This is a genomic window from Geobacter sulfurreducens PCA (assembly GCF_000007985.2).
GTDB classification, from domain to species: Bacteria; Desulfobacterota; Desulfuromonadia; order Geobacterales; family Geobacteraceae; genus Geobacter; species Geobacter sulfurreducens.
Genome location: NC_002939.5, coordinates 3707557 through 3765227, shown reverse-complemented (window position 1 = coordinate 3765227; position 57671 = coordinate 3707557). Strand labels below are relative to the sequence as shown.

At 62.0% G+C, this 57671-nt stretch carries 47 protein-coding genes and 1 tRNA gene (2 of these 48 only partly in view); 29 read left to right on the top strand and 19 right to left on the bottom strand.

All coding sequences use genetic code 11. The features are described 5' to 3' along the window. A protein-coding gene (locus GS_RS17130) for a lysophospholipid acyltransferase family protein (RefSeq protein ID WP_010944030.1) crosses the window boundary here: on the bottom strand, window positions 1-15 show its start. Its footprint begins 909 nt before the window's first position; the window shows 15 of its 924 coding nt (coding positions 1-15); it begins with the start codon at window positions 13-15; its stop codon lies beyond the left edge, outside the window. Between the two features lie 440 nt (window positions 16-455). Between GS_RS17130 and GS_RS17125 the strand changes: the two genes are divergently transcribed. Both GS_RS17125 and GS_RS17120 read left to right on the top strand, forming a co-directional pair. Beyond that, window positions 456-2705, top strand: coding sequence for an ATP-binding protein (locus GS_RS17125; protein WP_235044932.1), 2250 nt, complete (start codon window positions 456-458; stop codon window positions 2703-2705). Beyond that, on the top strand, window positions 2702-4174 hold the full coding sequence (locus GS_RS17120; RefSeq protein ID WP_010944028.1) for a sigma-54-dependent transcriptional regulator: 1473 nt from the start codon (window positions 2702-2704) through the stop codon (window positions 4172-4174). The genes GS_RS17125 and GS_RS17120 overlap by 4 nt, the downstream gene beginning before the upstream one ends. Window positions 4175-4188: 14 nt before the next feature. Here GS_RS17120 and GS_RS17115 read toward each other — a convergent pair whose 3' ends face one another. The 3 genes from GS_RS17115 to GS_RS17105 are packed head-to-tail and all read right to left on the bottom strand — an operon-like array spanning window position 4189 to window position 7767. Then, complete coding sequence (locus GS_RS17115) at window positions 4189-5718, bottom strand: carotenoid oxygenase family protein (RefSeq protein ID WP_010944027.1); 1530 nt, start codon at window positions 5716-5718, stop codon at window positions 4189-4191. 7 nt (window positions 5719-5725) lie between these two features. Next, window positions 5726-6316 (bottom strand): acyloxyacyl hydrolase, encoded by a 591-nt coding sequence (locus GS_RS17110; RefSeq protein WP_010944026.1) that lies wholly within the window; start codon window positions 6314-6316, stop codon window positions 5726-5728. 32 nt (window positions 6317-6348) lie between these two features. Further along, window positions 6349-7767 (bottom strand): B12-binding domain-containing radical SAM protein, encoded by a 1419-nt coding sequence (locus tag GS_RS17105; RefSeq protein ID WP_010944025.1) that lies wholly within the window; start codon window positions 7765-7767, stop codon window positions 6349-6351. Between the two features lie 582 nt (window positions 7768-8349). Here GS_RS17105 and GS_RS17100 point away from each other — a divergent pair. The 3 genes from GS_RS17100 to GS_RS17090 all read left to right on the top strand — a co-directional run bounded on the left by GS_RS17100 (window position 8350) and on the right by GS_RS17090 (window position 13123). After that, entirely contained in the window at window positions 8350-9993 is a 1644-nt protein-coding gene (locus GS_RS17100; RefSeq protein WP_010944024.1) for a hypothetical protein, read from the top strand. Window positions 9994-10057: 64 nt separating this feature from the next. Further along, a complete protein-coding gene (locus tag GS_RS17095) occupies window positions 10058-10654 on the top strand; it encodes a lipoprotein (protein WP_010944023.1) in 597 nt (198 codons plus the stop codon). Window positions 10655-10903: 249 nt separating this feature from the next. Then, window positions 10904-13123 (top strand): ATP-dependent helicase, encoded by a 2220-nt coding sequence (locus tag GS_RS17090; protein WP_010944022.1) that lies wholly within the window; start codon window positions 10904-10906, stop codon window positions 13121-13123. Window positions 13124-13371: 248 nt separating this feature from the next. Here GS_RS17090 and GS_RS17085 read toward each other — a convergent pair whose 3' ends face one another. The 4 genes from GS_RS17085 to GS_RS17070 all read right to left on the bottom strand — a co-directional run bounded on the left by GS_RS17085 (window position 13372) and on the right by GS_RS17070 (window position 16309). Beyond that, on the bottom strand, window positions 13372-13602 hold the full coding sequence (locus tag GS_RS17085) for a hypothetical protein (protein WP_010944021.1): 231 nt from the start codon (window positions 13600-13602) through the stop codon (window positions 13372-13374). 65 nt (window positions 13603-13667) lie between these two features. After that, window positions 13668-13892 (bottom strand): hypothetical protein, encoded by a 225-nt coding sequence (locus GS_RS17080; protein WP_010944020.1) that lies wholly within the window; start codon window positions 13890-13892, stop codon window positions 13668-13670. Window positions 13893-14331: 439 nt separating this feature from the next. Further along, window positions 14332-15387, bottom strand: coding sequence for a threonine aldolase family protein (locus GS_RS17075; protein ID WP_010944019.1), 1056 nt, complete (start codon window positions 15385-15387; stop codon window positions 14332-14334). 43 nt (window positions 15388-15430) lie between these two features. Continuing rightward, a complete protein-coding gene (locus tag GS_RS17070; RefSeq protein WP_010944018.1) occupies window positions 15431-16309 on the bottom strand; it encodes a DMT family transporter in 879 nt (292 codons plus the stop codon). 193 nt (window positions 16310-16502) lie between these two features. Here GS_RS17070 and GS_RS17065 point away from each other — a divergent pair, with 193 nt between their 5' ends. The 6 genes from GS_RS17065 to GS_RS17040 all read left to right on the top strand — a co-directional run bounded on the left by GS_RS17065 (window position 16503) and on the right by GS_RS17040 (window position 21897). Continuing rightward, window positions 16503-17258, top strand: a complete 756-nt coding sequence (locus GS_RS17065) for a basic amino acid ABC transporter substrate-binding protein (protein ID WP_010944017.1) — start codon at window positions 16503-16505, stop codon at window positions 17256-17258. Next, entirely contained in the window at window positions 17259-18050 is a 792-nt protein-coding gene (locus GS_RS17060; RefSeq protein WP_010944016.1) for an amino acid ABC transporter permease, read from the top strand. 10 nt (window positions 18051-18060) lie between these two features. Next, window positions 18061-18783, top strand: coding sequence for an amino acid ABC transporter ATP-binding protein (locus tag GS_RS17055; protein ID WP_165443456.1), 723 nt, complete (start codon window positions 18061-18063; stop codon window positions 18781-18783). Between the two features lie 134 nt (window positions 18784-18917). After that, complete coding sequence (locus tag GS_RS17050) at window positions 18918-20300, top strand: membrane protein (RefSeq protein ID WP_010944014.1); 1383 nt, start codon at window positions 18918-18920, stop codon at window positions 20298-20300. Between the two features lie 78 nt (window positions 20301-20378). Beyond that, on the top strand, window positions 20379-20666 hold the full coding sequence (locus tag GS_RS17045; RefSeq protein ID WP_010944013.1) for a hypothetical protein: 288 nt from the start codon (window positions 20379-20381) through the stop codon (window positions 20664-20666). Window positions 20667-20706: 40 nt separating this feature from the next. Next, the gene (locus GS_RS17040) at window positions 20707-21897 is read left to right on the top strand and encodes an ABC transporter substrate-binding protein (protein ID WP_010944012.1); all 1191 of its coding nucleotides are present in this window, start codon (window positions 20707-20709) and stop codon (window positions 21895-21897) included. A gap of 138 nt (window positions 21898-22035) precedes the next feature. Here the strand turns inward: GS_RS17040 and GS_RS17035 are convergent, their stop codons facing one another. Genes GS_RS17035 through GS_RS17025 form a run of 3 tightly spaced genes read right to left on the bottom strand, consistent with a single transcriptional unit; the run spans window position 22036 to window position 28175 of the window. Then, the gene (locus GS_RS17035) at window positions 22036-25107 is read right to left on the bottom strand and encodes an efflux RND transporter permease subunit (RefSeq protein WP_010944011.1); all 3072 of its coding nucleotides are present in this window, start codon (window positions 25105-25107) and stop codon (window positions 22036-22038) included. Window positions 25108-25119: 12 nt separating this feature from the next. Continuing rightward, window positions 25120-26868 (bottom strand): efflux RND transporter periplasmic adaptor subunit, encoded by a 1749-nt coding sequence (locus tag GS_RS17030; RefSeq protein ID WP_235044931.1) that lies wholly within the window; start codon window positions 26866-26868, stop codon window positions 25120-25122. 2 nt (window positions 26869-26870) lie between these two features. After that, complete coding sequence (locus GS_RS17025) at window positions 26871-28175, bottom strand: TolC family protein (protein WP_010944009.1); 1305 nt, start codon at window positions 28173-28175, stop codon at window positions 26871-26873. Window positions 28176-28364: 189 nt separating this feature from the next. Between GS_RS17025 and GS_RS17490 the strand changes: the two genes are divergently transcribed. Further along, window positions 28365-28694 (top strand): hypothetical protein, encoded by a 330-nt coding sequence (locus GS_RS17490; protein WP_200858942.1) that lies wholly within the window; start codon window positions 28365-28367, stop codon window positions 28692-28694. 64 nt (window positions 28695-28758) lie between these two features. Here the strand turns inward: GS_RS17490 and GS_RS17015 are convergent, their stop codons facing one another. Next, window positions 28759-29475 (bottom strand): FadR/GntR family transcriptional regulator, encoded by a 717-nt coding sequence (locus GS_RS17015; protein WP_010944007.1) that lies wholly within the window; start codon window positions 29473-29475, stop codon window positions 28759-28761. Between the two features lie 288 nt (window positions 29476-29763). Between GS_RS17015 and pruA the strand changes: the two genes are divergently transcribed. From pruA to GS_RS16980, 7 genes are all read left to right on the top strand, one after another. Further along, window positions 29764-32778, top strand: coding sequence for an L-glutamate gamma-semialdehyde dehydrogenase (pruA, locus tag GS_RS17010; RefSeq protein ID WP_010944006.1), 3015 nt, complete (start codon window positions 29764-29766; stop codon window positions 32776-32778). 244 nt (window positions 32779-33022) lie between these two features. After that, a complete protein-coding gene (locus GS_RS17005) occupies window positions 33023-33898 on the top strand; it encodes a branched-chain amino acid ABC transporter permease (RefSeq protein WP_010944005.1) in 876 nt (291 codons plus the stop codon). Between the two features lie 7 nt (window positions 33899-33905). Continuing rightward, window positions 33906-34829, top strand: a complete 924-nt coding sequence (locus GS_RS17000) for a branched-chain amino acid ABC transporter permease (RefSeq protein ID WP_010944004.1) — start codon at window positions 33906-33908, stop codon at window positions 34827-34829. Window positions 34830-34847: 18 nt separating this feature from the next. Further along, a complete protein-coding gene (locus GS_RS16995; protein ID WP_010944003.1) occupies window positions 34848-35618 on the top strand; it encodes an ABC transporter ATP-binding protein in 771 nt (256 codons plus the stop codon). A 44-nt stretch (window positions 35619-35662) separates the two neighbouring features. Further along, on the top strand, window positions 35663-36367 hold the full coding sequence (locus tag GS_RS16990; RefSeq protein WP_010944002.1) for an ABC transporter ATP-binding protein: 705 nt from the start codon (window positions 35663-35665) through the stop codon (window positions 36365-36367). An 8-nt stretch (window positions 36368-36375) separates the two neighbouring features. Beyond that, window positions 36376-37284: a DMT family transporter gene (locus tag GS_RS16985; protein WP_010944001.1), complete on the top strand. Its 909-nt coding sequence runs from the start codon at window positions 36376-36378 to the stop codon at window positions 37282-37284. 30 nt (window positions 37285-37314) lie between these two features. Then, complete coding sequence (locus tag GS_RS16980; protein WP_010944000.1) at window positions 37315-37944, top strand: FecR family protein; 630 nt, start codon at window positions 37315-37317, stop codon at window positions 37942-37944. Between the two features lie 71 nt (window positions 37945-38015). Here GS_RS16980 and GS_RS16975 read toward each other — a convergent pair whose 3' ends face one another. After that, window positions 38016-38981 (bottom strand): DMT family transporter, encoded by a 966-nt coding sequence (locus tag GS_RS16975; RefSeq protein ID WP_010943999.1) that lies wholly within the window; start codon window positions 38979-38981, stop codon window positions 38016-38018. Between the two features lie 139 nt (window positions 38982-39120). Between GS_RS16975 and GS_RS16970 the strand changes: the two genes are divergently transcribed. Continuing rightward, the gene (locus GS_RS16970; RefSeq protein ID WP_010943998.1) at window positions 39121-39954 is read left to right on the top strand and encodes an AraC family transcriptional regulator; all 834 of its coding nucleotides are present in this window, start codon (window positions 39121-39123) and stop codon (window positions 39952-39954) included. A 114-nt stretch (window positions 39955-40068) separates the two neighbouring features. Here GS_RS16970 and GS_RS16965 read toward each other — a convergent pair. Continuing rightward, window positions 40069-40144 (bottom strand) — tRNA-Asn (locus GS_RS16965). 326 nt (window positions 40145-40470) lie between these two features. Here GS_RS16965 and GS_RS16960 point away from each other — a divergent pair. Then, complete coding sequence (locus tag GS_RS16960) at window positions 40471-41568, top strand: lipoprotein (protein ID WP_010943997.1); 1098 nt, start codon at window positions 40471-40473, stop codon at window positions 41566-41568. Window positions 41569-41694: 126 nt separating this feature from the next. Here GS_RS16960 and GS_RS16955 read toward each other — a convergent pair whose 3' ends face one another. Then, the gene (locus GS_RS16955; protein ID WP_010943996.1) at window positions 41695-43551 is read right to left on the bottom strand and encodes a phosphoenolpyruvate carboxykinase (GTP); all 1857 of its coding nucleotides are present in this window, start codon (window positions 43549-43551) and stop codon (window positions 41695-41697) included. Between the two features lie 724 nt (window positions 43552-44275). Between GS_RS16955 and GS_RS16950 the strand changes: the two genes are divergently transcribed. The 8 genes from GS_RS16950 (at window position 44276) to GS_RS16915 (ending at window position 54293) form a co-directional block, all read left to right on the top strand. Next, on the top strand, window positions 44276-45853 hold the full coding sequence (locus tag GS_RS16950) for a phospholipase D-like domain-containing protein (protein WP_235044930.1): 1578 nt from the start codon (window positions 44276-44278) through the stop codon (window positions 45851-45853). 115 nt (window positions 45854-45968) lie between these two features. Beyond that, window positions 45969-46256, top strand: a complete 288-nt coding sequence (gene gatC / locus GS_RS16945) for an Asp-tRNA(Asn)/Glu-tRNA(Gln) amidotransferase subunit GatC (RefSeq protein ID WP_010943994.1) — start codon at window positions 45969-45971, stop codon at window positions 46254-46256. Next, entirely contained in the window at window positions 46234-46578 is a 345-nt protein-coding gene (locus GS_RS16940) for a hypothetical protein (RefSeq protein WP_010943993.1), read from the top strand. Before gatC ends, GS_RS16940 begins: the two co-directional genes overlap by 23 nt. 45 nt (window positions 46579-46623) lie before the next feature. Further along, window positions 46624-48081, top strand: coding sequence for an Asp-tRNA(Asn)/Glu-tRNA(Gln) amidotransferase subunit GatA (gatA, locus tag GS_RS16935; protein ID WP_010943992.1), 1458 nt, complete (start codon window positions 46624-46626; stop codon window positions 48079-48081). A 16-nt stretch (window positions 48082-48097) separates the two neighbouring features. Beyond that, window positions 48098-49537: an Asp-tRNA(Asn)/Glu-tRNA(Gln) amidotransferase subunit GatB gene (gatB, locus tag GS_RS16930; RefSeq protein ID WP_010943991.1), complete on the top strand. Its 1440-nt coding sequence runs from the start codon at window positions 48098-48100 to the stop codon at window positions 49535-49537. Window positions 49538-49553: 16 nt separating this feature from the next. Continuing rightward, on the top strand, window positions 49554-50594 hold the full coding sequence (gene mtnA, locus GS_RS16925) for an S-methyl-5-thioribose-1-phosphate isomerase (protein WP_010943990.1): 1041 nt from the start codon (window positions 49554-49556) through the stop codon (window positions 50592-50594). Further along, a complete protein-coding gene (glnE, locus tag GS_RS16920) occupies window positions 50591-53644 on the top strand; it encodes a bifunctional [glutamate--ammonia ligase]-adenylyl-L-tyrosine phosphorylase/[glutamate--ammonia-ligase] adenylyltransferase (RefSeq protein ID WP_010943989.1) in 3054 nt (1017 codons plus the stop codon). Before mtnA ends, glnE begins: the two co-directional genes overlap by 4 nt. Before the next feature lie 19 nt (window positions 53645-53663). Next, the gene (locus GS_RS16915) at window positions 53664-54293 is read left to right on the top strand and encodes an endonuclease III domain-containing protein (RefSeq protein WP_193360272.1); all 630 of its coding nucleotides are present in this window, start codon (window positions 53664-53666) and stop codon (window positions 54291-54293) included. Here GS_RS16915 and GS_RS16910 read toward each other — a convergent pair. The 4 genes in view from GS_RS16910 to rsmB are tightly spaced (at most 53 nt apart) and all read right to left on the bottom strand, a layout consistent with a single transcriptional unit that may run on beyond the window. Further along, the gene (locus GS_RS16910) at window positions 54279-55205 is read right to left on the bottom strand and encodes a diguanylate cyclase (protein ID WP_010943987.1); all 927 of its coding nucleotides are present in this window, start codon (window positions 55203-55205) and stop codon (window positions 54279-54281) included. The genes GS_RS16915 and GS_RS16910 overlap by 15 nt on opposite strands. A gap of 53 nt (window positions 55206-55258) precedes the next feature. After that, window positions 55259-55840 carry an NUDIX hydrolase gene (locus tag GS_RS16905; RefSeq protein ID WP_010943986.1) on the bottom strand — a complete coding sequence of 194 codons (582 nt, stop codon included), beginning with the start codon at window positions 55838-55840 and terminating at the stop codon, window positions 55259-55261. 45 nt (window positions 55841-55885) lie between these two features. Then, complete coding sequence (rpe, locus tag GS_RS16900; protein WP_010943985.1) at window positions 55886-56551, bottom strand: ribulose-phosphate 3-epimerase; 666 nt, start codon at window positions 56549-56551, stop codon at window positions 55886-55888. A 35-nt stretch (window positions 56552-56586) separates the two neighbouring features. Beyond that, window positions 56587-57671: the 3' portion of a 16S rRNA (cytosine(967)-C(5))-methyltransferase RsmB gene (gene rsmB / locus GS_RS16895; RefSeq protein WP_010943984.1), read on the bottom strand. The gene runs 262 nt beyond the window's last position; only the last 1085 of its 1347 coding nucleotides appear in the window; its start codon lies beyond the right edge, outside the window — the gene reads right to left on this strand; the stop codon is at window positions 56587-56589.

Sequence of the window (57671 nt, the reverse complement as noted above, 5' to 3'; positions counted from 1 at the left end):
AAGAGACGTGTCCACGGCCTATCTCATACCATACCCCTCTCCCGGGACCAACCAAAATCATGCGGCCCCAGGGCTGTCCTTTGTTGTGAAATAGCATTAGTGTGCGTTAAAAAACGTAAAATAGCTAACATTATGAAATTAAAAAGATTTGGAGCCAGTAGCGGTATTTCGTGCCGTTATTTGGCGTTTTTCCGTTCTGCGGGGGGAATCCCGCCGGGTAACGGTGGAGAGGGGAAAACGCTTATATTGATTGATAGGTGTGTTTATGGGAGGAATAAACGAAGAGGCCGAACGCTCTGTGGAATAAAAAGTGCTAATAAAGTCTTCTGATTAGATTGTATACATTGATTTAGCGATATTGTTGCTACTGAGAGAGCTCTATGTTTCGATTGGTGGGATTGCGCTGTTTCGTTTGTGTATTGTCGCGCCTGTGGCCGGTCATTATGCTCGTTGGGGTGTATTCCGTTCCGGCAAGCGCCGACTACGAGGCGCGGGCGGCCAACCACATCCTGGTGCTCCATTCCTATCACCCCGGGTATCCGTGGACCGACCAGGTCATGGCGGGAATCCAGGATGTGCTGTCGAATTCCTTCGAACGGATTCACATGGACGTGGAATATCTCGATGTGAAGCGCCACCGGCAGTCCGCCCAGGTTTCCCGCATGTTCGACGCGGTGTTGCACCACAAGCTGCGGCAACGGTCATTCAATCTGGTGATCGCATCCGGTAACGAGGCGCTCGACTACGCTCTCGCCAATCGTCGTGACCTGTTCCGCGGTGCACCTATCGTATCCTGCGCAACCGTCGGCCCCGATCCGCTCCCCACCGCCTCGGCCTGGCATACGGGCGTCAGGGCCGATCCCGATTTTACGGGAGTCATCAGGCAGGCTCTGGCGCTTCATCCCGGCACGACCAGAATGATCGTCATCGGCGGCACCCGTGAGCTGACGGATCGCCTTAATACCCAGCGACTCATGGCGGCAAGCCAGGCATTCGCGGGGCGGGTAACGTTCGATTACTGGAATGACCTGTCGGCCGAGGAGATCATCGCACGACTCCAGTCCCCTGTCCGCGGGGCCGTAATCCTCATCAACGGGTCGATTCGCGACCGTTCGGGGAATCTTCTCTCGTTCCACGAGCAGACAGGCCTGCTGCGGCAGGGGGGGCTTCCCCTCTACAGCTTCTGGAACGTTTTTCTCGGCGAGGGGATCGTGGGGGGGCCGTTCGTGGATGTGCACGAGCAGGGGCGAATTGCCGCGCGGACGGCACTGCGAGTGCTTCATGGGGAGCCGGTGGCCGATATTCCGGTGGAGCAATCGGTCATCACCGTACCGACCTTTGACTACGAGGAACTGCAGCGACTCGGGATATCTCCCCGGCACCTGCCGCCAAAGCACATTCTGGTCAACGGACCCAAGCCGTTCTACAACCTGAGCAAGTCCCAGTTTCTCTGGTCTGTCGCGATTCTGCTCGGCTCCCTGAGCATCACCCTGCTGCTCACCTGGAGCATCCTGCTCCGCCGCCGGGCCGAGCTCAGACTGCGCCAGAGCGAGCAGAACTACCGGCAGCTTTCCCGGCAGTTCGGGATCATTCTGGACGGCATCCCCGACAGTCTCACCCTCATTTCCCACGACATGAAGGTGGTCTGGTCCAACAAGGTGGCCGGTGATCCCTTTGGGGCGCCGTTGCGGACCGTGCCCGGCGAATACTGTTGCGAGATGCTCTACAACCGCACCACTCTCTGTGATAACTGTCCGGCGGTGAGGGCTTTCGAGTCGGGCGAGAACGAGGAATCCACCATTACCACGCCCGACGGCAGGACCCTTGAGGTGAAGGCATTCCCGGTCAGGGAGGGGTCGGAGACGGTGAGCCACGTCATCATGCTGGCCAGCGACATCTCCGACAAAGTCCGTCTTCTGGAGGAAACGGTCAGGACGAGCCGGCTCGCATCGCTGGGTGAGCTGGCAGCCGGCGTGGCTCACGAGATCAACAACCCCAATGCGGTGATCCTGCTTAACGTGGACCTGGTCAAAAAGGTGTGCCGGGAAGCAATCCCCCTGCTGCTGGATCGCGTTGACCGGCAGAGCGAGTTGGCGATCGGGGGGATCCCCTGGTCGGAAATGAGCGAGGAGCTGCCACTCCTGCTGACGGAGATGGAAGAGGGCGCCGGCCGCATCAAGCGGATCGTGGATGACCTCAAGGACTTCGCCCGCGGCGACGGCGCCGACCAGTGCGAGCCTGTGGACCTGAACGAGGCGGTCCGGGCCTCGGTCCGCTTGGTGGGCAATGCCATTAAAAATGCCACCGACCATTTCGCGCTGGAGCTGGCCCCTGGCCTCCCTTCCTTCGAGGGAAGCATCCAACGGATCGAGCAGGTAGTGGTCAACCTGATCATGAACGCCTGCCAGTCCCTCCAGGACAAAACGAAAGGGATCACCGTCAGCACCGGCTACGACCTTATCCATGGGGTCTACACGATTCAGGTGCGCGACGAGGGGCAGGGGATTCCCCCGGAGGTCCTTCCCCGCATCACCGATCCGTTCTTCACCACAAAGCGCGAAACCGGCGGCACGGGTCTCGGTCTGTCGATCTGCATGCGCATCGTCAGAAGTTATGGCGGCACACTCGAATTCCAGTCCGTCCCGGGAGCCGGGACAACGGCTACCCTGTCCCTGCCGGCCGAAAAGGAGGTTATTGCCGCATGAGCCCGGAAAAGTACCCCCCCAAGCCCATCCTGCTGGTTGACGATGAGGCTGCGTGGTTGCGCAGCCTGTCGCTCACGCTACGGGAAGCCACCGGCATTGATAATATCATCAAATGCTCCGATAGCAGGCAGGTGATGGATATTCTGCGCGAGACCGAGGTGAGCCTGATTCTGCTCGACCTGACCATGCCCTACTTCTCCGGCACAGACCTGCTGCAGATGATCGGCCAAGAATATCCGGACATTCCGGTGATCGTCCTGAGCGGACTGAACCAGGTGGAAACGGCTGTGCGCTGCATGCAGTTGGGAGCCTTCGATTACTACGTGAAGACCGTGGAGAAGGAGCGCCTCATCACCGGCATCCAGCGGGCGTTCTCCATGCAGGAGATGCGCAACGAAAATCGCAGCCTCAAGGCGCGGTTCCTGGAAGACCACCTGGCTCATCCGGAGGCTTTTGCGGAAATCATGACCGCCAGCAAGAAGATGCGGGCGGTCTTCCAGTACTGCGAGGCCGTGGCCCAGAGCAGCGAACCGATCCTGATCACCGGTGAAAGCGGAGTCGGCAAGGAGCTCATCGCCCGCGCCGTCCACCGCATCCGCTGCCCCGGCGGTCCCTGGGTGGCGGTAAACGCGGCGGGGCTCGACGATACCATCTTTGCAGACACTCTGTTCGGGCACGCCCGCGGCGCGTTTACCGGCGCCGAGCGCGAGCGGCGCGGCATGATCGAAGAGGCCGCCGGCGGTACCCTCTTTCTGGACGAAATAGGGGACCTGAGCCATGCCTCCCAGGTGAAGCTGCTCCGGCTCCTCCAGGAGGGGGAATTTTTCCCCATCGGTTCGGACACTCCCCGCAAGCTCCGGGCCAGGCTCGTGTTCGCCACCAACCACGACCTGAGCGGCAAGAACGGTTCCAACGGGTTCCGCAAGGACCTCTACTTCCGTCTCAACGCTCACCAGGTCCAGATTCCTCCCCTGCGGGAGCGGTTCGAGGACCTGCCGCTGCTCATCGACCATTTCCTCTCGGAAGCCGCTGATACCCTGGGTAAACGTCGCCCCACCCCACCCCGGGAGCTGGCAACGCTCCTGTCCATCTACTCTTTTCCGGGGAACATCCGCGAATTGCGGGCCATGATCTACGATGCGGTGAGCCGCCATCGCTCCCATGTCCTGTCCTTGGACAGCTTCAAGGAGAAGATCGGTTACAGCACGGACCTGCCGTCCCCGGCGCCCGATGCGGAGATCATTTTCCCCGAGCGGCTGCCGACCCTTGAAGAGGGAGGGCACAGGCTGGTCATGGAGGCGGTCCGGCGCGCCCGGGGCAATCAGACCCTGGCGGCGGCCATGCTCGGCATAACCCGGCAGGCGCTTGCCAAGCGGCTGAAGCAGTTCCCCGATGCCACTCCCGCTCCCCCCGCACGTGCCGTAGGGAGTGGGCTGGAGCGGGTGCTGCAGTTCTTTCCTGCCCATTGAACCGTCAGCAGGTGCTAAGAAGCAGGCTGCCACCAGCCGTGGTAACTGAAGGGGACGTGGTGGGTGAGTCGAACGAGGGCCAGGGGGCCATCGGCGATCCTGTCGGCGTCGAGGATGGCCAGTGAACTGGTGCGGGTGCGGCTGTCATAGAGTTCGACCAGGAGCCAGCCGGGGCCGCCGGCGAGGGTGTCGGGCCGCGGCGCGAAGACCGGCTCGGTGCAGTAGACGCCCCGGCCGAAGCTGTACTCGTCGGTGCGGCCGGTAACCGGGTCGAGCCCCATGACGATTGACCAAAAGAATTCGCCGGGAAGGCAGCGGAGCATGTACCCCGTGCGGTGTGGGCGGCAACGGAGCCGCTCGTCGATGCGGGGCCACTCGCAGCTCCCCTGATGGAGCACCTCGCGGGCGGCCGTTCCCCTGGCCGGATCGATCCGGTAGCGCATGACCTCGCCGGGATAGGAATAGGTTCCCCGCCGTCCCAGCATGACCGCGGTTATGACCGGATCGTCGCTGATGAAATGGTCCGGGTTGCGGTACCCCACGAAGTCGGCAGTGATTTTCCCTCGTTCTTCCCACGCGTTGAAGGTGTGCCAGAGATAGCATGCCTCGGTTTCCACCAGGCGTGGCGGCGCCTCGCCGTCCCGCTCCGCCACCATGAGGATCGTTCCCCGTTCGGGGCGCCAGCGGAGGGATTCGGCCATGCTCCGGATGCCGAGCAGGAAGGGCCAGTAGGCGATTTCCACCGGGTGGAGGTGGAACACCACGTGGCGCTCGGTTACGAACCAGTCGTGCATGTAGATCGCGCGGGGAAGCTCCAGGGCCCGGTGGCGGCGGAGGGTGCCGTCCGCATTGAAGGTGGTCAGGTGGACAAAGGTTCGGGGGCCGTAGCGGATGCCGAAGTGGAGCCATTCTCCCGTGACCGGGTCGAACTTGCCATGGGCCGAGTAAGTGGTGAGGTCGCGCGGCAGGCCAAAGGTGGTTTCGCCCACGGTTGCCAGGGTATCCGGGTCCAGTTCGTAGGGGAAAGATGATTCGTCGAAGGCGTAAAGCCGTCCCCGCCACGGGAAGACCGTAATCCCCGCCTGGCTCAGGAGCCGCTCCGTGGGCCAGACGTTGGTCCAGATTCCGCCGGGGGCCTGGGTGCTCCAGGTGGGATGGAGGAAGCGGCCGGCAGCCTCTTCTTCCACGAATTTCCGGGTCCGCACGAAGCGGTTCGCATATCTGATCCCACGGTCGCCGAAACGGAACGCCTGCACCATGCCGTCCCCGTCCAGGAGGGTCCGCTTGCGCATCCCACCCCGATCGAAGAGGGCCGGGCCGTTGCGGTAGAGGGTGCCGCGCAGCCCCGCGGGGATGGTTCCTTCCACCCGGGCCTCGTAGTCGTGCTCCTCCCGCAGCGACGTGGCAAGCCCCAGGTAGGGGCGGGCATCGTCACCGAAGTCGGGAAAGACGTCCCGGCCGAAGGGGAGGCTCCGGGCGCAGCCGGGGAGCCCCAGGGCGATGCCGGTCAGTCCGGCGGTTTTAAGGAAGTCCCTTCTGTTCATGGCGTACCTACCGGTAGACCGATACCCCCAGCAGAAACTTGCTCGAATTCAGAGGCTCGTTGGGTTCGGCGGTGCCGGCGTTGGAGACGTGGTGATAGCGGTACTCGATTCCCAGGGCCGTGTCCGGCCGCACGAACCACTGGAGCCCCGTCCCCCCCTGGTAGGAAAAATTGAGCCGCGTCCCCTGGGTGTCGAGTCCCAGGTCGTTGTAGAGGATGCCGCCGCCGGCGAAGACATAGGGGGCCAGCCCCTCAAGGGAGGTGAATTTCCAGCTGCCCAGGAGGTAGCCGCCGGTCATGGTCCGCACGCGCGGGTCCAGGGTCAGGTGGAGCGGCACTTCCACCAGCAGTTCGTGGCGCCCCTGGAACCAGCGGCCGGTGCCCAGCTCTCCCGAGAGGAAGTGCCCGTAGCGCAGGATGGCATCCACCGTTTCCACCTGGGTGCGGGTGGCGCCGAACCCCCGGTGGGTGATGCCATAGCCCCCCAGGATGGCGAACTCGCCGGATGCGGTCCGCACGGCCGGCTCTTCTCCATGTCCGGCGCCTGCCGAGAGCAACTGGCCTGCCACCAGGAGCAGGATCATAGCGTAACGTTTCATGGACACCTCGCTGATGCCTTGCCGCATCACCTTTACCACTTCTGCTTCATCTCGAAGGCCAGAATCTCCGGCAGGTGGCGCAGGAATCTGAGGATGCTGTCGGGCGACTTCCAGAGCATCTGCGTGTATCCCCAGTGGATGCGGGTCCGGCGGTAGAAGCGCCGGATGAACTCGTTGTAGAGCTCCTCCAGTTGGTCCCGGCTCATCCCCGTGGGCACGAAGACGAAATTCATACAGTTCATGAGAGGCCAGTTCTCGTCGAACTCCCCCTGTTCCCTGATGCCCCCGTAGATGGGCGCGCCGGGGAAGGGGGTAAACTTGGTCACGTTGATCTCGTCCAGGGGCAGCATCAGGGCATAATCGATGGTCCGGCGGATGGATTCCGCCGACTCTCCCGGCAGCCCCAGCATGAACAGCCCCTTCACCCGCATCCCAGCCCGGCGGACCATGGCCAGCTTGGTCTGCACCTCGTCGAGTCCGTAGTACTTCCGGTGCTTTTTGATCACCTCCGGATCGCCGGACTCAATGCCGAAATTCACCTGCCAGCAGCCCGAACGCTTCAGCAGCGCCAACAACTCGGCATCCACATGTTCGAGGCGGGCGATGCAGTTGTAGGTCACCGGCAGTCGTCGTGCCTCCTTCAACTGGCAGAAGCGGGCCACGCGGCCCCGGTCGGCGGTGAAAAGATCGTCGTAGAAAAAGACGTGGCGGATGCCGAAGTCCCGGTTGAGGTAGGCCAGGTGCTCCACAATGTACTCGGACGAGTTGAAGCGGAAGCCCCGGCTGAAGACCGACCGGTCACAGTAGGAGCACTGGTAGGGACATCCGCGGCTCGAAATGACACTGGTGTTGGGAGCCTTGGGGTAGCTGAACAGGGGCAGGGTGTAGCGCCGGGGGAAGTCGGGAAGCCGGTGGTAGGCCGGAAAGGGAAGGGTGTCCAGGTCGGCGATGAGCTCCCGGGCCGCAGAGAGGGTGCCGACGCCGTCACGGCGGTAGCCGACGCCGGGAATTTTCTCCACATTGCGAAAGCTCGCGGCAGCAAGTTCGTACAGGGTCTGTTCCCCTTCGCCCAGAACCAGGTAGTCGATGGCCGGGAACCGGTCCAGAAGGCTCACCCCCACCGAACAGGCGTGGGCGCCGCCGAAGATCACCGGGATGTCCGGGAGCAACTCCTTGAGTCCCTCGGCCAGGGCGTACCCTTCGAGAAACGACGAGGTGGTGCAGGAAAACCCGACTGCGTCGGGTCGCCGGCGGACGATCTCATCCACCAGGTCCCGTCCCCGTCGGCCGGTACCGTAGCAGTCGATGATTTCCACCTCCATGCCCCGCGCCTCCAGAAACGCGGCGATGCTCAACATCCCCAGGGGGGGCATGAGGTTGAAGATGGCGGTGATGTCGTTGCCGGCACCCATCCAGTTGCTGCCGTGGGGGTGAACGAAGAGGATGCGCACGTGGTCCTCGGGGCGCCGGTCGGCGCCGGTCAGGTTACTGCCATATCCCTTCAAGAGTAGAGAGCGGTCATGCCTCTGTCAACTGTTCTCCTTAGCAGGATGGGGAGAGAATTCGCCGTCAATGCCCGTCTTAAAAAGACGGAAGGGATGGTCATAGGGCGGTAGCTGTTCAAGTATTTGTAATTAATTATTAAAATAATCTTTGCTACTCGTGTGCGGTCAATGGATGTAGCTATATGGCGTAGTTATTCATAGTTCGACATCACAAGATAATGCAATTATTGTTTATAAATAAATTAATATTTTTAAACAATTAAATTAAATTTATGTAAATATGATAATTTTTGCTCGACTTGGAACGCAAGGTGCTTAATGTAGCGATGTGCATGTGCGCGTGTCTTGGTCGTAGCGTAATCCGTTGTGTTGTGAAAGAGGGAGGCGAACAGCCCACATGAGGCGTCGGCTACCCGGTGGGAAGGAGAGGGATGCCCGTTCCGCATTACCGCGGGCATGTTGTCGTTCCGGTGTGTTCCGGAAGCGTTTGAACAGAAACTAAGCAAACTTAACTGGAGGAGAAAGGGAATGAAACACAAGAACATCGCACAGATATCCGCCATGACCCTCGGCATGCTGCTCACCGCCGGTGTTGCTCACGCCGTGTCCGTCAACTACACCACCACCCATGTATTCAAAAAGGAAGACATCCAGTGCGGCCGAGGCATTATCGGTTCCACCTGCCTCGGCAATCCCGTGGTTGAAGGCAGTCTCACCTACTATGGCATCGACTCGGTCTACGGCTGGTATGTGAAGAACTTCGACTCGTCGGCGCTCCAGCCCAAGCCCCGTGACGGCGTGTACGACGATGGTCGCGTAGCCGATATTCTTGACGGCTCCGGCAACGTCATCGGCGTGAAGGTTCAGAACAATGAAACCGGCAACTGGAAGACGGGCCCCATCGGTGGCGAGTGGGCCAAGGGGCTCGGCGCCCTCAAGGCCAAGGCTGCTACCGAGAAGTACGTGGTCATGGACCATCTCATGCGCGACCCTGCCGATCCGAATCCCCTCCAGGAAGGGATCGACTACAATAAGCGAATGAAAGACGATGGCAAATACTTGTACTTCTGGGGCAACTACAACCAGGAGCCGACCCCTGTCTACATCTACACCGCATTGCCGCTGCCGGACAAGTGGAAGGTTGCCGGGGCCAGCTACAAGGTTACGTCGGCCAAGCTCGTCGTTGATCACGACATCAGCAACAGTCCCAACGACCAGATCCGCCCCGAGGACTTCGAGAACGAGAATGCCACCGGTATCCTGCCCCAGTACACTGTCTGCCCCACCGCGCCGGCTCTGGCGCCGGCGGCCTGCTCCGGGCTCCCGGCCGGGACATGGGTGTCCGCGGTTGACTCCCAGGAGGGGGGCGACCTTGAACTGCTGCCTGCCGGCACTGTGCTGAAAGCGCTCAATCCGGCCACCGGGCTCTTCGAGTACACCAATGCCTGGTACACGACCCTGGACCGGGACCCCTTCGGCGGGCTCAATCCCCGTTTTCGGCTCAAGTCGAGCAAATATGGCCAGGACCTGCCGGGTGTAGAGATTCCCCAGTACGTGGTGGGTACCCCCACAACGACCACTATCGACCTGCTGACGATCAAGGACCCCGTCACCGGTCTGCCGGTCCTGGCAGACTCGAAAAACTGGAATAATTTCCTGGACGAGCACACCGACATTTTCGGTAACTACGATCCGTTTGACGGGTACTCCATGGAAGACTGTCCCCTCACCCGTGATCTGGACCTGATGCTCTACGTCAAGGGCGAAGTGGGCAAGCCAACGGTTGTCCGCAGCGCCCAACTGCTGGTAACCTACGAAGATCCCGACGGCGTAGCGGTGCCGACGATCGATCTTGCCGTCACCTCCGTTGCCATTCCGACCAGTGCGAGCAAAAGCTCGGTCCAAACCCTCAAGGTTACGGTGGACAATCTGCAGGCGGGAGTTGCATCCGGCAGCCTGACCCTGGTGGGCAAGAACAGCTCGGGCGTGGTTGTCGGCAACTTCTCCCAGACCGTTGCGACTCCTGCTGACAACAGCGCCGTTACCTACAGCTTCGTCTGGACCGCCCCCTCCTACGGGACAACGGTCAAGTGGGAAGCAAAGGTGACCAACGAGAAGGATATCAACGGCGCCAACAACCTGAAGACCGCCTCGACCGTGGTCAAGAAGTAGTCAATCCTGCACGAAGGGGCACCCGCGGGACATTTGAGCGGGTGCTCCTTCCCGGAGAGAGATCATGAGGTGCCAGGTTGGTGCCATTGCAGTGCTCATAGTCCTCGCACTGGGGGGATGTGCATCATCCTCGTCGTGGACGGGTGTGTACCATGCCACGGTCGAAGGGGTAACGGGGACCGCCCGGGTTTCAGCGTCCGGTGACCGGGTGCGGATGGAATTCAGCAGCCAGCGCAAGACATCGGTGTCGATCCTTCGCTACGACAGGGGTGTGGCATGGCTGCTGGCCCCCACTATGGCCGTGTACCGGGAGATTTCCCTTGCCGATCTGCGCCGGGACGTTCCCCTGTTCTTCGACCCCGCCCTGCGGGTCAACCGGACCGAGTTGGGGAAGGAGCTGCTGGACGGCCGTGATACCATGAAATACGCTGCGGAAATAACCCAGAACGGCACCACCTTCCGGGGGTACCTCTGGGAGGCGGTCCCGCCGTTGCCGGTCCCGCTCCGGTGGGAGGATAAACGTGGCGCGGTCGTTTCCTGGGAACAGGTTGTCCCGGCGCCGATTCCGTCGGGACAATTCGAAATTCCGGGCGGCTACGCGGAAGCCGCGGCGGCATTGGGGCCGAACGTTATGCCGCGGGCCGGACGGCATTCCGAGTGAGGTGAGCCGGGGCCTTGTGCTGAGCCTGGACGGCCGAATTACGTGGATGAGAAGTGGGCGGCCCGTATGCCGTGGTGACGGATACGGGCCGTATTGTAACCCCGCAACCGAGATCGGGTGCGGGGAGAGGCGGCGCACGCGTTCTTTGCGGTTGAAGGGGGTGAGCCGTTTTCGGTATAGTCGACTGTCACCCCGGTCAGCCATCCTTTCCCTTCCGGCGGTGGCGAATTCGACCTCCCGAAGGCGCCCATGAAATTGCTCGATAATCTTAACCCTCCCCAGCGGGCCGCGGTTCTTCACGGCGAAGGACCGCTCCTGGTCCTGGCCGGTGCCGGTTCCGGCAAGACCAGGGTCATCGTCCACCGGATCGCTCACCTGATCCGCGAGCGGGGTGTCCCCGCCCGGCAGATTCTTGCCGTGACCTTCACCAACAAGGCCGCCGGCGAGATGCGCGAACGGGTGGAAAAGCTCGTGGGGGGTGAGGTTCCCCTGATCGCCACCTTTCACTCCACCTGCGCGCGGATCCTTCGCCGGGAGATTCACCACCTGGGCTACGATTCCTCTTTTGCCATCTATGATGACAAGGACTCCGGCAAGCTCCTCAAGGAAGTGATGGCCGGTCTCGGTCTCGACGAGAAGCGTTTCCCTGCGACCTCGCTTGCCTCGGCCATCGACGACTGCAAGAACCGGGGGCTTGCGCCGGAGGACCTGCCAGCCGACACCTTCACCGGCGAGGTGGTGGGCCGCGTCTACGCCGCCTACCAGGAGCGGTTGAAGAAGTGCAACGCCCTCGACTTCGGCGACCTCATCATGCTGACCGTCCGCCTCTTCGAGGAGCACCCCGTGGTGCTTGAGCGCTACCGGGACCAGTGGCGCTGGATCCTGGTGGACGAATACCAGGATACCAACCCGATCCAGTACCGGCTCGTGCGCCTATTGGCCGGTGAGCACCGCAACCTCTGCGTGGTGGGTGACGATGACCAATCCATCTATCGCTGGCGCGGGGCCGACATCCGTAACATCCTCGACTTCGAGAAGGACTTCCCCGGCGTCACCACCATCAAGCTCGAGCAGAACTACCGCTCCACCCGGAACATCCTTGCGGCGGCGGGAGCCGTGGTGGCACGCAACCGGGGTCGCAAGGCCAAGACCCTCTGGAGCGAGAACCCGCCGGGCGACCCTATCGTTTACCGCCGTCTGGCCGACGAGCGGGATGAGGCCCGCTTCGTCTGCCGTGAGATCGAGCGCTACGTACGCCGTGGCGGCGACCTCCGGGACGTGGCGGTCTTCTACCGCACCAATGCCCAGTCCCGGGTGGTGGAAGACGCTCTGGTGGCCGACGGCATCCCCTACCACATGGTGGGCGGCATGCGGTTCTATGAGCGTATGGAGGTAAAAGACGTCCTTGCCTATCTGCGGGTCCTGGCGAACCCGGCTGACGAGGTTTCGCTCAAGCGGATCATCAACGTTCCCGCTCGGGGGATCGGTCCCGGCACCGTGGACAAGATTTCCGAGCTGGCCGTCCGCCGGGGGATCACCGTCCTCGACGCCCTGGGTGAGGCGGCCACGGGCGGACTCCTCTCCTCGGCACCCCGGGGTAAGGTGGCTGCCTTTGCAGCAGTCATGGAGAGGTTTTTCGCCCTGCGCGATCAACTCCCCCTGGCAGAACTCACCACCCGCATCATCGAAGAGTCAGGCTACGCGGACCGGCTTCGGCAGGAGCGGACCGACGAGGCCGCGGACCGGCTCGCCAACCTTCAGGAACTCGTGGCTGCCATGGAAGAGTTCGAGCGGACCAGCGATGAGCGGGGACTTGCTCCGTTCCTGGAACAGGTGGCCCTCGTCTCGGATCTGGAGCGTAGCGGCACGGGCCGCGAGTCGGCAACGCTTATGACCCTGCACGCGGCAAAGGGGCTCGAGTTTCCCATGGTTTTCATGATCGGCATGGAGGAGAAGCTCTTTCCCCATGTCCGCTCCCTGGACGACCCCGAGGCCATGGAGGAGGAGCGCCGGCTCTGCTACGTGGGGATGACCCGGGCACGGGAGCGGCTCTGCCTCACCAATGCCCGGCGCCGGCGGATCTTCGGCCAGGACCAGGTGAACATGCCCTCCCGCTTCATCGCCGACATCCCCCGGAACCTCCTGGACCTGGAGGATGAATGGCAGCAACCCGCCCTCGGCTCCGTCGCGCCCGACACCGCCGGGCGGGGGCGGGAGCCCGCGCGTCACAACCTGGCCTCCATCCTCGAAACCGAGATCGAGCCGGATTTCGCCGACGTGGAGATCGTCCCCGTCGAACCCGAAGAAAGCGGCGTCTGGCTCGGCATGAAGGTACGGCACGGAAAGTTCGGTGTCGGCACCATCCGGAAGATTGAAGGGCAGGGGGATGAGCAGAAGGTGATCGTCTGGTTCAACTCGGTGGGGCCGAAGAAGCTTCTGGTCCGCTTTGCCGGTCTGGAGAGGGTCTAGCATCCGGATTAGTTGATTTTTACTCGTAAATTTGGTTCTTCTGGCTGCCGCAGGTGTTGCCCCGTCTGGTTAGGACCCGCTCTGCCGGTCTTGCCCGAGCCCTGGCCGCGACCACACCACCCCGGACGTCCCTCCCGGGATCCCGGGCAAGCAAAAAGGCCGTCTCTCCTGCCGGAGGGGCGGCCTTTTCATTCAGTACTGTTCATGGTCATGTTTTCTCGTGAGTCCTCCTTTCTGCGGGGCTGTCCCTAGTTCTTCGCCTCCGCCTTGCGGCCTACGCTGTCGGCAACGCCTTTGGCCATTCCGATCATGGTAAGAACCGCGGGGGCCAGTTGTGCCACGATGATCAGTGCGCAGAAGCCGAGGAAGATCCATACCAGCACTCCACTATTGTCTTCCCGTGCCCCCGACGCCGCCAGGGCCGATGTTACGCTCCCAAGAACCATTGCCAGTGTGCTGGCTGCAACGTTCGCTTTCATGGCTGTCTCCTTTCCGTATCCCTCTACGGTACCGGCCCGGCGGGCCGCCCCTTCGTCGGTGTCTGTCAGTGAGTCGTGGCTCCTTCTTCCACCTTCGGCGAGAAAAGCCCCTTCAGCATCGATCCCATCAGCATGATGGCGGGAACGGTCTGGAAGGCGACAATGGCGGCTCCGAAAGCGAGGAAAAGAGGAGCGAGGAACCCGCCTTCGTCAATTGCGGCGCCACTGGCACCAAAGGCGGTGGTTGCGGTTGCGATCGTGGCGATAAGTGCGATGGCTGTGGTTTTCATGACTCCCTCCTCATTGTCCGCCGGTGGTGACCGGTTGGTTTTGTCTTTTATATAGCAGTGACCGTGCCACAGTGGAAAACAAGGTAAAAGAAACGTGTAACACGCAGAAATAAAAGGCTTTAATTTTTTGAGGAGAGAGCGTCGAGGCAGGCGTGGAGTCGCTATTGTATGGGGTGGGTATACAGAAAAAGAGGGGAGGGAGCGGGCGATTGAAAGGGGGGTGATTGTAACATGCTGAAAACGTTGAGATGCTGCGTGCGGCCGGGGTGCATTTAAATTACATACATCTCATGTATGAAGATTGGCGGCCTCAGCAGGCCGCCTCTGTCAGCCGGATGAAATACTACTGCGGAGCACATTTGCTCCGTCGCGTGGTGCTCAGCCCCCTGCTTATCTTACTGATATGCCTTGGGTGTTGCCTTATCTCCCGCCCTCTTTGTTACCTATTACAGCAACCTGCTATGTCAGTCGCCAGTAGGTCGATGTCCTGATCGCTCGTCTCCCAGGAGCACATGAAGCGCGCTCCGCCGGAGCCGATGAAGGTGTAGAAATGCCAACCAAGCCCATGGAGGGCGTCGACGACCCCCGGCGGGAGATCGGCAAAGACCGAGTTTGCCTGGCGGGGAAAGCGGATGCCGACGCCGGGAATATCGCGAAGCCGGGCTTCAAGTCTGGCTGCGCAGGCATTCGCATGGGCTGAGCGGGTCAACCAGGCACCGCTTTCCAGCATGCCGATCCAGGGAGCGGCCAGAAAGCGCATCTTCGAGGCAAGCTGTCCTGCCTGCTTGCAGCGGTAGTCGAACTCGCGGGCAAGCTCCCGGTTGAAAAACACGACTGCTTCACCTACGGCCATGCCGTTCTTGGTCCCGCCGAAACAGAGCACGTCGACCCCGGCCTTCCAGGTGATCTCGCTCGGGTGGACACCGAGGGCGGCAACGGCATTTGCAAAACGGGCCCCGTCCATGTGGACGCGTAGATCCAGGCGTCGAGCAAGATGGCCCAGCTCGCGCAGTTCATCCACCGAATAGAGGGTCCCCAATTCCGTTGCCTGGGTGATGCTGAGGACCTTGGGCTTGGGGTAATGAATGTCGAGGCGCCGTTTGACCGTGTGCTCAACTGCGTCCGGGTCGACCTTGCCGTGGGGGCCGGGAACCAGAAGTATTTTTGTGCCGTTGGAAAAAAATTCGGCGGCCCCGCATTCGTCGGTTTCGATATGGGATGTCTCGTGGCAGATGATGCTGTGGTACGACTGGCAGAGGGATGCCAGGGCCAGTGAGTTGGCCGCCGTGCCGTTGAAGACGAAGAACACCTCGCAGTCGGTTTCAAAGGTGTCGCGCAGCAGGCGGCACGCCCTCTCCGTCCAGGTGTCGTCGCCGTAGGAACAGGCATACCCACGGTTGGCCTCTTCCATGGCCTGCCATGCCTCGGGGCAGATTCCGGCGTAGTTGTCACTGGCAAACTGGTTGCGGCGCTCGGTGGTCGTGCAGTTGTTCATGTTCACGATGTCCTTTGGCAAAGAGTATGACGACGCATCCGGGTCAGGTCGCCGTTGACGCTTCAGGGGATTCGCCGCTGGGTGCAAGCTCCGAAATTACCATACCCGCAAGAATGAGGAGCGCGCCCAGGTAGCCGAGGGTGCCGAGGCGTTCGTCGGCGGCCCAGAAGGCGTAGAGAGCCGCGAAGACGGGTTCCAGGCAAAAGATGAGGGCGGTGTGCGCCGGACTGAGGAAGCGCTGCATGGATGTCTGAACCAGAAAGGCGAACACCGTGGCAAAGACGGCGCAGATCAGCAGCGCCCAGAGAATTTCCGGGTGCCAGGCCATGGTCCGGTGGCCGCCGACCTCGGCAACAAGGAAGCTCAGGAGTGCCACTGTGCTCAACTGCATGGCAGTAAGCCACCACACATCGTTATCGCGGGCAAACTTCCCTGTAAGTATCAGGTGGAGGGAGACGCAGACGGCACAGATGGCGGCCAGCATGTCGCCGATGTTCAGGACAAACGCGCCGTTGGTGCAGAGGAGGAACAGGCCGGGTACGGCCAGGGCCACCCCCCACTTGATCCCCTGCGAGACGGCCTGCCTGAAGAGAAGCGCACCCAGCATGGGAACGAGTACTACGCTGAGACCCGTGAGAAAGCCCGTGTTCGACGCGGTGGTGAACCGGAGTGCCATGGTCTGGAAGGCATAGGAGCCGAACAGGAACAGGCCGAGAAACAGGCCGTGGCGGACGGTCTGCATGGTGAGCGGCACGCGGCGGCAGGCGCAGAAGGGCACGAGGAGCACCACGGCCATGAGGAACCGCTGGGCCAGGAAGACAAAGACGTCAACCTGCGCCACGGCGTCCTTGACGATGGTAAAAGTGATCCCCCAGAAGAAGGTGGTGAGGAGTAGGGCTACAATGGCTTTTGCTTTATTCACGGCTCGTCTGGTTACGGAAAGGTGACAAATGGTTTGATATTTTTGAACATTTTGAAGGAAAAGTAAACAGAAATGGCGGTAACGTGCCGACAGTCCGGCAAAAAGCCATTGACATCAGGAGAAAATAATCATAAAAGTAGCCTCGTTTAGGCGCAGTAAACATTATTGAATGTCAGTAACCAAGGGAGGAATTATGAACCTCGTGCGTCGTACCCTGATGGTACTCACGCTGGCCGCAGTGTGTCTGACGGCCGCAGTTCCCCGGCAGGCCGAGGCCGCGGGCCGTACGGTAACCGTTGCCACGGATGCCACCTGGCCGCCCATGGAAATGGTTGACGCCAACAAGAAGATTGTCGGCTTCGACATCGATTTCATGAACGCCATCGCCAAGGAAGCGGGTTTCGCCGTCCAGTTCAAAAACACCGCCTGGGACGGCATCTTCGCGGGGCTCGGCGCAGGCCGTTATGACGCCATCATTTCCTCCGTCACCATCACCGAAGAGCGGAAAAAGCAGTATGATTTCTCCGACCCCTACATCAATATCGGCCAGATTCTCGTGGTGCCCAAGACCGAGAAGGCGACAAACCTCTCCGGCCTCAAGGGGAAGAAGGTGGGCGCCCAGATCGGCACCACCGGCGCCTTTGAAATCAAGAAGGTGCAGGGCGTCGAGCTCAAGAACTATGACGAAATCGGCCTGGCCTTCGAGGATATGGCCGCCGGCCGCATCGTCGGCGTGGTCTGCGACGAGCCTACCGCGGCCCACTATGCTCTCCAGAAGGCCGAGTACAAGAACAAGTTCAAGATCGTGGGCAAGTCCTTTACCGCAGAGTCCTACGGCATCGTGGTGAAAAAGGGCGACAAGGAATTGCTCGCTCTGATCAACAAGGGCATCAAGGCCGTCAAGGCCAAGAAAGTTGACGAGCAACTCCGGAAGAAGTGGCTCAGATAAATGGTTGATCAGGACAGGGTACGGCCGGCGGTTGTCGAGGTCGGTGACGGCGCAGCTATTCCGAGCAAAAGCGACATCGGGCTTTTCACTGCCTGGCGCATCGCCTTTGTCGGCGCGATCGGCATTCTGGTCGTTCTGACAATCACGAAGCCGGATCCCTATCTCAACATCCTCAAGTTCGTTCCCGACGGTATCCTGGTCACCTTCCAGGTTACCGTCGGGGCCATTCTCCTCGCTTTGGTCATCGGTCTTGTGGCCGGCCTTGGGCGCATCTCCTCCAACCGGATCATCAACGGCATCGCCTCTCTCTACGTGGAGATCATCCGCGGCATTCCGCTGCTGGTTCAACTCTTTTACATCTACTACGCCCTGGGCCGCTTCGTCCATGTCCCCGACATGGCAAGCGCCATCATCGCCATGGCCGTCTGTTACGGTGCCTACATGGGCGAGGTGATCAGGGCCGGCATCCAGTCGATTCCCAAGGGGCAGATGGAGGCGGCCCGTTCCCTCGGCATGACCAAGGGGCAGGCCATGCGCCACGTGATCCTGCCCCAGGCCGCCAAAGTCGTGCTCCCCCCCATCGGTAACGAATTCATCGCTCTACTCAAGGATTCCTCGCTGGTGTCCATACTGGCGGTTGCCGATATCCTGCGCCGGGGACGGGAGTTCGCCTCGGAGAGCTTCACCTATTTCGAGACCTATACGGTCATTGCCCTCGTCTATTTGATCATTACCCTCTTCTTGTCAAAGCTTATCGGAATCATGGAGGAACGGATCAGTGCGGGGAGCTGAGCGGGGCGGTATGGTAGAAGTACGCGACGTCAGCAAGAACTTCGGCGGGCTCAGGGCCCTCGACCGGGTAACGTTTGACGTGAAGGAAGGAGAGAAGGTGGTCATCATCGGCCCTTCCGGGTCGGGCAAGAGCACTCTTCTCCGTTCGCTGAACAAGCTGGAGCAGATCGACACGGGACGGATCGTGGTGGACGGCATTGATCTCTATGGCCAGGGGACCGACATCAACAAGTTGCGGGAAGAAGTGGGCATGGTGTTCCAGTCCTTCAACCTGTTTCCCCACAAGACCGTCCTGCAAAATATCACTCTGGCCCAGTGCGTCGTGCGCCAACGGAGCGCGTCCGAGGCGACAGAAAAAGCCATGGGGCTTCTGCGCAAAGTGGGACTGGAGGAGAAGGCGGGCGCCTATCCGGCCAAGCTTTCCGGCGGTCAGCAGCAGCGGGTCGCCATCGCCCGAGCCCTGGCCATGGACCCGAAGCTCATGCTCTTCGACGAGCCCACGTCAGCCCTTGATCCCGAGATGATCGGGGAGGTGCTCGACGTCATGAAGAGTCTCGCCCGTGAGGGAATGACCATGGTGGTCGTTACCCACGAAATGGGTTTTGCCCGTGAGGTTGCCGACCGGGTCATTTTCATGGACGCGGGCAGGATCGTGGAGGAGGGGACACCCGAGCACTTCTTCCGGAATCCGACCCACGAACGGACCAAGCTGTTCCTGAGCCAGATACTCTGACTACTTCGACAGTCAGCGACAACGGCGTCGCTTTCCTCACAAAGAAGGGAGGTGGTTGGACACTCGCCGGTTGTACAAAGTAAAGCATCACAACCCTACAATGCTGTTAATTCATCGCAACGAAGGAGGAGTACATGGGTTTCAAGAAATCGCTCATCGCAGTCACCGCAACGGCGGCCATCGCCGCCTCCGCCGTCCCGGCCCTGGCCCTGGAGAACGAGTTCCACGGCATGTTCCGGCTGAAAGGTGTCGTTAACAACTTTAACGCTACACCTGTGATCAGATTGCATGGAACCGTTGATACGCCGCTCGGATATGGTTTTTATGATCCGCAAGGCAAGGAAAAGGACGTGCCTACCGCCACTTACCTTGAGCAGCGCGCCCGTCTCATGTACATTGCCAAGGCTAACGACGACCTGAAGTTGGTAACCCACTTCGAGATCGACTCCCGCTGGGGCGACACCTCGTATACCTCCGGCCGCAACCGCGGCGGTGCGATCGGGGCCGATACGGTGAACATTGAAACCAAGAGCGTCTACCTTGACTTCAACCTGCCTGCTACCGGCGTAAATTTCAAGGTGGGTATCCAGCCCTACAATGATGCATTCAAAGGGGTACTCTTCGACGCCGACATGGCAGGAGTTCTCGCATCCCGTACGTTCGGCGACCTCGATGCGTCGGCCGGTTTCTTCCGGTTCGACGACAAAGGGACGGTGCCCGGCAAGAAGACCCGTGACATGTTCGCCGCCACCGGCAAGTACGCCGTGACCAAAGACATTAAGGTCGGTGGCGCCTACTACTTCATTGACGATGACCGCAGCGAAGACGATGGATTCTCACTGCCCTACCTTTTCCAAGAGCAAGGTTTCACGAACACCTATCACAACGTTGGCGTGAATGCCGAGGCCACCTTTGGTCCGGTGACCGTGGACGGTTTCTTCCTCTACCAGTTCGGCACCCTCCGTGCGCCGGCTAACCGCCACGTCAGTGCCTTTGCCGGTAACGTGGGTGCTCGCGCTCAGGTGGGCCCCGGCACCGCGCGGACGGAATTCCTCTATGTTTCCGGCGATAAGGGCGGCAGCGGCACCACCAATGCTTTCCAGAGCGTTCAAGATGAGCACGGCTATTATGGCGGCAACATGCAGATCCTTTTCCGTGACGCCTATGCCATGACCATCGATAATGCCATCGTTTATACCACGAACAATAAAGATCAGGGTGTAATCGCCGGCTTCGTGGGCTATGACCTCCCCATTACCTCCAAGTTTTCGGCCAGCGCCAATGCCGGCTTTGCCGCCGTTGCCAAGAAGAACGGCAATACCTCCAACGCGGACAACAGCAAGTACCTCGGCACGGAAATCAATGCCAGCCTTGAGTACAAAATGTTTGATAACATGAGCGCCATTGCCCGCGGTGCGTATGTCGTTCTCGGCGACTATTACAGCGGCGTTGCCGCCGGTGGCCAGGACCCCGACGATCCCTACATGGCTTCGCTCATTCTGAACTACGCGTTCTAATTTCGACTTCGGCCGGGGCGTGTGACCGCCCCGGCCTCTTTCACCCGCTACCTTACTGATCGACAGGAGGTTTATCCCATGAAAAAGATGGCTGTTCTCATGCTGACCGCGTTCGCGTTCTCCGCCACCGTTCCGACCTTCGCCGCAGAAATGTCCAAGGAAGAGAAGGACATGTGCCTCCTCGCCTCCAAGAACTGCGCCGGCGAGGTCGACAGTCTCCAGAAGAAGGTTAAAAAGCTTCAGGCCGAGATCAAGAAGGGGAAGAAGGTCTACACTGCCGAGGAGCTCAAGAAGCTTGAGCAGAAGCTCAAAGAGGCCAACGAGATGGTCGACGTGCTGCTGAAGCAAGGCGGCGGCGGCAAGTAATTCCCCCTGCTGCACCATTCATTCAACAGGAGGAGCACCCATGAAATTCAGGAAAATTGCATCGCTGCTGACCGTTGCCGCAGTAGCCTCGGCCTTTGCGGTGGGCTTTGGCTGCAAGAAGAAGGAAGAAGCTCCGGCCGGCGCCCCGGCTGCCGCCGGCGACACCATCAAGATCGGCTTCCTCGGCGCCCTGACCGGCGACGTGGCCATGTTCGGCAAGCCGACCCTCGACGGCATGAAGATGGCCGCTGAAGAACTCAACGCAGCAGGCGGCGTTCTCGGCAAGAAGATCGAGATCGTCGAGGCCGATAACCGTGGCGACAAGCAGGAAGGTGCCTCGGTCACCCAAAAGCTCATCAGCCGTGACGGCGTAGTTGCCATCGTTGGCGACCCCACCACCGGCATTACCAAGGTTGCCGCTCCCATTGCCCAGAAGGCCCAGGTGGTACTCCTCTCCGCCGGCGCCACGGGCCCCGGCGTCGTGGAAAACGGCGATTTCATCTTCCGCAACACCCTGCTGGACAGCGTCGCCATCCCGGCCTGCATCGACTTCTTCGCCAAGGACCTGGGCTACAAGAAGGTTGCGATCATCACCTCCGACAACAACGATTACAGCGTGGGCCTCTCCCAGACCTTCCGCGACGCCGCCAAGGGCAAGGGTGTTGAAATCGTTGCCGACGAGAAGGTAAAGGACGGCGACAAGGACTTCAGCGCCCAGATCACCAACATCAAGGGCAAGAAGCCCGATGTTATCTTCTTCTCCGGCTACTACACCGAGGGTGCCCTCATCATGAAGGAAGCCCGCAAGCAGGGCCTCAAGGCCAAGATGTTCGGTGGCGACGGCCTCTTCTCGCCGAAGCTGATCGAGCTGGGCGGCGATGCGGTTGAGGGCACCATGTCCGCCCTCGGCTTCTCTCCCGAGCAGGCTTCTCCGGTTACCGCCAAGTTCGTCGAGGCGTACAAGAAGAAGTTCAACGGCGTCGAACCGGGTCTCTTCGACGCTCAGGGATATGACGGCGTCATGATGCTGGCCGATGCCATGAAGCGTGCCAACAGCGCAGATCCGAAGGTGTTCAAGACCGCCCTCGGCCAGACCAAGAACTATGAAGGGGTCTCGGGGACCATCACCATCCGCGAGAACCGCGAGCCGATCAAGTCGCCGCTGGCCCTTCTGGAAGTAAAGGGTGGGAAGTTCGCCCTGAAGGCCAAGGTTCCGGTCAAGATGGACTAAGAACCGCCGGCATAGCAAAGAACAAAAGCCCCACGGGAGCAATCCCGTGGGGCTTTTGTTTGGCTGCGGCAGAGCCGGCCCGGCACAAGCTCGCCCCCTTCTGCGAGGTGGCCTTGCCGAGCCGGGAGGGAGTGGGGATCATCCCCGTCCGAACCGCCGGTAGAGCGACGGCAGGACTACCATGTTCAGCACCGTGGAACTCAGCAGCCCGCCGAGAATGACAATGGCAAGCGGCGAGAGAATCTCGTTCCCCGGCTTGTGGGCGGCCACGGCAAAGGGAATGAGCGCCAGCCCGGCGGCCAGGGCCGTCATGACCACCGGCCGGAGCCGCTCCCGGGATCCGCGGTCGACCGCCTCTGCCAGCTGCAGCCCCTCCACCATCAGGTGTCGGTAGTGCGATACCAGAAGAATCCCGTTGCGGACCGCGATGCCGAACAGGGTGATGAAGCCGACGAGGGTTGAGACGTTGATGACCCCGCCGGTGATGAAGACCGCCAGTATCCCGCCGATGAATGCGAGCGGCAGGTTGACCATGACGATTCCCACGTCGCGGAATGAGCGGAACTCCAGGTAGAGGACCAGCCCTATAAAGAGGAACGACACCAGGGAGAGGAGCCCGATCATACGGGTCGCCTCGGCTTCGCTCTCGAACTGGCCGCCGTATTCGATGAAGTACCCTTCCGGAAGCTTCACGCCCGCCTCGATCCGCCCCCGCGCCTCCTCGAAGACGCTCCTCAGGTCGCGCCCGGACACATTGGCCTGGACCACGATCTTGCGCTGGACGTTTTCCCGGCTGATGGCGTTGGGCCCCTTGGCGCTGGTTACCTGGGCAACGGCGGCGAGGGGAACCTTCACCCCGTCCGGCGCATCCACCAGAATGCCGGCCACGGATATCCCCGCCGCCCGTGCTTCATCGGGGAAGCGGACCATGACCTCGTAGGTCCGGTCCTTCTCCAGGGTCCTCGTCACCACGGTGCCGGCGGTGGCGGTCTCCACCGCTTCGGCAACGGCTGACACGGAGAGATTGTACCGGGCCATGGCCTCGCGATCGGGGATCACCCGTAGCTGTGGCACGTCAACCTGCTGCTCCACCGACAGATCTTCCAGCCCCGGCACCCCGGCGATGGTTCGCTGGATATCCTGGGCGACGCTCCGGAGCCGGAAGAGTTCCGGCCCGTAGATCTTGATGGCGATATTGGCGGCGGTGCCCGACATCATGTGATCGATCCGATGGCTGATGGGCTGGCCGAAGGAGACGATCGTGCCGGGAATTCCGCCGGTCAGGTGGCGCAATTCGCCGATGACCTCTTCCAGGGTGCGCCCTTTCAGGTCCAGCTGGGCCTCGATCTCCGAGGCGTTGGGGGGCTTGCCGTGTTCGTCCAGATCTCCCCGGCCGGTGCGGCGGGCCGTGAGGGTCACGTTGGGGTGTCCCTTCACCAGCGTTTCCACCCGGGCGGCGATGTCCACCGACTGCTCCAGGGACGTGCCGGGGGGGGTGGCAAGCGTGATGGTGAGCGATCCTTCGTTGAAGGGCGGCAGGAATGAGCGGCCGGCCAGGGACAGGGGGACGAGGGAGAGGATGAAGGCCGCTGCCGCGAGCCCCATGACCAGGTTCTGCCGGGTGAGCGCGAGGTTGAGGACCGGCCCGTAGGCGTTCTGAAGCCAGGTGAAGACCCGGCCCTCGTCGTGGCGATCGAGAAAACGCGCCCGGGGGAGGAGGTAGGAGCAGAGGGCCGGGGTGACGGTGAGGGCCACCAGGAGCGAAGCACCGATGGAAACCATGTAGGAGATCCCCAGGGGTTTCAGGAGCCGGCCCTCTACGCCGGAGAGGAAGAAGAGGGGGAGGAACACCAGGACGATGATGAGGGTGGCGTTGACGATGGAAGAACGAATCTCCTTGGAAGCATCGAAGATCACCTTGCCGGCGGGCTCCCGCCGGGCTTCGGGCTTGGCGCCGTTCTCCCGCAGCCGCCGGTAGACGTTCTCCACGTCGATGATGGCATCGTCCACGATGACGCCGATGGCGATGGCCATTCCCCCCAGGGTCATGGTGTTGATGGAGATGTCGAAGAGCCGCAGGGTGAAGATGGCGAAGATGAGCGACAAGGGCATGGCCACGATGGAAATGAAGGTGGTGCGCATGCTTCCCAGAAACAGGAAGATGATGGCCACCACCAGCACCGCCCCCTCCACCAGGACCTTGCGGATGTTGTCCATAGCCCGCTGGATGAAATCGGACTGGCGGAAGATGTCACCCCGCAGCTCCATGCCGGCGGGGAGACCTTTGCGGATCTCGGCCAGCTTTCCGTCGAGCAGTCCCGTCAGGGTCAGGGTGTTGGTTTCCGGGTGCTTGGCCACGGAGATGAGAATCCCCGGCTTGGTATCGACGCTGGCATCTCCCACCCTCACGGCCGAACCCACGGCCACGCGGGCAATATCCCGCACCAGAACCGGGATGCCGTTGCGAGTCGAGACAACAACCCGTCCCAAGTCATCGGCGGTCTGGTAGCGTCCCACGCCGCGGATCAGGTAGTCCTGGCCGCCGCTCTTCATGATGCCGGCGGCGAAGTTCTCGTTGTTCCCCCGAACCGCTTCCAGGACCTCGCCTACCGAAATCCCGAATGAGGCGAGTCCTAGCGGGTCCAGTTCCACTTGGTACTGCCGCTTTTCGCCCCCCAGGACCACTACCTGGGAGACGCCGGGGACTGCCAGAAGCCGGCGCCGGACAGCGAAATCGGCTGTCTCCTTCAACTCCATGGGGCTGTGGCGGTCGCTGGTGAGGCCGATGTACATCACCTCCCCCATGATGGAGGAGATGGGGGTGAGGGTCGGCATCACCCCGGCCGGGAGCGATGCGGCTAGGCCCTGCATTTTTTCGTTCACCACCTGGCGGGCCCGGTAGATGTCGGTGCCCCAGGTAAATTCAACCCAGACGGTGGAGAGGCCGGCAACCGTGTAGGATCGAACCCGACGCACCCCGGTGGCGCCGTTCACGGCGCTTTCGACCGGCATGGTCACCAGGGTTTCCAGCTCCTCGGGGGCCATCCCTTGGGCTTCTGTCATGATGGTGACGGTCGGCGCCGTCAGGTCGGGCAGGACGTCCACCGGCATCCTGAGGGCCACGAGGGTCCCCACCACCAGGATGAGGGCCGACAGGACCACCACGATGAGGCGGTTTTCTATGGATAAGCGGATTATACGATCAAGCATGGCGGCGCCCCCTTAGTGGCCGTGACCGGCATGGGGGTCGGCGGTAGCCCCGCCCTGGGAAGCGAGCTTCACGTAGTAGCCCCCCTTCACCACCAGCCGGTCATGCTCGTCGAGCCCCGATACGATCTGGATCATCCCCTGGTCTTCGGTTCCGATCTGCACCTCCCGGCGGTCAAAGGTGATTCCCGAGATCTGGACGAAGGCGAACCAGCGACCTTCGTCCTCGAAGAGGGCCTCTTTCGGTACGGCCAGGACACCTTTGGCCGTACCGGTCCGGATGGTGACCCGGGCGAACATACCTGCCTTGAGGTTGCCGCTGCGGTTTTCCACGGCGAAGACCAGCGGGAGAGTCCGGGTCTGGGGATCCACCACCGTCCCGTCGGAGACGAGGCCGCTGGTGTGGAATTCTCCCGGCAGTCCCGTTACGGTGAAGGTAGTCCCAGCGGCCGCGGGGCGTCCAACCTTGCCCAGGTCCGTTGCCGGGAGGTTCACCCGGAGCCAGAGCCGGCCGGTATCCACGATGCGGACCAGGGTCTGGCCAGGGGCTACCCCGCTGCCGTTCACGGCAGGGACCTCGACCACGGTGCCCGAGACCGGCGCGCGCACGGTAATCCGTCCGCCGCTCCCCCCCTGAACGCTCTTCATGGCAGTCTCCAGGGGTGTTGCGACGGCGCGGGCCGCCTCCAGGGACGCCTCGGCCTCCTCAAGCCGCTTGCGGGCGGCAATCTTTCCCTCCACCAGCCGCTTGGCCCGATCGTACTCGGCCTGGGCCAGGGTGAGACGGCTCATGGCCTGGGCATGGTCGGCGGCCAGCTGGGTCATGCCTCCGCCAAGGCTTGCCGGAGGATCGATCACCGCGATCACCTCGCCCTTTGCCACCCGCTTGCCGGGGAAGGGAAGGGCGCGGGTCGGGGAGACGACCCCTGCCAGGGGAGCGGCCACTACCGCCTCGGCCGTGGCCACCGGCACCAGTTCGCCGACCGCCGTGAGGCCACTGGCCATATCCATTCGTCTCGGCTCGGCCACGCCGAAGGCCACGGCCCACTGCTGCTCCTTGGTCAGGGTGATGGCGCCGACGGCTCCCGAGGCGGCGTGTGCATGGGCTTTGCCGGTTTCGTCGTGCGCCTGCTCTCCCTCATGGTCGTCATGGCTGTCGTGTCCGCCATGCCCGGCATGCTCATCGTGGTCGTCATGTTCGGCATGGGCGGGCTCTTTTCCTCCGCCCTGCTTCGTCTCCGCGGCGTGGTCCCCGTGGTCGTCGCGGTCGTGGGGAGTTCCCTCCTTCCGGTCACTCGCGGCCGTCTCCTTGTGCTCGCCCTCGCCGTGGTCATGTCCTTCCCCAACCAGGAGAGAGGGGAGTTCGATCTGTTCCCCCTGGGAGCCGCCGATCACCACCGTTAGCCGGTAGGCGCCTTTGGCGGGGAAGGTTGCTTCGGCCCGATAGAGTCCCGGCTTGGTCCCTTTGGCGGCCACCGTCAGAGGGGTTCCCGCGGGCGGGGTTATGACCAGGTGCACCTCCGATGACGCCAGGGGCTTCCAGTCGGCCGTGCGGGTCAGATAGATGAGGAGCGTCGCCCCTTTGCCCGGTTCAAGCTCGGGATGCTCCAGAAAGACCTCTGTCCGGTCCGACCAGGCGGTCATCTGCACCGGCCCGTGGCCGGCCTCGCCGCCGGCTTCCCGGCTGCCGTTTCCCTTGCTGCAGGCGACCAGCAGCGTCATGGCCAGCAGCGCCAGGATTCCGTATGTTATCGTGCGTATCATGCTCACTGGGTACCTCCTGTTGTCAGTTCGTCAAGGGGCGCGCCCACGGCTGCCTCCAGGCGGGCACGGGCCGTCTGCCGGGCATGGACGGCCGCCAGGTATGACCCGTGGACCGCCACGTATTTTTTCTGCTCCTCGATAACCGCGAGAATGTCTATTTCCCCCAGTCCGTAGGCCTCCTGAACCAGGGCGAGGTTCTCCTTGAGCCGTGGAAGGATATCCTTCGCGTAGAGGCGGAGGACCTCCTCCGCTGCGGCCATTCGGGCATACTCCGCCGCCACCTCCCGCTCCAGCGCGGTGCGGGCGGCGATGAGCCGGGCCTCGGTTCCCCCGCGGCGGGCACCGGCCTCGCGGATGCCGGCCTGGTTGCGATCAAAGAGGGGGAGCGGCAGGGAGAGCCTTACCCCCACGATGGTGTCACGGGTTTTTTCCTCGTCGGTGCCGATGGCGTCGGTGCTCCGCTCATGGGCCACGAAGAGTCCCACTGTCAGGTTCGGTACCCCCTCGGACCGGGCAAGGCTCACCTCTACCTCGCCCCTGGCCTGTTCGGCGGTCAGTGCCTTGAGGTCGGGACGGTGTTCCCGGGCCTTGGTTGCCAGGCCGGCAACCAGGGCGGTAACGGGCTGTTCGTCGGGCGGCGCAACAACGGCCGCCTCAGTGCCGGGGTCAAGACCCATGAGGGTTGAGAGCCGAGAGCGGACCGGCACGATCTCCCGTTCCGCCGCCATCCGCTCGCTGTCGCTGCGCGCCGCCTCGACCCGGGCCAGGTTGACCTCCAGCTCAGGAATGTCGCCCGCAGCGAAACGCTCCTGCGTCAGGGTCAGCAGGCGGCTGCCCAGCTCCGCGGCCTGCTTTGCCAGATCGACCCGTTGCTGGGCCAGCAGAAGATCGGCATACGCCGTCTTCACTTCCAGGGCAGTGAGACGTTCCCGATCCGCCAACCACCAGCGGACCGCCTCGACGTCCCGCTCCGCGGCTTCCAGTCGTTTGGCCCGCTTGCCGCCAAGCAGCACTTCCTGGGAAATTGCCAGTTCCATGCTGTTTTCGTTGCTGCTGCCGGTGAGGGCACCGGTGGCTCCTTCCAGCTCCAGGACCGGATTGGGGTAAAGCCCGGCCCGGACGGTGCCGGCTTGGGCGGCCTCGTGTCCGCTCCGCGCCGCCTTGAGCTCACCGTTGTTGCTGAGAGCGTGCTCAACGGCCTCGGTAAGGGTGAAGATTCTGGTGTCGGCGCCGGCATTGCCCGCCGACGCACCGGTGACGGCAAGAAACAACAAGGCCGCCACCGGCAGGGAAACTGCTCGATTCACGGCAGTACCTCCTTGTGGTGTATCTGAATGGCTAGTCTGTGAGGGATTACGGGCTGTACGGCGAACTCCACCGCCGGAGGGAGACGCACGTCTCCCTCCACGGCAGGTCGGCTGGTGCCGTTACAGGATCAGACGGGATTCTGCAGGGGGTACGAACTTGGACAGGTAGACGTCGGGGGGGGGGACGCGGTGTTCGGAAAAGGAAAGGACGTGGATGGACGGGGCATAGCTCAGGCTCAGCCCGTCCCCGGCAAGAGGCGCCTGGCAGGGGCAGGAAAGGCAACTCTGGCAGTGATCTCCGTCGCTGTGACCTTCTTCATCGGGGCAACACGGAGCCTCGTCCCCAGCAGTGGGGGCAACGGTGTCAGCAGCAGCGTGGGTGGGGTGGTGGTCCGCGCCAAGACAGACGGCTCCTCCCAGTGCGACGGATACCATCAGCAAAAGGAGAAGCAGGGCAATACCTTTTCTCTGGAGCGGGAGAACCATGGAGAACACTTGAGAACACTTTCGTGCAGGTAAATGTAGATAGAACTATAAAAAAATGGAAGGATGGCTGTCAACAACCCTGTGCGAAGTCTCTCGGTCAGGAGATATGGCGCTCCTCCATCCGCGTGTTGAAGCGCCGCACGTGCTCCCTGGCCAACTCTTCGGCCCGTTTCCCGTCCCGGGCGGCGACAGCCGCGAACAAATCCTTCAAGTCCTGGTAGTTCTGGCGCAGCACCGTTTCCTCCATGGGCAGGTAGCGCTCGTAGTAGGTATGGATGTTGTGATAGACGGTTTCGAGCACCGTGATGAAGAGAGGGTTGTCGGTCATCTCGGCCAGGGCCAGGTGAAACTCCTCGTCGGTCCGGATGAAGGCATCCCAGTGGGGCTCCCCCTGCTCCAGGTACTCACCGGCCGTGCTCAACAGCTCCTGCAGCCGGCTTGTCTGCTCGGAGGTTGCCCGGTTTGCGGCCAACGCGGCCACGATGCCTTCGACGCCCTCGCGGAATTCGGCCAGCTTCGCCAGTGGCACCTTCTGGTAGCGGATGAGCAGCGCCAGGCTCTCGCTCACCTGCTCGGTGGATACCCCCTTGATCACCGATCCCCCGGCCACGCCGGTCCGGATCTCGATGAGCCCCTTCTGTTCCAGGACGCGGAGCGCCTCCCGGAGGGTACCCCTGCTTACATTGAACTCTTCCTGGAGCTTTCGCTCTGCCGGAAGCTGGTCCCCCTCCTTGAGCCTCCCTTCCACGATCGCTTCCTGTATCTGATCCACCACGTCTTGAAAGATCCGGTTTTGCTTGGCCTTGCGAAACATCTGGGTTGCTCCTTCCGTTGCACCGTAGCAATGCAGGATTACAATGGTTATACCCATGCCGGCTTGTTGAACAGCCGGCGCGGTCTACGTCGTCGGCCCGGCTTTGCCGGCATGTTCAGACTGCCAGTTATAGCACCCTGCCGTATTTTTTCAAAGAATAGCATAGTGTGAAGGATAATACTAATGGTTTAACCATTGACATCAAGATGGTGGCAGTGGTACTGTTTGCAGTAGGTAACTCGACACCATGGGCTATCCGCCTCATATGAACCAACGAAGGAGTGAGCCATGCTAAACAGTGAGCTGAACACGAAGATCGTTAACCGCGGCAAGGAGTTTTTCGGCAGCATTTCCGGCGAGAAGCCCTCCCTCTTCAACAAGGGGGCCTGGATGGGCAAGGCCATGGACTGGAGCATGCAGAACGAGCAGTTCAAGATCCAGATGTTCCGGTTTGTGGACGTGTTCCCCTCGCTGACCACCAGTAAGCTCCTGACGGAGCATATTCGCGAATATTTCGGCAACGAGCAGGATATGCCCGCGTTCATGTCCACGGGGGCCAAGGTGGCGGGGATGCTCGGTTCCTTCGGCGGGGCCGTGCTGAACAAGGTGCTCACCTCCAATATCGAGGAGATGGCCCGCCAGTTCATCGTGGGCGAGACCACCAAGGAGGCGGTGAAAAACCTGGAGAAGCTCCGCAAGGACGGCTTCGCCGCGGTGGTTGACGTGCTCGGCGAGGCGACCCTTTCCGAAGAGGAAGCAGAAGTCTACACGAACACCTACCTGGAGCTGCTGGAGGCCCTGAAGAAAGAGCAGGGGAGCTGGAAAGGCCTGCCCGGCAAGGGAGGCGACCCTGGCTTGGACTGGGGGCATGCCCCCAAGGTGAACATTGCGGTGAAGCCCACGGCCCTCTTCTGCCTGGCCAATCCCCAGGACTTCGAGGGGTCGGTGGTGGCCATCCTTGACCGGATGCGCCGCATCTTCAAGAAGGTAATGGAGCTGAATGGCTTCCTCTGCATCGATATGGAATCGTACCGCCACAAGGAGATCATCCTGGAGGTCTTCCGGCGCCTGAAACTGGAGTACCGCGACTATCCCCACCTGGGAATCGTGCTCCAGGCTTACCTGAAGGATAACGACAAGGACCTGGATGACCTTCTGGCCTGGGCGAAGGAGCACAAGGTTCAGATATCCGTCCGTCTCGTGAAGGGTGCCTACTGGGACTACGAAACGGTCAAGGCGAAGCAGAACGATTGGGAAGTCCCGGTCTGGACCATCAAGGCGGAGAGCGACGCGGCCTACGAGCGCCAGGCGCGGAAGATCCTGGAAAACCACCAGATCTGCCACTTTGCCTGCGCCTCCCACAATATCCGGACCATATCGGCGGTCATGGAGATGGCGCGGGAACTGAATGTGCCGGAGGATCGTTATGAATTCCAGGTTCTCTACGGCATGGCCGAACCGGTGCGCAAGGGGATTCTGAAGGTGGCGGGACGCATCCGCCTCTATGCACCCTACGGCAACATGGTTCCGGGGATGGGGTACCTGGTGCGTCGGCTCCTGGAGAACACCGCCAATGAATCGTTCCTGCGCCAGAGCTTTGCCGAGGACGCCCAGATCGAGCGCCTGCTGGAAGACCCGGCTGTCACGGTCGAGCGGGAACGGGCCGCCCGCGCCGCAAAGCCGAAGAAGGAGCGGAAAGGCCTCGGCGGGCTTCCCCCGTTCAACAACGAGGCCATGGTGGACTTCACCCGGGCTGATCACCGGGCTGCCTTCCCGAAGCACATCGCCCAGGTGCGGACCCAGTTGGGCAAGACCTATCCCCTGTTCATAAACGGGAAAGAGGTCCGGACCAACGACCTCATCCCCACCGTGAACCCCAACAAGCCCTCTGAGGTCCTGGGCCAGATCTGCCAGGCAGGCACCACGGAGGTGGGCGACGCCATCGCTGCCGCCAAGGCAGCCTTCCCGGCATGGCGCGACACCGATCCCCGGACCAGGGCCGAATATCTCCTGAAGGCGGCCCAGGCCGCCCGCAAGCGACTCTTCGAACTCTCGGCCTGGCAGGTCCTGGAGATCGGCAAGCAGTGGGATCAGGCCTATGCCGACGTGACCGAGGCCATCGACTTCCTGGAATACTATGCCCGTGAGATGATCCGGCTGGGCCAGCCCCAGCGGGTGGGCCACGCCCCGGGCGAACTGAACCATTACTTCTACGAGCCCAAAGGGGTGGCCGCGGTCATCGCACCCTGGAACTTCCCCCTGGCCATCAGCATGGGCATGGCGTCGGCAGCCATCGTCACCGGCAACTGCGTGGTCTTCAAGCCGTCGGGGATCACCTCGATCATCGGCTGGCACTTGGTGGAGCTGTTCCGCGAGGCGGGCCTCCCCGAAGGGGTCTTTAACTTCACGCCGGGTCGCGGCTCGGTCATGGGCGACTACCTGGTGGATCACCCGGACATCAGCCTGATCGCCTTCACCGGCTCCATGGAGACCGGCCTGCGGATCATCGAGCGTGCCGCCAAGGTCCATCCGGGCCAGGCCAACGTGAAGAAGATCATCTCCGAGATGGGCGGCAAGAACGCCATTATCATCGACGACGACGCCGACCTCGACGAGGCGGTGCCCCATGTCCTCTACTCGGCCTTCGGCTTCCAGGGGCAGAAATGCTCCGCCTGTTCCCGGGTCATCGTGCTGGATGCAGTTTATGATAAATTCATCGAGCGGCTCGTTTCCATGGCCAAGGCCACCAAGGTGGGCCCCTCCGAGGATCCGGCCAACTACATGGGTGCCGTGGCCGACGACAAGGCCATGAAGAGCATCAAGGAGTACGCGGAGATCGGCAAGCGGGAAGGGCATGTTCTCTATGAGAGCCCGGTGCCGGCCGGTGAGGGGTATTTCGTCCCCATGACCATCATTGGCGGCATAAAGCCCGAGCACCGTATCGCCCAGGAGGAGATCTTCGGACCGGTTCTTGCGGTTATGCGGGCCAAGGACTTCGACCAGGCCATCGAATGGGCCAACTCCACGCAGTTTGCCCTCACCGGCGGTATCTTCAGCCGCAGCCCCGAACACCTGGCCAAGGCCCGCCGGGAGTTCCGGGTGGGGAACCTCTACATCAACCGGAACAACACCGGTGCCTTGGTGGAGCGGCAGCCCTTCGGCGGCGCCCGCATGTCCGGGGTCGGCACCAAGGCCGGCGGTCCCGACTACCTCCTCCACTTCATGGACCCGCGGGTGGTCACTGAGAACACCATGCGGCGCGGTTTCGCTCCTATCGAGGAGGACGACGACTGGGTCGATTAGAAGAGCTTGCCAACGGGGGGGCGGGAGAAATCCTGCCCCCCCCGTTTTTTGTGAAATCATACTAACTTTTCAGAATATCAACATAAACCCCATCGAAAAGCTTGCACAATCTTTAGTCAGTGTGGTATACAGGTCTGACCTGTCGACGGTTTGACCGTTCAGGGGGGACTCCCCCGCACTCGCAGTTCGTTTCACCAATCCCAATAATACGTCATCGCTACACCCCGGCGCAGAGAGGAACCGCATGCTCCTGCAGCAGCTCATCAACGGGATCGCCCTCGGCAGCACCTATGCGCTCATCGCCTTGGGCTACACCATGGTCTACGGCATCATCGCCCTCATCAACTTCGCCCATGGAGAAATATTCATGGCGGGCGCGTTCGTGGGCCTGCTGATGGTAGCCGTGTTCAAGATGAACATCTTCGTGGCCATGATCCTTGCCATGGCAACCTGCATGGTCATGGGGGTGGTCATCGAGTTGATCGCCTACCGGCCCCTCAGGAAGTCGTCGCGGCTGTCGGCGCTCATCTCGGCCATCGGCGTCTCCATCTTCCTCTCGACTCTGGCACTCATGATCTTCGGTGCCGACGCCAAGGGTTTCCCCGACACCGCCTTCCCGGTCCGGCAGGTGAAGGTCCTTGGGGCCGAGATCTCGACCCTCCAACTCCTCATCATCGGCGTTTCGGCCCTCCTCATGCTCGGCCTCGAGTTCATCGTCCAGAAAACCAAGATCGGCAAGGCCATGCGCGCCACCTCCGAAGACTACAACACGGCAGCCCTCATGGGGATCAACGTGAACCGCGTGATCTCCTTCACCTTTGCCCTCGGATCCTCCCTGGCGGCTGCCGGCGGGGTGCTGGTGGGGCTCCTGTTCAACGCGGTAAGCTTCAACATGGGGCTCATGGCAGGGCTCAAGGCTTTCTCGGCCGCAGTCCTCGGCGGGATCGGCTCCATTCCCGGCGCCATGCTCGGCGGGCTGCTCCTGGGCGTGGCTGAGGTCATGGGGGTAGCTGCCGGGTATTCGTCCTACCGCGATGCCATCGCCTTCGCGATACTTGTCCTGGTCCTCCTGGTAAAGCCCACGGGCCTGCTGGGGCAGAAAATTCAGAAAAAGGTGTAACGAGCGTATGGGAGAGTCCCTGCAGAGTATCGTCAACCTGGTTGACCCATATACCCTCCAGATCCTGGTGAACATCGGGATCGCCATTGTCCTGGCCCTGGGACTCAACGTCATTACCGGCATCACCGGCCAGCTCTCACTGGGGCACGCGGCGTTCATGAGTATCGGCGCCTTCACCAGTGCCGTGATAACCCTGCGCACGGGGCTTCCCTTCAGCGCCAATCTCCTCCTCTCCGGACTGATAACCGCCTTTGTCGGCGCAGCCATCGGCTATCCCATTCTCCGGCTCACCGGCGACTATCTGGCCATCTGTACCCTCGGTTTCGCCGAGATCGTCAAGGTTGTCTTTCTTAATCTCGACATCACCAACAAGGCCTTGGGGTTGTCGGTTCCCCCGGCCCGGTCGCCGATCCCGATGCCGATCATCGTCTGGGTGGTGGCAATACTCTCGATCATCTTCGTCTGCTTCATGAAGGAGTCACGCTTCGGCCGGGCGCTGAAGGCGATCCGCGACGACGAGATCGCCGCCGAGGCAATGGGGATCAACATCGCCCGCTACAAGGTCCAATCCTTTGCCGTCGGCTCATTTCTGGCCGGGGTGGGGGGATGCCTGTACGCTCATTTTCTCAGTTACATCAATCCATCAGACTTCGGCTTCCTCAAGTCGGTCGACATCCTGAGCATGGTCGTTCTCGGAGGGCTCGGCAGCATTGCCGGCACCGTCTTCGGCGCGTCCATCCTGGCGGCGGCCCCGGAGTTCCTTCGCTTCATGTCCCAGTACCGGATGCTCGTCTACGGTGGATTGCTCGTCTTCCTCATGGTATTCCGCCCCAACGGCCTGCTCGGCGGAATCAACTTCACCGACCTGGTGCTGCGGGCCATCGGCCGCAAGCCCGCTACGGCGGAAGTCAATGAACGGCACAGAAAATAAACGGATTGGCGAGGTTCCATGTCGCTTCTGAAACTCGATAACGTAACCATCCGCTTCGGCGGTCTGGTGGCCGTCGACAGCGTCAACCTGACGGTGGAGCAGGGGGAGATCCTGGCGCTCATCGGTCCCAACGGCGCCGGCAAGAGCACCCTGTTCAACCTCATTACCGGTATCTATACGCCGACGGCGGGGAGCATTGCCTTCAAGGGTGAGACCATCAGCGGCCGGAAGACGTACCGCATCGCCGCCGCCGGCATCGGCCGCACCTTTCAGAATATCCGGCTGTTCCCCGAGCTGTCGGTTCTGGAGAACGTCCTGATCGGCGCCCACACCCGCGGGAAATGGGACCTGACCGGTTCCATCCTGAAGCTGGCCCCCTGGGTGCGGCGCGAAGAGGGCGAACTCGCCGAATGGGCCATTGAATGCCTCAAACAGGTCGACCTGGCGCATCGGGCCTATGAACCTTCCACGAGCCTTCCCTATGGCGAACAGCGTCGCCTGGAGATCGCGCGTGCTCTGGCAATCAAGCCCGACCTGATCCTGCTGGACGAGCCGGCCGCTGGCATGAACCCTCAGGAAAAGCAGGTCCTGCTGGAGATGGTGCGGAAGATCCGCGCCACCGGCATCACGGTCTTCCTCGTGGAGCACGACATGAAGTTTGTCATGGGGCTGTCCGACCGGATCGCCGTGCTCGATTACGGCGTCAAGATCGCCGAGGGAAAACCCGAAGAAATCCGGGCCAACCCGCAGGTCATCGAGGCGTACCTCGGCAAGGCGGCCGTCCACTAGTTCCGCCCCCGCTTGAAGCACACTAACCGCGACAAGGATGGCGTATGCTCGTCGTTGAAAACCTTTCCGTCAACTATGGGGCCATCAAGGCTCTCGTCAATGTTTCCTGCCGGGTCGATCAAGGCGAGATCGTCGCCCTGATCGGCGCCAACGGTGCCGGCAAGACCACCATTCTGAACACTATTTCCAGCATTGTGCCGGCGGCGGCCGGCCGGGTCCTGTTCGAGGGTGAAGACATCACCAAAACCGCCCCCCACGAGATCGTCAAGAGGGGTGTGTGTCAGGTGCCCGAGGGACGTCGCGTCTTCTCCAAGATGAGTGTGCTGGAGAACCTGGAAATGGGTGCCTATATCCGGTCCGACAAGAAGGGCATCGCCCAGGAGATGGAACGGATTTTCCACCTCTTCCCCCGCCTGGCAGAACGGAAGAAGCAATTGGCCAAAACCCTTTCCGGTGGTGAGCAGCAGATGCTCGCCATGGGGCGGGCGCTCATGTCCCAGCCCCGGCTCCTGCTTCTGGACGAACCCTCCATGGGGCTCGCGCCGATGCTCGTGGAAAAGATCTTCGAGATCATCGGCGAGATCAACGGGACCGGTACCACCATCATGCTTGTGGAGCAGAACGCGCACATGGCCCTTTCCATCGCTCACCGGGCCTATGTTCTGGAGACCGGCCAGATTGTCCTCGAAGGGCCGGCCAGGGAGCTTGCTGAAAACCCCGAGGTACGAAAGGCGTACCTGGGAGAGTAGGGATTCGTGTGACAACGACACCCCAGAGCAGACCGATCATAAACCCCTACCTGGCAGTCCTGGTGGGGGTTTTTGCCGTTTCGTTCTCCGCGCTCTTCGTGCGTCTCACCACGGCCCCTCCCCTCATCATCGCCACCTACCGACTCCTGTTTACTTTTCTGCTGCTGGCGCCGGCCACGGCGGCTTCCCGCTTCAGCGGAGTGCGCTCCATGTCGCGCCGGGAAATCGCTCTCTCGGCAGCCAGTGGCGTGTTTCTCGCCCTCCACTTCGTTACCTGGTTCACCTCCCTTTTTTACACCAGCGTGGCCAGCTCGGTCGTCATCGTTACCATGCAGCCGGTTTTCGTGGTGGTCGGCGCGTGGCTCTTCTTCCGCGAGAAAGTACCTCGGCTGGCCTTGCTGGGAGGAGTGGTGGCCCTGTGCGGCAGCATCGTCATCGGCGCAGGTGATTTCCAGCTGGGTATGCGTGCCTTTGTGGGAGATCTCCTCGCCCTGGCCGCCGCGGTCTTTGTCTCAGGCTATCTCCTCATCGGCAGAAAGCTTCGGGGGAACGTGGAGTTGTCGGGCTATACCTTCGTCACCTATGGCGCTTCCTCTCTTGTTCTCGTCTCCGCCAGTTTCCTTAGCCGGACGCCGTGCCATCCCTATCCCCCCCTCGACTGGCTGTTGTTTTTTGCCCTTGCCGCGGTCTGCACCGTACTCGGGCACACAGTTTTCAACTGGGTCCTGCGCTATGTGCAGGCGTCGGTGGTATCTGTGAGCATCCTCGGTGAGCCCATCGGGGCCATCGTCTGGGCCTCCCTGTTCCTCGGCGAGAGTCCCACGCTCCGGCAGGTTGCCGGCGGTTCCCTGATCTTTGCGGGACTCTACATATTCACGCGGGTTTCGGCCCGGAACACGGTGGGACGCCGCCCGTAGCCGGCGGCATAGCGCTTTCCGGAGGCATTCATGAAACTGGTCGGTTTTCTGTGTGCCGTTGCAATCATCCTGCTTCCCTTCCACTCGCCGGGAGCAGACTCCCGTGACGCCGAGCTTACGTTCGTGGCCGGCGAGGTGTTCGTCAAGTACGAGGACGTGGAGGAGTGGGTTGCGGCCGACAGGGGGATGCCGCTGGCCGAGGGCGATCAGCTCTGGGTTGCCGAAGGAGGGCGGGTGGAGGTGTCGCTTCGCAATGGCGGGGCGATCCGCCTGGACGAGTTTTCGGTTGTGGACGTCCTTGTGCTGGATCGGGACAATGCCCAGTTTTTCATGGTCGCCGGCGATCTCTATGGTGTGTACCCCAGCGGCAAGCCCGAGATGGAGGTGGAAACCCCTTTCGGGTCCCTCCAGCCCCGGGCACGGACTACTTTTCGTGTAGCATTGGCCGACGAAGGTGACGCGGTCCAAGTGGACGTTCTGAAGGGGAACGTTCTGGCTGAAACGGCCGGCGGCACGACACGGATCGAAGGGGGTACATCCTGGTATCTGGAGGAGGGCTCCACTGAACTGACCCCACTTGATCCCCCCGACGAATGGGACGAGTGGAATCTTGAACGGAGCCGGCCAGCCGGCCCGAAAGACCACGGCCAGCGCATGTGACGATGCGGGCTGAGGGGTGGTTGCAGTCGGCGGAGCACCAGGCCGCGGCGACCCGCGAGAGGCCAGCAGCCCTACGGCAGATCCGGTTCCCGGGCTTGTTCCTGAACAGCGGCGCCGGCGCCGTTCCCCAGTTGCCTCAACCAGCCATGGCCGGAGACAAGGATGATGCCGGTCAGGACGAGCAGCGCGCCGGCGAGAAACCCGCGCTCAAGCGGCTCGTTCAGAAGCCAGGCCCCCAGCGCTACCCCGAAGAGCGGCGTCATGAACGAGAGAACCCCGAGCCGCGACGCGACGTAGTGGCGCAGCAGCCAGAACCAGACCAGGAAGCTGGCGAATGATACGATCAGTGTCTGAAAGATGAGGCATGCCCAGCCTAGGCGTGTCGGGTTGAAATATGTCTGGTCGAGGACTGCCGCAGCTGGCAGCAGCAGGATGAAGGCCCCCAGGAGCTGGAACAGGAGCGTTTGGGTCGCAGAGCAGGCGGCCAGGCGCGAGGTGCGGATCACGACCGTTGTCATGCCCCACGCCATCCCGGCGGCAAGCCCCAGGACGTCTCCCCAGATGACGCTCGCCACCGACAGTGAGGCCGTGTGCCCGCCCCGACCGTAAAAGCTCACCACAATCCCGCCGAACGCCAATGCAATCCCGAACCACTGGACCGGCCTCAGCCGCTCGGAGCGGAGCTTCAGGTGGAGTCCAATGGCAGCGAACACGGGCGCGGTGTACAGGAAAATTACCATGTGAGACGCCGTCGTGTGCCGCAGCCCCTCTCCGACCAGCAGATATTCCAGGGCAAACAGGAATCCGACCGCTAACCCGGGCCGCCACATCCCCCCTGCCAGTGACAACCGCTCTCCCCGGACAGCCATCATGATGCCGACCAGCAGCGCCGATATCCCGGAGCGAATGGCTATTTGCATCAAGGGTGCTATTTCGGCCGACGTTGCCTTCAATGCCACCTGCTGAAGTCCCCAGGTCAGGCAGAGAATGATCATCAGGGTGACGGCCAACCCGTCCAGTGCTTTGCGTGAGTCCATACAGCTCCTCGTGGTAGCGAATCCGCAAAAAAGTATATCCTTTGGCTGAAACTATGGATATAGTGAAATTATGCCAATAGATGACGTTTACTTGCCACTGCCGTCCGCAACAGTTCCGGTTGATCAAGGGAGCAGAGCAATGCCTTCGAACTCTGTCCGCACGCAGACCCCGCCATTCACCAATGAGCTGCCCGCGCCGATCTTCTTCCGGTCAGCTACCGTGCCGGCCCATGCCTCATATCCCCGGCACCGGCACCCTTGGGGTGAATTCGTCTACTCCTTCAGCGGCGTCATGGAGGTTAAAATTGCCGGCCACCACTACCTGGCTCCACCCCACTACGGGATCTGGCTGCCTCCGGATGTCGAGCATGTGGGGCTCAATCGCCATGAAGCATGCCACTGCTCCCTCTATGTGGAGCGCGGTTTGTGCAGCACTCTCCCTGCCGCTGTCTGCGCGGTCACCGTCCGGCCGCTCATGCGGTCGATCCTCGATCACCTGCGACAGTATCCGCCGGGGCTGTCGACGACGGACGAAGAGGCCCGCCTCATGCGGGTCCTTGTCGACCAACTGGCGGCAGCGGAGCGTGCCGGCTCCTATCTCCCCACCTCCGACGATCCGGTCCTCGGTCCCATCCTTCGGGCGATGGAAGAGCATCCGGGCGACAACCGACCTCTGTCAGAACTCGTCAGCCTGGCCGGTTCTACGGAGCGTACGGTCATGCGCCGGTGTCAGCGGGAGCTCGGCATGTCGTTTGCGGAATGGAGACAGCGACTGCGAGTCGTAAAGGCAATGTCGCTGCTCGAAGAGGGAATGACGGTTCAGGCGATTGCGGCGTATTTCGGCTACGGGAGCGCGTCGGCCTTCATTGCTATGTTCCGGCGTGTCGTGGGGCTAACGCCGGCGGAATACCGAAAGAGCGGGAGGGGGGAAGCGGTTTTCGGACGGGGCGGCTGTTGCGACAAGGGCACTTGACGTCGAAGCGGCTCGACCGCCTAATGGCATGGGGCTGCAACGCACGTCAGTGGGCGGCTGTGCAATGGAAAAGAAAATGGCCGATCATCATGAGACGATCGGCCATGGTTAGTATGGCTCCCCAACCCGGACTCGAACCAGGGACATGGTGGTTAACAGCCACCCGCTCTACCGACTGAGCTATTGGGGAATGTATGAGCCTCGTGATCTTTTGGTCACGAGTTGTTTCATCCCGTCGCGTTGACGCTCAAGGATGAAAAGCGAAGGCCTTTGTACCACACGCTCAGCGACGATGTCAATAAAAATGACGCGCTCACTTGCCGGAGGGGGCAGTGTCGCGGGCGTGGGGATGGGGCGGCCTCGGGGTGCCTGGTCGGGCAAGCGGCAGCAGTTACAACACAGGGCTTTGATAATTCCATTCCCAATCAGTCATCAATAATGGTATAAGGTACGTAGTTTGTGAGCCACAGAAGTCACCTTCTGTGGCTTTTATTTGCTACGTCGATGGAGCATTGCGTGAAATTTCTCAATTCGTTCGTACCGTCCCGCGTTTTCCCTCCCCAGGTGTGTTTTGTCGTTGTTGCCGTTCTTCTTGGACTCTCAGGCTGTGCTGATACCGACAAGCCGGTGCCCCAGGCGTCTTCTCCGAAGGACGCAGCCGTAAAGACCGAGACTTACAGCAGCGCCGTCCTTCCAGCCCCGGCCCCGGCGTTCACGCCGGCAAGCAGTGCCCGGGCTGCGACACCCGCCGTCAAGTACACAGCTGGCGAAGATCCCGACTTCGCCCGTCAGTGCGGGTGGCCGGTGAAGTGCCCGCCGACCCTGCCCGGTGCCATTCTTCCATCGAAAAGGATAGTTGCCTACTATGGCAACCCACTCTCCAAGCGGATGGGAGCCCTGGGGGCCTATCCGAAGGATGAGATGCTTCAGCGTCTCAAGTCCGAGGTGGCGGCGTGGCAGAAAGCGGACCCGTCGCTGCCGGTGCAGCCGGCACTCCACCTGATCGCCGTCGTGGCGCAGGGGGAGCCGGGCAAGGACGGCAAATACCGGATGGTCATGCCGGATGCGATAGTTAACCAGGTGTACGGTTGGGCCCGGGAAGCCAATGCCATTCTGTTCATCGACATCCAGACCGGCCATGATGACATCCGGACGGTGCTGCCGCGTTTCGAGTGGATTTTGAAGAACCCGGACGTTCACCTGGGAATCGATCCGGAATTCAATCTGATCTCCAGCAAGGCCAAACCCGGCAAGAAGATCGGAACCTATGACGCGGCTGATATCAACTATGCGTCCGGCTATCTCAAAGATCTGGTGACCAAGTACAATCTGCCCCCTAAGGTCCTGACGGTCCATCGGTTCACGCGCAACGGGGTTACCAATTCCAAGAAGATCGTCCTGCGCCCCGAGGTGCAGATCGTGATGCACATGGACGGTTGGGGTGCGCCCTGGCTCAAGCGCGATTCCTACAAAGATTACATTGTTTCCGAGCCGGTCCAGTACACTGGCTTCAAGCTGTTCTATCACAACGACACCAAGAAGGGGCATCCCCTGCTCACCCCCCGGGAGGTGCTCAGGCTGCACCCCCAGCCGATTTATATCCAGTACCAGTAACACGCCCCTTTGGCGGACAGGGCAGCCGTCGTTGCTGGTCGCCTGTGAGGCTGAAAGACGAAAAAAGGAGGAGCCGGATGATCCCGGCTCCTCCTTTTTCGTGTGCCCGAAAGCGGAGTGGTGCCGCTACTCGTTCCACCCTTCCGGATGAACGTCGCCGATCTGCTCCCAGTGCTCGGGCGAGCGCCAGAGGCTGGAGAGGATCAGTTCGCGCATGTGGAGGAACTCCTTGGGGAGCCGGTCAAAGAGCTTGACGAACAGCTCTTCGTGGGAGATGAGCTCGTTCTGCCAGACGTCGCGGTCCACCGAGGTCAGCTCGTTGAACTTTTCGCGCGGCATGTCCAGACCGTCCCAGTCCATATCCTCGTAGCGGGGCATCCAGCCCAGAGGTGATTCAACGGCGCCTGCTTTGCCCTGTACCCGCTCCACGATCCACTTGAGGACCCTCATGTTGTCCCCGTAGCCGGGCCAGATGAACTTGCCGTTGGCGTCCTTGCGGAACCAGTTGACGCTGAAGATCCGCGGCGGACGCGGGATGGAACGGCCGAATTGCAGCCAGTGGCCGAAGTAATCGGCCATATGGTAGCCGCAGAACGGCAGCATGGCAAAAGGATCGCGGCGGACGTTGCCCACGGCGCCCACGGCAGCGGCGGTGGTTTCAGAGCCGAGCGTCGCGGCCAGGTAGACGCCATTGCTCCAGTTGAATGCCTGATAGACCAGCGGCACGGTGTCTTTGCGGCGCCCGCCGAAGATGAAGGCGCTCATGGGCACCCCTTTGGGGTTCTCCCAGTCCGGGTCGATGGAGGGGCACTGGCTGGCCGGCGAGGTGAAGCGGGCATTGGGATGGGCTGCCGGACGACCGCAGTCGGGGGTCCAGGGGTTCCCCTGCCAGTCGGTGAGTTGGGCGGGGGGCTCGTCAGTCATCCCCTCCCACCAGACATCGTCATCGGGGGTAAGGGCCACGTTGGTGAAGATGGTGTTGGCGGAGCAAGAGGCCATGGCATTGGGGTTGGTCTTGACGTTGGTGCCGGGGGCGACCCCGAAGTAGCCGTATTCGGGGTTGATGGCGTACACCTGGCCGTCGGGTCCCGGCTTGATCCAGGCGATGTCGTCGCCGATGGTGGTTACTTTCCACCCCTTATCCTGCAGCGGTTTGGGCGGGATCAGCATGGCGAAGTTGGTTTTGCCGCAGGCGCTGGGGAAGGCCGCGCCGACGTAAGTTTTATCACCGGTGGGGGACTCGACGCCGAGAATCAGCATGTGCTCGGCCAGCCATCCCTCGTCCTTGCCCTGCTTGGAGGCAATCCGGAGAGCCAGGCACTTTTTGCCGAGAAGGGCGTTGCCGCCGTAGCCGCTACCGAAGGACCAGATGGAGCGCTCCTCCGGGAAGTGAACGATGTACTTTTCCTTGTTGCAGGGCCAGGTGCTGTCCTTCTGGCCCTGCTCCAGGGGGGCTCCCACCGAGTGGAGGCACGGCACGAATTCGCCTTGTTCGCCGAGGATATCAAGGACCTTTTTCCCCATTCTGGTCATGATTCGCATGTTGACTACGACGTAGGGGGAGTCGGTTATTTCAACGCCGATCTTGGCAATGGGGGAGCCGAGGGGACCCATGCTGAAGGGGATGACATACATGGTCCGTCCCTTCATGCACCCTTTAAAGAGGCCCAGAAGCTTCTCCTTCATCTCCTTGGGGTTCATCCAGTTGTTCGTGGGGCCCGCATCCTGCTTGGAGAGGCTGCAGATAAACGTACGGTCCTCGACCCGCGCCACGTCGATGGGATCAGACCACGCCAGGTAGCTATTGGGACGCTTTTCCGGATTAAGCTTCCTGAAAGTGCCGTTTTGCACCAGCAGTTCGCAGAGTTCGTCGTACTCCTCCTGGGAACCGTCGCACCAGTGGATGCGGTCCGGCTCGCAGAGGATCGCCACCTCTTCGACCCACTTCAGAAGCTTTTCGTTGTTCGGAAGTTCATAACTCATTCCTCTTCCCTCCCCTGTCTAAATGTGTACTTAAGTCCCACGAACACCTTTGTTCGTTATTCGTGAGTGAACCGACGAGAACGGCGTTATCACCTGCCCTGAAGCCGTGGGCGGGCACAAATTTTAATGTCAGCGAAAAAAGCATACGTTATTATCGGCAGAATAAAATAACAGTTTGGAGCGAAAATGTAACCCCTTAATATCCATAATTATCATTTTTATCCCCGTTGCCGGCCAGGGAAATCCCGCAAAATCCCTATGCAATGGGTGCTGCGGGCTTACTGCCGTTGTTGAGGAAAGGAGGGTTCGCCGGCGAGTACGGGATGCAGTGGTGTTTTTTGTGTCTACGGTGAGGTGCTGCTGTTGCGTGTGTGTGTTTGACGGCGGAGCGGGACAGCGTCCCCGGCATATCCAGCCGGTTCCGACAGGCAGGATCACCGTGATTACTTCTTGCCCCGGGCGAGGGGCCCGTGGCATGGTGTCGAGCAAGCAGTCGCCATTCAGTATGGTTATGCTCCCCAGATCAGTTCGCGAAAGCCTGTCGTCGGCCATGAAGCATGACGCTGCCGAACTGTGTGCCTGTACTTAGTGTGGTTGCCGGCTGGAGTTGGGCACCACGTCAACCCCCCGCCGGCCGGCGGGACGGTGATCGGCACGAGAAGCTCATGGCGGAACCGGCGGGGAGCAGAGGAGATGTGAGCGCTACCAGCGGGAGGGAGCACTGATGGCAAGCAGGCAGAGGATCATGCCCTTCGGCAACACCAAGCAGTCACCGCGGGGAACCGTATGGCAACTCCAGCTCGCCGTCGCCGCGCTGCTGGCCCTTGCCGTCGCACTGCTCACGCCCGGGCCGGGCGGAGCGCTGGGCGCTCCCGATGGCGTCACGCAGGGGGCGTCCCTGTCCCGGAGCATCCAGCCGCTCTTGGACGCCCATCCCGGGAAAACGGGCCTTCATGTTCTGGAGAAGGGGGAGGAGTCGCTGCTGGCCCGGGCGTGGCTTGCCGACCACGCCACGGAGACCATTGATGTCCAGTATTTCATCTGGAGCACTGACAATATTGGCATCCTGGCCTCGGAAGCCCTGCTGCGGGCGGCGGAGCGCGGGGTCAGGGTACGGGTGCTGGTGGACGATCTGTTGATCGACGCCCCCCCTGAGTCACTCCTGGCCCTGGCCCGTCACCCGCGGATCGATATCCGGATCTACAATCCCACAATGACCGTGGGGACCTCGAAGGTTAAGCGCCTCGGTAATGTGGTGACCGGCTTCCGCTCGGTAAATCAGCGGATGCACGACAAAACCGCCCTGTTCGACGGGGTGGTCGGCATCACGGGCGGGCGCAATATGGCCGACGAGTACTACGATTACGATCAGGAATACACCTTCCGGGACCGGGACATCCTGATGCTGGGGCCGGCGGTGGCCGAAGCGGAGGCCAGCTTCGCCAGGTTCTGGGAAAGCCCCCTTGCGGTACCGGTGGAAAAGCTCCTGAAAAAGGGTATGAAGAAGATGACGCCGGAGCGGACGGCCCGGGTTTATGCCGATCTCCACGCCTATGCCGGCAAGCCGGAGAACTTTGCGTCGGAGGTGCGCCAGGCGCTGCGTGACCTGCCCGACAGGTTCGACGGGCTGCTGCGGGAGATGGTGTGGGACGAAGCCCGCTTCATTTCCGATCTGCCGGGCAAGAACAGCGGCCGCGATGGGCTCGGGGGCGGCGGCCAGAGCACTACCGCCCTGGTTGAAGCGGTGCGCAGCGCCAAGCGGCGGGTCACCATCCAATCTCCCTATCTCGTGATGCCGGCGGGAGGGTTGGAGCTGTTCCGCGCGCTGGTTGAGCGGGGGGTAGAGGTACGGATCGTCACCAATTCCCTGGCTGCAACCGACAACCTTCAGGCATTCAGCGGGTACCGAAAGCAGCGGGAAAAACTTTTACGGGCAGGGATCACCATCCGGGAATTCCGTCCCGACCCGGCCGTGCTAAAGGAACTGATCGACCGTTACCCGAAGCTGAAGAAAAAGCCCCCCACCTTCGCTCTCCATGCCAAGACCCTGGTAATCGACGGTGAAACTCTCTACGTCGGCACCTTCAATCTGGACCCGCGTTCCGCCAACCTGAACACTGAGGTCGGGATCCTGGTCACCAGTCCGACTCTGGCCCGGCGGGTGGAAGAGCGGATCGAGCGTGACATGCTGCCGGAAAACAGCTGGAATCCAGCCACGGACAACCCCGACCGGTACGCTTCGGCGGCCAAGCGTAGCAAAATGCGCTTCTGGAAGTCCCTGCCGCTGGATCCGATTCTGTGAGCCGACGTAGGCGCGCGCGGCATGTGAAGAAGCCCCGCGTGCCTTGTCATTTTCCCCCAATCGTGCTACAAAATACCGCTCACCGCCCATGTTTTTTCCCAAGGGAGACCACCCGATGAAGATCACGCGAACCGATGTCGAGCATGTGGCAACGCTTGCCCGCCTCGAGCTTACCGAGGATGAGAAGGACAGGTTCACCGGCCAGCTCGACGCCATTCTCGCCTACGTGGAAAAGCTCAATGAGCTGGACACCGACGGCATTATTCCCACATCCCATGCCGTTCCAGTCGAAAACGCCTTCCGGGAGGACGAGGTTCGTCCTTCCATAGGCGTTGAAAACGCGCTGGCCAACGCTCCTGACAGAGTGGAGGGTTTCTTCCGTGTGCCCCGAGTCATCGAATAAAAATCCCACGAGTGAAGAGCTGGAGGCCGCCATCGAAGAGGTGCGGCGCCGTTTTGCCGAGCTTCCCGAGGGAACCTGCAAGAAGCGGATTTTCTACAATCGCCTGAAGAACCTGGGCCGCTTCGATGCCGAACCGGTCGACTACCAGAATCCGGAGGAGGTCGTGCTGCCGCGCGAGATCGAGGTGGGCTTCGCCGTCTGCCATCCCGAATGCGGCAACCAGGCGCTTCTTGTGGTGGAGGGCGGCCCCCAGGCCTGCGACTGTTGCGGCGCCACCATGTACCCCATTGAAGTGGCCCCTTACCGGCTGAAGAAGAAATGACCCGGCCCGGCCAATGCCGGGCCCACTGACTGGAGACAGAGCGACATGGAGCTGTTTGAGCTGACCCTGCACGAACTGCATGACAAGCTGGCGAAACGGGAGGTTTCCTCCGTGGAGGCGACCCGGGCGCTGCTCGCCCGCATCGAGGCCACCGACTCCCGGGTGAATGCCTATATTACCGTTACTCCCGACGAGGCCCTTGCTGCCGCCGAAGCGGCTGACCGGCGCATTGCCGCCGGCGGGCTGACCCCCCTCACCGGCGTCCCGGTTGCACTCAAGGACATCTTCGTCACCCGCGGGATTCGCACTACCTGCGGCTCGAAGATCCTCGGGAATTTCATTCCCCCCTATGACGGAACGGTCGTGGCGAAGCTCCGGGAGGCGGGGGCGGTCATCGTGGGCAAACTCAATCAGGACGAGTTCGCCATGGGCTCATCCGGTGAATCCAGCGCCTTCGGCGCCACCAAAAACCCCTGGAACCTGGCGTGCATCCCCGGCGGTTCGTCCAGCGGTTCGGCCGCGGCCATCGCGGCACGCTCGGCAACGGCCACGCTCGGCACCGACACCGGTGGCTCCATCCGGCAGCCCGCCTCCCACTGCGGCTGCGTGGGGCTGCGCCCCACCTACGGCCGGGTCTCCCGCTACGGGGTCATCGCCTATGCCTCGTCCCTGGACCAGGTGGGTCCCGTGACCCGCGATGTGACCGACTGCGCCCTCATGCTGGGAGCCGTGGCCGGTCACGACCCCCTCGACTCCACCAGCATCGATCTGCCGGTGCCCGATTACGCCGCAGCCCTTACCGGCCAGGTGAAGGGGCTCAGGCTGGGACTGCCGAAGGAATACTACCTGGAAGGGCTTGACCCGGACGTGAAGCGGGCACTGGATGCCGCCATCGAGACGTACCGGGGGCTCGGCGCCGAGTTTGTGGAGGTTTCGCTCCCTCACACCGACTATGCCGTGGCCACCTATTACCTCATCGCTACCGCCGAGGCCAGCTCCAACCTGGCCCGCTACGACGGGGTCCGCTTCGGGCACCGGGCGGCCGGGGCCGCGAACCTGATCGACATGTTCCGTCGCAGCCGCGCCGAGGGGTTCGGCGCCGAGGTGAAGCGCCGGATCATGATCGGCACCTACGCCCTTTCCTCGGGATATTACGACGCTTACTACCTGAAGGCGCAGAAGGTCCGCACCCTGATCATGCAGGACTTCATGAAAGCCTTCGAGCAGGTCGATGCCCTGCTCACGCCGGTGGCGCCGACCCCGGCCTTCAAGATCGGCGAGAAGGTGGATGATCCGCTTCAGATGTACCTGTCGGATATCTTCACCATCCCTGTGAACCTTGCCGGCACCTGCGCCATTTCCGTTCCCGCCGGCATGAGCGCCGCCGGTCTCCCCATCGGCCTGCAGCTCATCGGTCGTCCCTTCGGGGAGGAGACCATCCTGCGGGCCGCCCATGCCTTTGAACAGGCAACGGAATGGCATCGGCACACAGCCCAACTCTAGCTCTCCGGAGATTTCGATGAACTATCAGGCCGTCATTGGTTTAGAAGTCCACGTCCAGCTGAAGACCGACACCAAGATCTTCTGCGGCTGCTCCACAACGTTCGGTGCTTCGCCCAACTCCCAGACCTGCCCTGTCTGCCTCGGCATGCCGGGGGTCCTGCCGGTGCTCAACAAGAAGGTGGTGGAGTTCGCCATCAGGGCCGGCCTGGCCACCAACTGCCGGATCGCGCCCCGCTCGGTCTTCGCCCGGAAGAACTATTTCTACCCGGACTTGCCCAAGGGTTACCAGATCAGCCAGTACGAGCTCCCCATCTGCCAGAATGGACACCTGGACATCGAGGTGGATGGTCAGGTGAAGCGGATCGGCATTACCCGCATCCACATGGAGGAGGATGCCGGCAAGCTGGTGCACGCCGACGTCCCCGGCCTGGGGAGCGGTTCCGGCGTGGACCTGAATCGCGCCTGCACGCCGCTGCTGGAGATCGTCTCGGAACCGGACATCCGCAGTGCCGACGAGGCTGTGGCCTATCTCAGGAAGCTCCACCAGATCGTGGTCTACCTGGGTATCTGCGATGGCAACATGGAAGAGGGGAGCTTCCGCTGCGATGCCAACGTGTCGGTCATGCCCGTGGGCTCCACGACCTTCGGCACCCGTACCGAGACCAAAAACGTAAACTCGTTCCGCTTCGTGAAGCAGGCCATCGAGCACGAGATAGAGCGGCAGATCGAGCTGATCGAAGAGGGAGGGAAGGTGGTGCAGGAGACCCGCCTCTTCGATCCGAATACCGGTGAAACTCGCTCCATGCGCGGCAAGGAGGAGGCCCACGACTACCGCTACTTCCCCGACCCCGACCTGGTGCCGCTGGTCATCTCAAACGACTGGGTCGAGGATACGCGCCTCTCCCTCCCGGAACTCCCCGATGCGCGGCGGAGCCGCTACCGCTCCGAGCTGGGGCTTTCCGACTACGACGCCGAGGTCCTCACCGCTACCCGGGAGATGGCCGAGTACTTCGAAAACTGCCTTGCCGCGGGCGCCCCGGCCAAGGGGGCGGCCAACTGGGTGATGGGAGAGGTGACTCGCGCCCTGAACGAGGCTGGCAAGGACATCGCCGAATGCCCGGTTGCTCCGGCCCGTCTCACGGCGCTGCTGCAACTGATCGAGAAGGGCACCATCTCCGGCAAGATCGCCAAGACCGTCTTCGATGAGATGTGGCAAAGCGACAAGGCCCCGGAGGCCATCGTGGAGGAGAAGGGGCTCGTCCAGGTCTCCGACACCGGGGCCATCGAGAAGATCATCGACGAGATCATGGCCGCCAACATGGGCCAGGTTGAGGAGTTCCGCGGCGGCAAGGAGAAGGTCTTCGGCTTCTTCGTGGGCCAGGTGATGCGGGCCTCCAAGGGGAAGGCCAACCCGGCGGTGGTGAATGAGCTGCTGATGAAGAAGCTGAAAGGCTAAATACGACGAGGTTCCCATGTCCTTCAGAACCATAGAGTGGCGCGACGACAAGGTTGTCATGATCGACCAGACCCGCCTGCCCGGCGAGGAGGTCTACTGCGAGTACGCCGATTACAAGAGCGTGGCCGAGGCGATACGGGGGATGGTCATCCGGGGCGCACCAGCCATCGGGGTGGCGGCGGCCATGGGGGTGGCTCTGGGTGCCCGGGAGATCATCGCCGACACCTACGAATCGTTTTTCCGGCAGATGGAGAATGTCTGCGATGTCATGGCCCGCACCCGCCCCACAGCGGTGAACCTCTTCTGGGCCATTGAGCGAATGAAGCGGGTGGCGGACGAGAACCGGGACAAGCCCCTGGACCAATTGCGCGAAATTCTCAAGACCGAGGCGATCCGGATCGAGCAGGAAGACTTGGAGCTCTGTAAGGCCATCGGTCGGCACGGGGCGGCGTTGATTCCCGAGGGGGCCACGGTCCTGACCCACTGCAACGCCGGAGGGCTTGCCACGGCCGGTTACGGTACGGCCCTAGGGGTCATCCGCGCGGCCCACGATGCTGGGAAAAAGATCCAGGTGTTCGCCGACGAGACCCGTCCGTGGCTCCAGGGGGCGCGGCTCACCGCCTGGGAGCTCATGAAGGATGGCATCCCGGTGACTCTCATTTCCGACAACATGGCCGGCTTTTTCATGAAACGGGGCGAGATTGCCTGCTGCGTCGTGGGGGCCGATCGGATCGCCGCCAACGGCGACACGGCAAACAAGATCGGGACTTACAGCGTGGCGGTCCTGGCCAAGGAGAACAACATCCCCTTTTACGTGGCTGCTCCCACCACCACTCTCGATCTCTCGCTGGAGAATGGCGACCAGATCCCCATCGAGGAGCGTCATTCCCGTGAGGTGACCCATCTGCACGGGTTCCCGGTGGCGCCCGAGGGAATCCGGGTTCGTAACCCGGCGTTCGACGTGACGCCTGCCCGCTACATATCCGCCATCATCACCGAGCAGGGGGTAGTGAGCGGTGACTACGTCACCGGCCTTCGGGGCCTCGTGGCGCCATGAGCCGCGGCAGCGAGTTCATCCGGCGGATCGAGGAGGCCCTGGCCGCCGCTACGGACAGCGGCAGCGATCAACCCCTCACGGAACTCCTTGAAAAGGAAGGGTTCATCTATCCGGCCCGCTCGGCAGCCAACCTGCGGCTGCTCCAGGGAACGCTATCCGATCGGATGGTGGCGGAACTGGCGTACGCCTCCCTTGCCACCCCCCTGCCCGACATGGCCTTGAACGGTCTCGAGCGGGTCGGTGGTGTAGCGGACCGGCAGGAATTCATCGATGTCTGCGGCCGCAAGGAGCGCCGTGCGCAGCTGCTCATGCTGTGTGGTTCTTCCCCTTTTCTCGTCAATGTCCTCTGCCGCGATCCCGCTTTCTTCCACCAGTTGTTCGTTACCAGAGCCATCGATATCAGACGCAGTGAACAGGAGATGCTGGCGACGCTCCGCTCCCAGGCCAAGGGGGTCGACTATGCCGACCTCTTTCCGGTCCTGCGCCGGTTCAAGTTCCAGGAGATCCTCCGCATCGCCGCCCGCGACCTGAACGGCCTCGCCCCTCTGGAGGAGGTGACGGCCGAACTTTCCGCCCTGGCGGCGGCGACTCTCCAGGTGGCTTGCGACGCTGCGCGGCGCAAGCTTGTGGAGGATCACGGCCGCCCCCTGATGGTGACCGCCGAAGGCTCCCGGGAGGCTGAGTTCACCGTGATGGGGATGGGCAAGTTCGGCGGCCGTGAGCTCAATTTTTCCTCGGATATCGACCTGATCTATTTTTATTCTTCGGATCAGGGCGAAACGGAAGGGGTCGACGACGGCCGTGGGGGCGAGCGGGGCAGGATATCTCTCCACGCCTTCTTCGTGAAGATGGGCGAGATGGTCACCAAGGCAATCTCCCAGGTGACGGCCGACGGGTTCGTGTTCCGGGTGGACATGGGGCTGCGCCCCGAGGGGAAGAGCGGCGACTTGGCCTGCTCCCTCCGCTCGGCCGCCACATACTACGAGTACTGGGGGCAATCCTGGGAGCGGGCGGCCATGCTCAAGGCGCGGCCCGTGGCGGGCTCCATCGAGCTGGGGAACCAGGTGCTCCGGGCCATCGAGCCATTCGTCTACCGCAAGTACCTCGATTACAACCTGATCGAGGACATGATGGCCATGAAGAAGAAGATCGACGCCTCCATCGCCCGGCAGCAGGAGAGCGAATGCAACATCAAGCTGGGCCGCGGCGGAATTCGAGAGATCGAGTTCTTCATCCAGGCCCTGCAGCTTGTCTACGCCGGCAAAAATCCCCATCTGCGCGAGCGCAATTCCCTCAAGGCCCTGGCCTCGCTGAGGGACGCCAGGCTCATCGGCGAGGATGATGCGCAGGCGCTTACCGAGGCCTATCGATTTCTCCGGACCGTGGAGCACCGCATTCAGGTGGTCCAGGAGCGGCAGACCCATTCCCTGCCGAAGAAGGACGACGAAATGCTCGCCCTTGCCCGGCGTTGCGGCTTTCTCCGCAAAAACGGCCCGGAAAAGTTCAGGGAGGCCCTTGAGCATCACCGGGATCGTGTATCGACCGTTTACGGCGGCCTGTTCCTTTCCCGTGACGAGCGCCTGCGGGAAGAGGTCCGGCCCGAAACCTACAGTTTTTTCGACCGCGCCGCTGATCCCGATCTGATCAAGGATATGCTGGCGGAGCGGGGCTTCAGGAACGTCGATACTGCCTACGAAAACCTGCTGCTCCTGCGCGACGGCCCGCCGCGGGCCCATCTGACCGAACGGGGCCGGCGGCTGCTGGAGAAAATTTCCCCGCTTCTGCTCCAGGAGATCTTCGGCTCGCCCGACCCGGACCTGACCCTCAACAACCTGGAGCGCTTCCTGGGGGCGGTGGGCTCCCGCTCGTCCGTCTATGCCCTTCTGGCCGAAAACCGTGAGACCATCAAGCTCCTGATTTCCCTGTTCGGGACCTCCGAATTCCTGTCCAAGATATTTATCGGCCATCCCGAACTTCTGGACAGCCTCGTGTCCCGGGCCGGCGCCACCTACATGAAGAGCCGAAGCGTCATGGAGGCCGAATTGCAGGGGATGCTCGACGCGGCGGACGATTACGAGGAGCGTCTCGACATCCTCCGTCGCTACCGCCACGAGGAATTTCTCCGGATCGGCATGAACGACATCTACGGCAAGCTGGGACAGTCGGAGCTGACCTTTCAACTGACCGGGCTCGCCGAGGTCTGCCTCTCCGCGGCCTGCCGCATGGCCAAGAAGGAACTAGCCCGGTTCGGCCGGCCCATGTACCGGGATGCCGACGGCGATCTGCGCCAGGCCCACTTCGCCGTGGTTGCCATGGGCAAGATGGGGGGCAACGAGCTCAACTACCACTCGGACCTGGACATCATCTACATCTACGACCAGCAGGGAATGACCGAAGGAGGAGAGCGGCAGGTATCCAATCATGAATACTTCGCCAAACTGGGCCAGAAGATCATCTCCATTCTCACCACCCAGACCAGGGAAGGGTATGTCTATAAGCTCGACACGCGGCTGCGGAAAGAGATCAAGGAGGTCATCCAGAATACGGTGTACGGGAGCGGAGCCGGCGAAGAGGAGCGCAAGGAGATCCACCGGCTGCGGACCCGCATGGAAGTCGAGTTGGCCAAGGAGAAGGCGGGAAGCTTCAACATCAAGACCGGCCGGGGCGGGATAGTCGACATCGAGTTTCTGGTCCAGTACCTCCAGCTGCGCGAGGGGCATGCCCACCCGGAAATCCGCAGCACCAATACGCTCCTGGCGCTCAAGGCGATGCACCTGTTCGGCATCCTCGCCGAGGACGACATCGTCACCCTCCAGGCGGGCTACAAGTTCCTTCGCCGATTGGAAAACCGGCTGCGGCTCATCCACGACTACTCTATCAATGACCTGGGGGGAGACCAGAAATACCTCGACGCCCTGGCGCGCCGGCTGGGGTATGACCCGAAGCTTCGGCACCCGGGGAGTGCCCTCATGAAGGAGTACGAAGAGGTAACCGAGGCGGTCCGGCGGGTGTATGAGCGGATCCTCGGTGACAACGGCGGGTGGGCCTGAGGGGGTGCGTGACCGGCTCATGGCGGTCTACGATCAACTCTTCGCGGCCTACGGACCCCGCCACTGGTGGCCCGCAGACACCCCCTTCGAGGTCTGCGTCGGTGCAATCCTGACCCAGAATACCAACTGGGGCAACGTGGAAAAGGCCATTGTCCGGCTCAAGGCTGCGGGGCTCCTCTCCCCGGAGGGGCTGCGCGATGTACCTGTTGCCGAGTTGGCGGAGACGATCAGGCCGGCCGGTTACTACAATGTCAAAAGCGCCCGGCTCAAGGATTTTGTCGGGTTTCTCTTCGGCCGCTTCGGCGGTAGCCTGGAGCGGATGTTTGCGGGAGAGTGGCGGGAACTGCGACGGGAACTGCTTGGGGTAAGGGGTATCGGCCGGGAGACAGCCGACTCGATCCTGCTCTATGCGGGAGGCAAACCTTCCTTCGTGGTTGATGCCTATACGAAACGCCTGTTTTCCGCCCTGGGTCTCGTGGCCCCGACGACCGACTATGAGACCGTCCGCGCACTCTTCATGGACAACCTTCCCGAAGACACTACGCTGTTCAACGAATATCACGCCCTCATCGTGGAGCATTGCAAGCGGCACTGCACCACCCGCCCCCGTTGCGGCGAGTGCGGACTCCATCTGTTATGTCGAGCCTGACATGAGCTCCACCCTGTTGCGACCGTTCTGCTTGGCCCGGTAGAGGGCCTCGTCGGCCTGCCTGAAGAGGGAGTCGGTCCCCTCGATGCGGGGTGATGGATAGGTAGCCACGCCCAGGCTGATGGTGATGACCTGTCCGTGGAGGCTCCCGTCGAAGACGTGATCCTGCACCTCCAGCCGCAGCCGCTCGGCAATGGCCTGGGCCTCCTGCAGAGGGGTTTCCGGCAGCAGCAGGACGAACTCTTCGCCCCCGTAGCGGGCGGCAACATCGTAGCTGCGAAGCCGCAGGCGGACGATGTCTGCCAGAGCCACCAGCACCTTGTCTCCCTCCTGATGACCGTAGGTGTCGTTGATTTTCTTGAAATAGTCGATGTCGAGAATGACTAGGGAAAGCGCGCCCCCCTTGCGGGAGGCCCGCTGGAACTCCTTGTCCACCATTTCCATCAGGTGACGACGGTTATGCAGGTGGGTGAGGGGGTCGGTGATGGACAATTTGCGCAGCAGCTCGTTGGAGCGCTTCAGTTCGTCCTGGAGACCCTTTACCTTCATCTGCACCCGGACCCGGGCAACCAGTTCCCCCGAGTCGAAGGGTTTGGTGACGTAATCGGATGCCCCCTGCTCAAGTCCGCGAATTTTCGTGTCCCGGTCTTCCCGGCTGGTCAGCAGGATGATCGGCAGGTCCTGGAGCTCACCCCGGGACCGGGTCATGGACAGGAAACGGAACCCGTCCATGCGCGGCATCTCCAGGTCGCAGAGCACCAGGTCCACCTTGTTGTTGAGGAGCGTCTTGAATCCTTCGAGGCCGTCCCGGGCTTCCAGATACGTCTCGAATAGCCGGGCCTCCTTGAGGGTGCGCACTATTTCCTCGCGCAGGACTTCCGAATCGTCGATTACGAGGGCTGTCATCGCCATGGTTTCATGCTTCTCCGCGCGGATGGGTAATCCGTGGGAACGTCCCGCCCCGGTCACGGCCGAGGGAATATCGTGTTGAGGAACTGCGAGAGTATGGCGGCCGTGAGCCCCCATATTTCGTCATCCATGTACCGGTAGAAGTGAACGGGGTGCGTCCGTCCGCGCCACGTCCAATCTTCGGTCCTGAAGGCCTCGGGCCGCAGCAGATGCTTCAGCGGCACGACAATGATCCGTTCGATCTCGCCGGGGTTCACCACCAGCGGGCGGTCCCCCCGGATGACTCCCACGCAGGGGGTCACCAGGTAGTCGTGGACGGAATAAAAATCATCCAGCTCGCCGAGGATGTCCACCTCGCCGGGCGGAATGCCTATCTCTTCCCAAGTTTCCCGCAGGGCTGTTTCACAGGGAGAGGCATCATCGGGATGGCTCACTCCGCCGGGAAACGAGATTTCTCCCCGATGATGGTTCAGGTGTTCCGTCCGCTTGGTGAAAAGAACGTGGACTTCGCCGTCCCGCTCGAAGAGGGGGAGCAACACCGCGGCCGGGATCGGTCCCGGCGCCATCGGCACCCTTGTCCGCCCGGCCAGGGTCGTACAAATCCGTCCGGCAAGTTCGGTTATTCCCGGTACATCCATTCCTGTTGTTTCCAGAAAGCCAAATAGCGGCCAACGGCCGCGTAGTTACAGTATCGGCTCTTTTGCCCGACGCTTTAGCTCTTTTATGGTTGCTTCATAGTCGGGGCTGCCGAAAATGGCGCTTCCGGCCACGAAGACGTCGGCGCCGGCATGGGCGATGCGGGCGATGTTGTCGATCTTCACCCCGCCGTCCACCTCAAGCTCCGCCTCGCAGCCGCGGCGGTCGAGCATTGCCCGCAGTGACTGGATCTTGGGAATGCAGGCCTCGATGAACGATTGGCCTCCGAATCCCGGGTTGACGGTCATGAGCAGCACCAGGTCGAGATCCTCGAGGACATAGTCGAGGCAGTTGAGGGGAGTGGCCGGATTGAGGGAAACCCCCGCCTTCTTGCCCAGGGACTTGATGAGCTGGATCGTACGGTGGAGGTGAGTGGAAGCCTCCGCGTGGACCACGATGATATCCGAACCTGCGGCGGCGAAGTCGGGGATGTAGCGGTCGGGATGCTCGATCATCAGGTGGACGTCCAGGGGAAGCTCGGTAACCCTGCGCACCGCCTCCACCACCAGGGGGCCGATGGTTATGTTGGGCACGAAGTGCCCGTCCATGACGTCCACGTGGATATAATCAGCCCCGGCCGCCGCCACGGCACGGACTTCATCGCCCAGGCGGGAAAAGTCGGCGGAAAGGATTGATGGGGCAATTTTTTTCATGGGAACCTCCGGGATCTGCTCTAAGCGTTGTCGCCTCAGGCCCGACGCAGGCGGGCGGCGAAAAAACCGTCCATGCCGTGGCGGTGGGGCCAGCTGCGGAACATACCCCGGTCGGTGATGCATTCTGACAGGCCGGGGAAAAGATAATTCAAGTCTTCTAACATAAAATCGGCGCGGCGCGAAAGGAAATCCTCGATAATTGACTCATTTTCGTCCGTTGTGGTGGAGCAGGTGGAGTAGAGGAGCGTGCCGCCCGGCTTCAGCAGGGAGGCGGCCCCCGCCAGTATCCGGCACTGGCTCTGGGCCAGCCGTGCCACGTCGTCAGGGGTCTTCCACCACTTCCCCTCAGGGGTGCGGCGCAGCACTCCCAGTGCCGAGCAGGGGGCGTCCACCAGAATCCTGTCGAAGGGAGCGGCGTTCTGCTCCGGATTCCGGGCATCGGCCATGGCGGGCCGAATGATGCCGATGCCCAGACGGCGGGCATTTTCAGCAATCGGAGAGAGCTTTTTCTCCGACACGTCCCAGGCAATGACCTCTCCCTTGTCGGCCATGATCTGGGCAAGGTGGGTCGCCTTGCCGCCGGGGGAAGCGCAGGCATCGAGGACCCGTTCACCGCTCCGGGGCTCCAGGAGGAGCGATGCCAGTTGAGAGGATTCGTCCTGCACGATGACGAGCCCCTCGCCAAAGCCCGGCAGCGCCGGCACCGCTGTCCGTGAGAGAATACGGATGCCGTGGGGGGAATGGCGCGTGGGCTCCGCTTCCGTGCCTGCCTCCCGCAGGAGTTCAAGGTATGCCTCGCGGGAGGTCCGCAGGGTATTGACCCGGAGGGTCAGGGGAGGGGGCGCGGCCATGACCTCGGCAAGCGCCTCCGCCTCTTCGAACCCCAGCTGGGCGATCCACCCTTCCACGATCCAGCGGGGATGGGAGTGACGGAGGGCGAGGTAGCCGGCCGGGTCCCGCACCCGGTCAGGCCAGGCGATCGATGACCGTTCCCGGTCGGACCGTCGCAGGACTGCGTTTACGAGGCCGCTGGCCCGTGGTGATTTTTCACGGGCCAGCGTTACCGTTTCGTTGACTGCGGCGGACACCGGAATCCGGTCAAGGAAGAAAATCTGGTAAA

Excerpts from the sequence above, each read along its gene's own strand:
- GS_RS17000 (WP_010944004.1), top strand. The coding sequence starts at position 33,906 with ATGGGAGAGTCCCTGCAGAGTATCGTCAACCTGGTTGACCCATATACC.
- GS_RS16995 (WP_010944003.1), top strand. The coding sequence starts at position 34,848 with ATGTCGCTTCTGAAACTCGATAACGTAACCATCCGCTTCGGCGGTCTG.
- gatB (WP_010943991.1), top strand. The coding sequence starts at position 48,098 with ATGAACTATCAGGCCGTCATTGGTTTAGAAGTCCACGTCCAGCTGAAG.
- GS_RS16910 (WP_010943987.1), bottom strand. The coding sequence starts at position 55,205 with ATGGCGATGACAGCCCTCGTAATCGACGATTCGGAAGTCCTGCGCGAG.
- GS_RS16990 (WP_010944002.1), top strand. The coding sequence starts at position 35,663 with ATGCTCGTCGTTGAAAACCTTTCCGTCAACTATGGGGCCATCAAGGCT.
- GS_RS17040 (WP_010944012.1), top strand. The coding sequence starts at position 20,707 with ATGAAATTCAGGAAAATTGCATCGCTGCTGACCGTTGCCGCAGTAGCC.
- GS_RS17095 (WP_010944023.1), top strand. The coding sequence starts at position 10,058 with ATGAGGTGCCAGGTTGGTGCCATTGCAGTGCTCATAGTCCTCGCACTG.
- GS_RS17085 (WP_010944021.1), bottom strand. The coding sequence starts at position 13,602 with ATGAAAGCGAACGTTGCAGCCAGCACACTGGCAATGGTTCTTGGGAGC.
- GS_RS17005 (WP_010944005.1), top strand. The coding sequence starts at position 33,023 with ATGCTCCTGCAGCAGCTCATCAACGGGATCGCCCTCGGCAGCACCTAT.
- GS_RS17045 (WP_010944013.1), top strand. The coding sequence starts at position 20,379 with ATGAAAAAGATGGCTGTTCTCATGCTGACCGCGTTCGCGTTCTCCGCC.
- GS_RS17035 (WP_010944011.1), bottom strand. The coding sequence starts at position 25,107 with ATGCTTGATCGTATAATCCGCTTATCCATAGAAAACCGCCTCATCGTG.
- GS_RS17075 (WP_010944019.1), bottom strand. The coding sequence starts at position 15,387 with ATGAACAACTGCACGACCACCGAGCGCCGCAACCAGTTTGCCAGTGAC.
- GS_RS17055 (WP_165443456.1), top strand. The coding sequence starts at position 18,061 with ATGGTAGAAGTACGCGACGTCAGCAAGAACTTCGGCGGGCTCAGGGCC.
- GS_RS17080 (WP_010944020.1), bottom strand. The coding sequence starts at position 13,892 with ATGAAAACCACAGCCATCGCACTTATCGCCACGATCGCAACCGCAACC.
- GS_RS16950 (WP_235044930.1), top strand. The coding sequence starts at position 44,276 with ATGGCAAGCAGGCAGAGGATCATGCCCTTCGGCAACACCAAGCAGTCA.
- GS_RS16970 (WP_010943998.1), top strand. The coding sequence starts at position 39,121 with ATGCCTTCGAACTCTGTCCGCACGCAGACCCCGCCATTCACCAATGAG.
- GS_RS17115 (WP_010944027.1), bottom strand. The coding sequence starts at position 5,718 with ATGAACAGAAGGGACTTCCTTAAAACCGCCGGACTGACCGGCATCGCC.
- GS_RS17110 (WP_010944026.1), bottom strand. The coding sequence starts at position 6,316 with ATGAAACGTTACGCTATGATCCTGCTCCTGGTGGCAGGCCAGTTGCTC.
- GS_RS16980 (WP_010944000.1), top strand. The coding sequence starts at position 37,315 with ATGAAACTGGTCGGTTTTCTGTGTGCCGTTGCAATCATCCTGCTTCCC.
- GS_RS17050 (WP_010944014.1), top strand. The coding sequence starts at position 18,918 with ATGGGTTTCAAGAAATCGCTCATCGCAGTCACCGCAACGGCGGCCATC.
- GS_RS17030 (WP_235044931.1), bottom strand. The coding sequence starts at position 26,868 with ATGATACGCACGATAACATACGGAATCCTGGCGCTGCTGGCCATGACG.
- rpe (WP_010943985.1), bottom strand. The coding sequence starts at position 56,551 with ATGAAAAAAATTGCCCCATCAATCCTTTCCGCCGACTTTTCCCGCCTG.
- GS_RS17090 (WP_010944022.1), top strand. The coding sequence starts at position 10,904 with ATGAAATTGCTCGATAATCTTAACCCTCCCCAGCGGGCCGCGGTTCTT.
- GS_RS17060 (WP_010944016.1), top strand. The coding sequence starts at position 17,259 with ATGGTTGATCAGGACAGGGTACGGCCGGCGGTTGTCGAGGTCGGTGAC.
- GS_RS17015 (WP_010944007.1), bottom strand. The coding sequence starts at position 29,475 with ATGTTTCGCAAGGCCAAGCAAAACCGGATCTTTCAAGACGTGGTGGAT.
- pruA (WP_010944006.1), top strand. The coding sequence starts at position 29,764 with ATGCTAAACAGTGAGCTGAACACGAAGATCGTTAACCGCGGCAAGGAG.
- GS_RS16905 (WP_010943986.1), bottom strand. The coding sequence starts at position 55,840 with ATGGATGTACCGGGAATAACCGAACTTGCCGGACGGATTTGTACGACC.
- glnE (WP_010943989.1), top strand. The coding sequence starts at position 50,591 with ATGAGCCGCGGCAGCGAGTTCATCCGGCGGATCGAGGAGGCCCTGGCC.
- gatA (WP_010943992.1), top strand. The coding sequence starts at position 46,624 with ATGGAGCTGTTTGAGCTGACCCTGCACGAACTGCATGACAAGCTGGCG.
- GS_RS17100 (WP_010944024.1), top strand. The coding sequence starts at position 8,350 with ATGAAACACAAGAACATCGCACAGATATCCGCCATGACCCTCGGCATG.
- GS_RS16915 (WP_193360272.1), top strand. The coding sequence starts at position 53,664 with ATGGCGGTCTACGATCAACTCTTCGCGGCCTACGGACCCCGCCACTGG.
- GS_RS17120 (WP_010944028.1), top strand. The coding sequence starts at position 2,702 with ATGAGCCCGGAAAAGTACCCCCCCAAGCCCATCCTGCTGGTTGACGAT.
- mtnA (WP_010943990.1), top strand. The coding sequence starts at position 49,554 with ATGTCCTTCAGAACCATAGAGTGGCGCGACGACAAGGTTGTCATGATC.
- gatC (WP_010943994.1), top strand. The coding sequence starts at position 45,969 with ATGAAGATCACGCGAACCGATGTCGAGCATGTGGCAACGCTTGCCCGC.
- GS_RS16955 (WP_010943996.1), bottom strand. The coding sequence starts at position 43,551 with ATGAGTTATGAACTTCCGAACAACGAAAAGCTTCTGAAGTGGGTCGAA.
- GS_RS16975 (WP_010943999.1), bottom strand. The coding sequence starts at position 38,981 with ATGGACTCACGCAAAGCACTGGACGGGTTGGCCGTCACCCTGATGATC.
- GS_RS17065 (WP_010944017.1), top strand. The coding sequence starts at position 16,503 with ATGAACCTCGTGCGTCGTACCCTGATGGTACTCACGCTGGCCGCAGTG.